Genomic DNA, 52,689 nt, shown 5'->3' with positions numbered 1-52,689 from the left:
CGCCGAGGACCGCCTCGCCAACCCCTATTCCTACGTCTTCGACGGGGCCTACGGCGCCCTCGACCACGCATTGGCCAATGCCGGCCTGAACCGCCAGGTCACCGGCGTCACCGAGTGGCACATCAACGCCGACGAGGCGGACGCCATCGACTACAACCTCGATTTCGGCCGCTCCGCCGCCTATTTCGACGGTCTCGTCCCCGCCCGCGAATCCGACCACGACCCGATCCTGGTCGGGCTCAAGCTCGACCAGACCGCGCCGCGCCTCGTCTCCGCGACGCCCGCCGACAATGCCCTCAAGGTCGCGGTGGGCGCCAGCATCGTCCTGACGCTCAGCGAGGCGGTGAAGGCCGGCACCGGCGCCATCACGATCACCGACGGGGCCGGCGACACCCGCGCCGTCGCGGTCGGCGACACGTCCCAGGTCTCGATCAGCGGCGCCACGGTGACGATCAACCCAAGCACCGACCTCAAGGCCGGCACCGCCTACGACGTGATCGTCCCGGCGGGCGCCCTCGTGGACACCGCCGGCAACGCCTTCGCGGGCATCCCCCAGGATCAGCTCGACTTCACGACGGAGACCCCGCCGGCCATGACCTACACGCTCCAGATCCTGCACGCGTCCGATTGGGAAGCGGGCCTTCTGGCCACGCAGCGCGCGGCGAACTTCGCCGCCATCGTCGACAAGCTCGAGGATTCGACCCCGAACTCGATCACCCTCTCCACCGGCGACGGCTGGATCCCGAGCCCGTTCTTCATCGCGGGCGCCGACCCGCAGCTCGCCGCCACCTATAACGGCGTCTACAACCAGCTCTACGGGCTCACCGGCTCAGCCGCCTACACCAAACTCGCGGCCTCCGTCGGCCGGGCCGACATCACCATCCAGAACATCATCGGCGTCCAGGCGGCGGTGTTCGGCAACCACGAGTTCGATTCCGGCCCCACGGAAGTCGCCAACATCATCGGCGCCAATCTCGGCACGGCTGCGGGCAATTCCGACGACACCTGGGTCGGTGCCCAGTTCCCCTACCTCTCCACCAACCTGAATTTCTCGCGGGAAGCGGCGCTCTCGGGCCTCGTCAACCCGAACGTCTCCAACGCCACCTTCGCCCAGACCGGACCGACCTCGACCCAGACCGGCACCGGCGCGGACAAGATCGCCAAGTCCACGATCCTCGTGGAGAACGGCGAGAAGATCGCCTTCGTGGGCGCCACCACCCAGCTCGAGCCCCTGCTGACGACGCTCGGCAACGTCACGCTGGACGGCTTCAATGGCCAGGACAACATCGCCCTGCTGGCAAGCCAGATCAACGCCGAGGTCGACCGGGTGCTCAGCCTCAACCCGGACGTGAACAAGGTCATCGTCGGCACGCATCTGCAGCAGCTCGCCAACGAGCAGGCGCTGGCGCCGCTCCTGCGCAACGTCGACGTGCTCATCGGCGGCGGCTCGCACACCCTGCTGGCCGATGGCGACGACCGCCTGCTCCCCGGGGACACGGCCACCGGCGGCTACCCGCAGTTCTTCACCAATGCCAGCGGCCAGACCCTCGCCCTGGTGAACACCGCCTCCGAGTATTCCTATGTGGGCCGCCTCACCGTCACCTTCGACGACCAGGGCAACATCATCCGCAATTCCGTGAACACAGCCACCAGCGGCGCCGTGGCGGTGGACGATGCCAGCGTGGCCGCGCTCTACGGCTCGACCGCCGCCGCCTTCACCCCCGGAACCAAGGGCTTCCTTGTCCGCGAGGTGATCGAAGGGCTGGATGCCAACAACGACGGCGTGCAGGAGACCGCCGGCATCGCGGACGTCATCCGGGCCCAGGACGGCAACATCCTCGGCCGCTCCAGCGTCTACCTGGAAGGCCGGCGCGGCGAGGTCCGCACGGAGGAGACCAACCTCGGCGACCTCTCGTCGGACGCGAACCTCTGGTACGCCAAGCAGTTCGATGCCGGCGTCACCGTCTCGATCAAGAATGGCGGCGGCATCCGCGACTCGATCGGCTCGTTCTCCACGGCCGGCGGCGGCACCAGTGAGCTGCCTCCGGCGGCCAACCTCTCGGCCGGCAAGCAGGCCGGCGACATCTCGCAGCTCGACGTCACCAATTCGCTCCGCTTCAACAACAACCTCGCGGTCGTCACCGTCACCGCCTCCGAGCTCGAGCGGGTCCTCGAGCACGGGGTCGCCGCGGTGGCACCCGGCGCCACCCCGGGCCAGTTCGCCCAGGTTGGCGGCATCTCCTACAGCTTCGACGCTTCGAAGCAGGCCCAGACTCTCGACGTGAACGGCAACGTCACCCGCGAGGGGCAGCGCATCGTCAACGCGGCGATCATCGACGAGAACGGCCGCGTCCTCGACACCCTGGTGCAGAACGGCCAGCTCGTGGGCGACGCCAACCGCGCCATCAAGGTCGTGACCCTCGACTTCCTCGCCACCGGCACCGCCTCGGCGCCGGGGCTGGGCGGCGACAACTATCCCTTCCCGGCCTATGGCGAGAACAAGATTGCGCTCCGCGACGCCGCCCCGGTCTCATTGCCCGACACCGAGACCTTCGCGGTCAAGGGCTCCGAGCAGGACGCGCTCGCCGAATACCTCAAGGCCTTCCACGCCACGACGCCCTACGGCACCGCCGATACAGGGCCGGCCGGTGACCTGCGCATCCAGAACCTCGCGGCGCGGGCCGACACCGTGCTCCAGCGCGGCGTCCTCAAGAACGGCACGCCCGAGGCCGACACCCTGCGGGGCACGGCCTTCAGCGACATCCTCAACGGCGGGGCGGGCGACGACATCGTCTACAACAGCGCCGGCGACGACATCCTCACCGGGGGCGCCGGCCCAGGCGGCGCCACGCAAGCCGACACCCTGATCTTCGCCACCAAGCTTGCCGACGCGCAGGTCTGGCAGGAGGGCAATTTCACGATCGTCTCCGGCCCGGAAGGGCGCGACGCCATCAACGGCTTCGAGCGCATCCAGTTTTCGGACGTGACGATCGATCTCGCCGACGGCAACCGCCTGGTGGACGACCTGTTCTACCTCGCCCGGAACAAGGACGTGCTCGCAGCCGGCCAGGACGCGGATGCACACTACGCCGCCTATGGTGCGAGCGAGGGCCGCGACCCGAACGCCTTCTTCTCCACCAAGGGCTATCTCGCCACCTACACGGATGTCGCGCAGGCCAAGCAGAACCCGCTGACCCACTACGACACCTACGGCTGGAAGGAGGGCCGCGACCCGAGCGCCGGTTTCGACACGCAGTTCTATCTCGCCCGCAACGCCGACGTGAAGGCGGCCGGCATCGACCCGCTGACCCACTACATCGAGTACGGCCAGGCGGAAGGCCGCGCGATCTTCGACGCGGTCGGGTTCACGGCCAACATCAAGGGCGGCTTCGATCCCGAATTCTACCTTCTGGCCAACGCGGACGTGGCCCAGGCCGCCACGGTCGCCGGCGGCGACATCTTCGCCTTCGCCAGCCAGCACTACGACACCTATGGCTGGAAGGAAGGCCGGGACCCGAACGCGGTGTTCGACACCAAGGGGTATCTCGCCGCCTACGGTGACGTCGCGGCGGCCGGGGTGAACCCCCTGAACCACTACGACACCTACGGCTGGAAGGAGGGGCGCGATCCGGCCCGGGATTTCGACACCTCCACCTATCTCGCGGTGAACAGCGACGTCGGCCAAGCCGGGATCGACCCGATGCAGCACTTCCTGCAATACGGCCTCATCGAGAACCGCTCGGTCCTCAACGACGGCACCTTCGGCGCCGGAACCCTCGGCTGAGCCGCGAACTCACGGACCTTCCTGGTAGCTTGGTACGGGGTCGCGCCGCGAGGCGCGGCCCCTTCGCATTCGCGGGCCGAAACCCGAGATCCTTCGGGGTCATCCGGTTCTTCACGGGAACGTGAAGTTCTCTCCGCAGGGCGGTGCGACGGGGCGCGTCCCTGCGGAGATCGTCGTTCTCCATCGGCTGGCCGGGATGGAAGATCGTTCCTGGCCTCGGCTGCTGCCGAACGCCGCGTCGGGGCCGGCTTGAAGCGCCACGGCCGCGCGCGACTTCCCCGATCATGACGAACCAGACGCCCGGACACCCGGTTCTTTTCGGCCTCCATTATCTCGGTGGGAGCGGACGCGCCTTCGATCAGGTCGCCGCGCGCCTCGCCGGGCGCGTGACCTGCATCGCCCTGGATCTGCCGGGCTTCGGTGAGGCCGAGGCGGCCCGCGGATGGGACGTCGCCGCCATGGCCGACGCGGTGGCGGACCACATTCGCGCGGCGGCCCCCCGCCGCTGGATGCTGGCGGGCAACAGCATGGGCGCCAAGGTCACCCTCGTTCTGGCCCGGCGGGCCGAGGATGGCGCTCCGGGCCTCGAAGGCCTCGCGGGTCTGGTGATCCTCGCCGGTTCCCCACCCTCCCCCGAGCCGATGAGCGAGGACAAGCGCGCCGCGATGACCGCCTGGATCGACGCCGATCCGGCGACCCGTGCGCGCGAAGCCGGGGCCTTCGTCGATGCCAATGTCGGCGCCCCCCTCCCCGACGAGCTGCGGGACGGCGCGGTGGCGGACGTTCTGCGGGCCGATCCCGCCGCCTGGAAGGCGTGGCTCGCGGGCGGCAGCCGCGAGGACTGGAGCGCGCGCATCGGTGTGCTGCGCACCCCCGCGATCATCCTGGCGGGGTCCGAGGACGCCGATCTCGGTGCGCCGGCCCAGGCCGCCTTGACGGCACCGCACCTCGCGCGCGGCCAACTGGTGACCCTGGAGGGCACCGGGCACCTCATCCCCCTCGAGCGCCCGGACGCGGTGGCGGATGCGGTCCTGTCCCTCGCGGACGGCGCCACCGCCGCCTTGCCGGAGGTGCCCCCCATCCCGGAAGCCTACGCCGCGCTGATCCGCTCCGAGCGGGTGAATACCCGCCTGCGCGAGGCCCTGCTGCAGCGGGCCGAACCCGACGACCCCGCCTACCAGCCCCGCGCCCTCGACCCCGTCGGCCTCGCCATCCTGCGGGCGGCCTGCGCGCGGGTCCTGCCGCAGGACGGTCCCGGCCCCATCGACTTTGCCGCCCGCATCGACGCGCGGCTGGCGAGCGGTGCCGGGGACGGCTGGCGCTTCGCCCGGCTCCCTCCCGACCCGGAGGCCTACCGGCTCGCCCTGCGGACCCTGGACGCCGCCGCCCGGTCCCGGCACGGGACGCCCTTCGTCGCCCTCGCTACCGACGCGCAGGACGCCCTGCTCGGCAGCCTCGAATCCGGTGCGGTCTCCGGCGACCTCGACGCGGAGCAGATGGGCTTCTGGTTCGAGGACCTGCGCGCGGACGTGGCCCGCACCTACCTCGCCCACCCGGTCGCCCTGGCCCGCATGAATTTCAGCGGCATCGGCGCCGGCGGCGACACCGAGCCCCTGCCCGGCTTCCAATCGGTCGGAATCGGCCAGCGCGAGGCCTGGGAACCGAACGCCCCCCCGGAGACCGTCCGATGAATCTCGATGCGATGCGTCGCCACGCCACCTCCGAGACCGTCGACGCGGTGGTGATCGGCACCGGCGCGGGCGGCGCGCCCCTGCTGGCGCGCCTTGCGCAGGCCGGACTCTCCTGCATCGCCCTGGAGGCCGGGCCGAACTTCGACCCGAAGGGGTTCGCCTTCGACGAGACCCTGGCGGACGAGATCTACTGGACCGAGGAGCGGATCAGCGGCGGCTCGACGCCCGAGGCCTTCGGCGGCAACAACAGCGGCACCGGCGTCGGCGGCTCGACTCTGCACTGGGGCGCCTTCACGCCCCGGGCCGATGCCCGTGACCTGCGCCTCCACAGCGAGACCGGCGAGGGCGTCGACTGGCCCCTGGACTACGCCGAACTGGTGCCGTTCTACGAGCGCGTCGAAGCCTTCATCGGCGTCTCCGGCCCGGCCGCCTACCCCTGGGACGAGACCCGCGCCTATCCCTTGGGCCCTGTTGCCCGCAACGCCCCGGCCGAGGCCATGGCGAGCGCTTGCGCGGCGCTCGGCGTGCGCTGCGCCGACGCGCCGGCGGCGGTGGTCTCACGCGCCTTCGCCCAGGAGCACGGCCCGACCCGGCCCGGCTGCATCAATTGCGGCTACTGCCACCAGGGCTGCCGCACCGGCGCCAAGACTAGCATGGACGTGACCTACCTGCCGCTCGCCGTCCATTACGGCGCCGAGATCCGGGCCGAGGCCCGGGTCCACGGCATCGAGCGCGCGAAGGACGGCCGGGTGACGGCGGTGATCTACCGCCAGGGCGGGATCGACCATCGCCAGCCTTGCCGCAACGTCTTCCTCTGCGCCGGCTCGGTGGAATCCGCGCGTCTCCTGCTGCATCTCGACCTGGCCAACGGCAGCGGCCAGGTCGGGCGCAACTACATGGGCCACGTCGCTACCCAGGTCTGGGGTACGTTCGAGCCCGAGATGCGGATGAACAAGGGTTATCCCTCCTCGCTCATCACCGAGGACATGATCCGCCCGGCCGACGCGGATTTCGCCGGCGGCTACCTCGTCCAGAGCCTCGGCGTGGTGCCGCTCACCTTCGCCAATTCCCTGGTGCGGGGCCGCAAGCTCTGGGGCCGGGCGCTCTCCGACCAGCTCGCCCGCTACAACCACATGGCGGGCATCGGCATCAATGGCGAGACCCTGCCCTGCGACGCCAACGTGCTGACGCTGTCCGACGAGGTCGACGCGCTCGGCATGCCCAAGGCCGCGATCAGCTTCGGCTACGGCCCGAACGAGACCCGCCTCAACGCCCACGCGACTCGGTTTCTGAACAGGGTCTGGGAAGCGGCCGGGGCCTCGGATCTCTGGACCCTGGAGCGCGTCGCCCACACCATCGGCACCTGCCGCATGGGCCGCGACGCCGACACGGCGGTGGTCGACTCCACCGGCCGCAGTTTCGAGGTTCCGAACCTCTGGATCTGCGACGGCTCGACCTTCCCGAGTTCGCTGGCCGCCAACCCGGCCCTGACGATCATGGCGCTCAGCCTGCGCAGCGCCGAGGCTTTTCTGAAGGCGGGGCGCTGAGCGCAAGCGCGACTCGGGTGGTGGCTCAGGCCACCGCCTCGACCACGATGTCGGGATAGCGGTCGATCACACGGACATGAGCGGTCGCGAGATCCGGTTCCGTCGCGCGTGCCTGTTCCCCGTCGCGCGGGCCGCCGACCTGAACTCGGAAGCGGACGTCCGATCGGCTCAGGTCTTCGATCCTGCGGTCGGAGCATCATCCTGCGGGGAATGCGCCGTCGCTGTGTGTGCCCTCGGAGTGACCCGATGACGGTGCGGTCGCGGCGCAACCGGACGACTTCGGCCGATGCTCGAGGCGAACTCACGAATCCGCCGTCCACCGTGTTCCCGGCCGGGCAAGAGGCAACCGGAACGGGTTCGGCGACTTGATAGGCCGGGCGCGATGGCGCTCACCAGAAGGGACGCCAGCCATGCCCGGAACCGAGATCCGCCTTGCCCTCGACGCGATCCCGATGGGGGGCATGACGGAGGGGGCGGCCGGAGACGAGAAGGTGCTGTTCGTGCGCGACGCTTCCGGCGTGCGGGCGTTTCAGGCCAAGTGCCCGCATCTCGGGGCGCCGCTCGCCAAGGGCGAGATCTGCGGTGGACGTCTCTACTGCCCCTGGCACAAGGCCGCCTTCGCGCTGGCCGATGGAAGCCTGGAGGAGCCGCCGGCCCTCGATTCCCTGACGCGCTACCCGGTCCGCATCGAGGGGACCGACGCCGTCGCGACGCTCACGCCGGAGCCGGCGCCGACGAAGACAACGGGCGCGACCGTGGGGAGCGTGCTCATTGTCGGCTCGGGTGCCGCAGCCGTCGCCTGCGTGAAGACGCTGCGCCGCGAAGGCTATGACGGCCGCGTCACCATGGTCGGTCGCGAAGCGCACCCGCCCTACGATCGGACCAAGCTTTCCAAGCAGTTCCTTGCCAAGCCGACCCCGCCGGAGAAGGTGCTGATCGAGCCCGATTTCGACCGGATCAACACGGTCGAGCGCATCACCGCGGAGGTCGCCCGGGTCGATCCCACCCGACGCGACATCACCCTGAAGGACGGCCGGACCTTGAGCGCGGACGCGATCCTCGTCGCCACCGGAAGCCGGGCGGTGGTGCCGGACTTCCCCGGTAAGGACCTCGGCGGGGTCTTCACCCTGCGCAGCCTCGACGACGCCCTCCGCGTGAGCGAGGCTGCGGGCGAGGGCGGGTCGGTCGTCGTGGTGGGCGCCGGATTCATCGGCATGGAGGCGGCTGCGTTCCTCACGAAACGCGGGCTGTCCGTCACCGTGCTGGCGCGCGAGGAAACGCCCTTCGCCAAGCGCTTCGGCGAGGCGGTGGGCACGGCGCTGAAGCGGTATCACGCCGGCAACGGCATCACCTTCGAGACCGGCTCCGTCGCCAGGATCGCCGGCACCGGCCGCGTCGAAGCCGTCGAGACGGAGGACGGACGACGCCTTCCGGCCGACATCGTTCTCATCGGCGCAGGCGCCCGTCCCGAAATCAGCCTGATCGCCGATGTCGAGTCCGACGAGGCTGGCGGCCTCGCGGTCGCCGGCGACCTCAAGCTCGCAGAGGGCGTCTGGATCGCAGGCGATATCGCCGCCTTCCCCGAGAAGGCGAGCGGCGAGACAGCACGGATCGAGCATTGGCGCCTCGCGCAGCAGCATGGCACGCATGTGGCCCATGCCATCCTCGGCCGGAGCGGCGTGTTCGCGGGTGCTCTGTTTTTCTGGAGCAACCAGGGCGACAAGCGCCTCGATTACGGCGGATACGCCAAAGGGTTCGACCGGATCGTCATGCAGGGGGACCCCGTCGCCCTCGACTTCATCGCCTATTACGTCACGGGTGACCGGGTGACCGCCGCCTGCAGCATCGGCCGCAACGCTGCCTTCACGGCGTTCCTGCACCTGCTCGGCCTCGGGCGCCTGCCCTCGGCGGCCGAGATCGAGGCCGGGGCGGACCTGCCCAACCTGGCGCGAGAGGCTGCCTAGGCCCTGTCCGGCAACCCATCGAAAACCGCTGCAAGGACAGGTCGCCGGGTCGGCGTGGTGCCGGCCCTCCGCCCTTCGAGCCACGCAGGCCGCCGCGACCCTAAGGTATCGGCGGTCGAATGCCCTCTGGCGTTCTCGACCGATCGGAATGGGCGAAAAGCCGATATGCGTCGCATTCCGCGCGAATGTCCGGTTTCTGCCGGTTTGCTTTCCAGAAGCAGACCGGCAGAAACCCACCCGACTTGGTCGGCGGTCCGCCCCGCCAAGGAGCCTGAAGGCGGACCTTCCCGAGGCGTGCCGAGGGTTGCGAGCGGTCCCCCACAGGGTCCGGCTGATCGGGGCCTCGGCGGGATCGGACCGGTCCCGCGTTCATCGCCCGGGAAACCACGGGTTTTTCGTATGGCGTGGAAGCGGGGTCCCCTGGGGCCCGTGCCCACTTCCTCTCAATACATCGGCGTGCCGCCCGTTACCGGCACAAGTGCGCCGGTCATGTAGCTGCCCTCCCGCGAGGCGAGGAGCACGTAGGCGGGGGCGAGTTCGGCCGGCTGGCCGGCGCGGCCGAGGGGTGTGTCGGCGCCCAGCGATGCGATCTGCTCGGGGTCCTTCACGATGGGCTGGATCGGGGTCCAGACCGGGCCCGGGGCGACGCAGTTCACCCGGATGCCCTTCGGCGCCAGCAGGTTGGACAGGCCGATGGTCAGGCTCGCGATGGCGCCCTTGGTGGAGGCGTAGACCAGCATGGTCTTGTCGGCGACCTTGGCCTGCTGGCTCGTGGAGTTCACGATGGCCCCGCCCGGCTTCATGTGCGGCACGGCCGCCTGGGCGAGGTAGAACATCGCGAAGACGTTGGCGCGGAACGAACCCTCGAGGTCCTCCGGCGTCACGTCGTCGAGACCTTCGTTGACCACCTGCGCGGCGGCGTTGTTGACGAGGATGTCGAGGCCGCCGAGTTCGGCCACGGTGCGGGCGACGAGGTCGCGGCAATGGGCCGGGTCACGCAGGTCGCCGGGCAGCAGCAGGACGCGCCGGCCCGCCTTGCGCACCCATTCGGCGGTGTCCTCGGCATCCGACTGCTCGACGGGCAGGTACGAGATCGCCACGTCGGCGCCTTCGCGGGCATACGCGATGGCCACCGCCCGGCCGATGCCCGAATCCCCGCCGGTCACCAGGGCGACCCGGTCGATGAGGAGCCCCTTGCCGACGTAGCTCGTCTCGCCGTGGTCGGGCGCCGGACGCATCCGCGAGGTCAGACCCGGCCGTTCCTGCTGCTGGTCGCCGGGAAAGGGCGGCCGGGGACCGGCGTCACGGGGATCGATGGTCATCGGAGGGGTACTTTCCCGGGCTGTGTTCAGCAGTTGTCTTGCGCGGTCGTCTTCGGAAAGATGGGGCCCGCGCGGTGGCGGACCCCGGAAGGAGCGGATCAGGCGTCGGCGTCGTCGGCTTCGAGGATGGTCTCGAGGTCGCCCGTCAGGGCGTCGAGCTGGTCGGAGGTCGCCCGGATCTTGAACGTCGTGCCGTCCTCGGCCTCGACCGCGATCTCCACGTGATCGTCGACCCGCGCGGCCAGGGCCTGCTTGAGGATGTAGGTCGTCACGTCCCCGGTCTTCTGGTCGGTGGTCTTGTGGTCGGTGGTCTGGGCCATGCTGCCGTCTCCTGTCGTGGTCCCGGGCAACGCTGCAGGACGGGGGTCGGATCTGCGACCAAAGCTCCCGCCGGGTGCGGCGGCCCCTCAGAGATCGAGGCCCGACAGCGTCGCGGCGGCCTGGATCAGGGCGAGGTGGGTCAGCCCCTGCGGCAGGTTGCCCAGATAGGCACCGCTGACCGGGTCGGCCATCTCCGAATAGGTGCCGGAATTCCGGTCGAGGGCGGCCACGAGCGCCTCGAACATGGCTTCAGCCTCCGCCGTCTCCCTGAGCAAGGCCTTGGCCTCCACGAGCCAGAACGTGCAGGCGAGGAAGCAGCCCTCCTCCGCTTGCGCGCCGGTGTAGCGGTAGTGGTAGGGGCCGCGTCCGAGTTCCCGGTCGATGGCCCGGCACGTGGCGGCGAGGCGTTCGGGGTTGCCGAAGCGGAAGCGCACGGCCAGCGTCAGGGAGGCGTCGAGCTTCTCCGAGCCGGGATACATGACGTAGGATTGCTGGGCCTCCGACCAGCAGTTCTCGTCAATCCAGTCGGCGACGCGGTCGCGGGCGCGGGCCCAGCGCTCCCGGCAGCTGCCGGGCAGATGGCCGCCATCGGCGAGTTCCACCGCCCGGGCCAGGGCCTGCCAGCAGCTGATCTTGGAGCCGGTGTAGTGCTTGGCCTCCGGCAATTCCCAGATGCCCGCATCCTTCAGCTTCCAGGATTCGGCGCATTGGTCGGCGAGCCCGGCGAGGAGAGCCCCGGTGCGCAGGTCGAGCATGTTGCCGTCGGCGACGAAGCGCTCGGCGGTCTCGAAGATGTCGCCGTAGATGCCGTGCTGGTGCTGGCCCGTGGCGGCGTTGCCGGTGCGCACCGGGCGCGAGCCGCGATAGCCGGCCAGGTCTATCTCCTGCTCGTCGGGCACGCATCCGCCCTCGAGGGTGTAGAGAACCTGCGCCCCATGCTCGCCGATATGGCGCATCAACCAGGACAGGGCCGCGTTGGCCTCGGCCTGCGCCCCCAGCCGCAGGAACGCCTTGATGACGTAGCCGGCATCGCGGATCCAGGCGTAGCGGTAATCGTAGTTCTTCGAGCCGCCGATGCCCTCGGGCAGGGAACTCGTGGCCGCCGCCGCGATGGCCCCCGTGGGCGAGTAGAGCAGCAGCTTCAGCGCCAGGGCACTGCGCAGGACGGGCTCGGCGTAGCGGCCCCGATAGGCCAGCCGCTCGGTCCAGTCCCGCCATTCCTGGCATGACACGTCGATGCGCCCGTCGATCTCGGCGATGGGCGCCACCACCAGGGGCTGGTTCTCGGCCGCCACGATGGCGACGACCTCGCGCTGGCCCGCCCTGACCTCGACGAAGCCCGCGATGGTGTGGTCGTTCTCCGTCTCGATGCGGACGCCGTCGCTGGTGCGGAACAGCCCCATCATGCCGGCGACGTGGAAGGCAGTACCGTTGCTGTTGCCCGAGAGGTAGGGGGCGGCCGTGTCGCCCCGCGTGCCGAACACCAGCGAGACCCGGAAGCGCACATGCCCCTCCAGGCCCTCGATCCGGCGGGCGAGTTCCGCCCAGGGTAGGCGCCCGGCCGGGCCGCTGTTCAGACTCTCGGTGAGACGCGCCCGCCCGGTCTGCGTGGTGAAGACGGTCTCGTGCACGTTGCTGCCGTCGCGGTAGCCGATCTCGGACGTGAACGGCGCCTCCGGCGTGATCGCGAAGTAGCCGCCCTCCTCCGGGCTGAGCAGGCGGTCGAACAGCGGCGGCGAGTCGAGGTTGGGGCAGCACCACCAGTCGATGGAGCCGTCCGCGCCCGAGAGCGCCACCGAGCGGCCCTCGCCGATGGCCGCGTAGCCCTCGATCGGGAGAAATCCGTCGGTGCGGGCGACGGGACCGCCCGCGCGGGGAAAGGGCTTCAACACGGTCAGGACGGCCTCGGATGGGGGAACGGACGATACCCGGCCGGGGCCGGGCGCGACGCCGCGAGCCGAGGGCTGGGCGTCCCGAACATCCGAACCGGGCCGACCGGGTCCTCCGCAGGAGTCTGGTCGAACCCGTGTCGCCCCCGGCCGTTCCGATTCCGGCTTGCTTCACGTTGACACGTCGGCCCCGCTCGCACGCTTGCCCCTGTGGCTCGAAGGCCGCATCGCGGTGCCACGGCGCACCCCTAGAATGAACGCTCATTGACCAGTGAATGAACGTTCAATACGAAGATGAGGTCGGTTGGAGGTTGCCATGCTGCGGACCCGCGAGGATTTTCCGTTTCGGGCGTTGGTCGCGAAGACGCGCGCGCTCGTGGCGCCGGATCACCTGCTGCTCGGGGCCGTGCTTGTCCTCGGCTGGGCGGCCCTGATCGCCTGGACCGGCAACGGTTCGGTGGGCTGGCAGGCCCGCCTCTGCGCCGACGCGGACGCCGCAACCGCCGCCTGCCGGGTGGTCGCTCCGGCATCGGATGGAAAGGTTCTCTGAGAATGGCCTCGCCTGTCGGCACCCTCCTCGACGCGCGCGCCGGCCAGGCCGCGCGGCGGGAACAGATCCTCGACGCCGCCTGCGCCTGCTTCGTGCGCAACGGCTTCCATCGCACCACGATGCAGGATCTCGCCCGCGAGGCTGGCATGACGGCGGGTAACTTCTACCATTACTTCCGCTCCAAGGAGGCCCTGGTGATGGGCCTCGTGCAGCGCGAGCGCGAGGGGGGCGCCCTCCTCGTCACGCAATTGCAGCGCGAGGGCGACCGGCGCAGCGCGCTGTTCGGGGTCCTGGAACAGTATTTCGGCGCCCTCACCCGGGACGAGGCGGTCCTGCGGCTGGAAATCTGGTCGGAAGGAACCCGCAATCCGGCCATCGCGGATCTGACCGAGGCTTCGGAAACCGAAACCCGGACTTGGTTCGAGGATACGTTCGCGGCGCTCGCCACGTCGCCCGCCTGCGATCCCGCAGCCCTCTACGCCCTGCTGGCGCCCCAGATGACCGGGGTCGTCGCCAGCCGGGCGATCCTGCCGGATTTCGACATGGCCGGCGCCGTCGCGCAGATCCGCGCCCTCATCGAAGCCGGGCTCGACGGCCGGCTTCCCGCCATCCTCGAGGCCGCCCCGGAGTCCCATCGATGACCGATCCGCGCTTCGTCCTCGGCACGGCCTTGCTGGCTCTCGCCCTCGGGCTGCCGGCCCGGCCGGTGCTGGCGAGCCCCGCCCCGGCGCCGGCGAAAGCCGATCTCGTGCCGACGATCAGCGTGGTCGATGCCAAGCGGCGGGAGATCGTCGAGTCGGTGGTGGTCACCGGCACCCTGGTCCCGCGCGACGAGATCCTGGTGACGCCCGAGATCGAGGGCTACCGGGTCACCGAGGTGCTGGTGGAGGAAGGCGCCCGGGTGGCCCGCGGCCAGGTCCTCGCCCGCCTCTCGCGCGATCTCATCGACCGCCAGCTCGCCCAGCAGGCGGCCCTCGTCGAGAAGGCCGAGGCCGCCGTACCGCAGGCCCAGAGCAGCATCGAGCAGGCGGAGGCCGCCGAGACCGAGGCGCGTCTGGCCTTCGAGCGGGCCCAGCAGCTCCTCAGAACCGGCAACGCCACGGCGGCCGTGATGGAGGGCCGCACCGCCGCTCTGCGCCAAGCCGAGGGCAAGCTCGCCTTCGCCCGCAACGGCCTGCGCATCGCGCGGGCCGACCTCGCCCAGGCGCGGGCCGTGCTCGACGAATTGAACCTGCGGCTGGCCCGCACCGAGATCCGCGCGCCGGAGGCCGGCATCGTCAGCCGCCGCACCGCCCGCGTGGGTCTGGCCGCCTCCGCCACGGCCGAGCCGCTGTTCCGCCTGATCGCCCGGGGCGAGATCGAACTCGAGGGCGAGGTCATCGAGACCAGGCTGCCGCAGCTGCGCGACAACGCCCCGGCCTGGATCGACCTCGGCGACGGGGTCCGCCTGCCTGGCAGCGTGCGGACCGTCTACCCGGAGGTCGACCGCGCGACCCGCCTCGGCAAGGTCCGCATCCGCCTGGAGCCGGACCCGCGCCTGCGCATCGGCACCTTCGCGCGGGGCGCCGTCGAGCTCGCCCGCACCCGGGGCGTGACCGTGCCGCAGGCCTCCGTGCTCTACGGCGGGGCCAAGCGCAGCACCGTCCTGGTGGTCGCCGACGACGTAGTCGAGGCCCGCGAGGTCCGAACCGGCCTGTCCGACGACGACGACATCGAGATCCGCGCCGGGCTCGCCGACGGCGAGCGGGTGGTGGCCCGGGCCGGCAGCTTCCTGCGCGACGGCGACCGGGTCCGCCCGGTGGCCCTGGCCGTACAGGCGCCGGCCGTGGCCGCCGCGCCTTCCCCGCGCGAGACCGCCGAGGCGGGCGCGCCCTGAGCGGGCGCCGCGCCGCATCCTGACACGCGAACTGGAACGGGTCGCCCCATGCGCCTGAACATCTCCGCCTGGGCGATCCGCAATCCCATCGCCCCCCTCGTGCTGTTCCTGGTGCTGATCGTGCTCGGCCTCGTCAGCTTCCGCGGCCTCGCGGTGACGCGGATGCCGAACGTGGACGTGCCGATCGTCTCGGTGACGATCACGCAGAGCGGCTCGGCCCCCGCCGAACTTCAGACCCAGGTGACGAAGTGGGTCGAGGATTCCATCGCCGGCGTGCGCGGGGTCAAACACATCACCTCGGCGATCACGGAAGGGTCCTCCGTCACCACGGTGGAGTTCCGCCTGGAGGTGAACACCGACCGGGCCGTCAACGACGTCAAGGACGCGGTCTCGAAGATCCGCATCAACCTGCCCCGCACCATCGACGAGCCCGTGATCCAGCGCGTCGAGATCACCGGCCTGCCGATCCTGATTTACGGCGTGACCTCGCCCGGCATGACGCCCGCCGAACTGTCCTGGTTCGTGGAGGACAAGGTCGCCCGCGCGCTCCAGGGCGTGAAGGGCGTCGGCGGTGTCGAGCGCGTCGGCGGGGTCGCCCGCGAGATGCGCGTCACCCTGCTGCCCGACCGCCTGCTGGCGCTCGGCATCACGGCGGCCGACGTGAACCGGCAGCTGCGCCTCACCTCCGCCGACATGGCGGGCGGGCGCGGCGAGGTCGGCGGGCGCGAGCAGTCGATCCGGACCCTGGCCGCCTCGCGCTCCCTACGCGACCTCAAGGCCACCTCCATCGTGCTCCCCGGGGGCCGCAAGGTCCGTCTCGACGAACTGGCCACGCTTGAGGATGCCATCGAGGAGCCCCGCACCTTCGCGCGCTTCAACGGCGAGCCGGTGGTGGCCTTCGCGGTCTCGCGCGGTTCGGGTGCCAGCGACGCCGAGGTGGCGGCCGGCGTCGAGAAGCGCATCGCGGCCTTCCAGGCCGACTATCCGGACATCCGGTTCGAGACCATCGATTCCTCGGTCTCGGCCACCATCGGCAGTTACGATTCGGCCATGCACACCCTGATCGAGGGGGCGGCTCTGGCCGTTCTGGTGGTGTTCCTGTTCCTGCGCGACTGGCGCGCGACACTGATCGCCGCCATCGCCCTGCCGCTCTCGGTCTTCCCCACCTTCTGGGCGATGGACGCCATGGGCTTCACCCTCAACGGGATCAGCCTGCTGGCCATCACCCTGGTCACCGGCATCCTCGTCGACGACGCCATCGTGGAGATCGAGAACATCGTCCGGCACATGCGGCTCGGCAAATCGCCCTACCGCGCGGCCATCGAGGGCGCCGACGAGATCGGGCTCGCCGTCATCGCCATCACCGCGACCCTGATCGCGGTGTTCGCGCCGGTCTCGTTCATGGGCGGCATCGCGGGCCGCTACTTCATGCAGTTCGGGCTCACCATCGCGGTTTCGGTGTTCATGTCGCTCCTCGTGGCGCGCCTGATCACCCCGATGCTGGCGGCCTACTTCCTGCGCGACCACGGCCATGCCGAAGCGCGGGAGGGCCCGGTGATGCGGGCCTACGGGCGCCTCGTCGGCTGGTCGGTGCGCCACCGCGTCGTCACGCTGATCGTCGGCCTCGCGCTGTTCGCCGGCTCTCTCGCCTCCACGGGGCTGCTGCCGTCCGGTTTCGTGCCCAAGCAGGACAATGCCCGCACGCTGTTCATGGTGGAACTCGCCCCCGGCGCCCGCCTGCCCGACACGGTGGCGGTCTCCGACCGGGTGGTGGCCCGCATCCGCGCCCTGCCCGAGGTGGTCTCGGTCTTCGTCGACGGCGGCCGCCAGGCCGGCGGCAAGAAAGAGACCCGGCTCGCCACCCTCATCGTCAACCTGACGCCGAAGAACCAGCGCGCCCGCAAACAGGCCGCCATCGAGACCGAGATCGCCGGCCTCCTGGCGCAGGAGCCCGACATCCGCTCCTGGACCCTGCGCGACGGCGGCCAGCGCGACCTCGCCCTCGTGGTCGGCGGTCCCGACGTCGACGTCGTCACGGAGGTCGCCGCAAGGCTTCAGCGCGACATGGCGGCGATTCCCCATCTCGTCTCGGTGATGTCGACGGCCCCCCTCAATCGTACGGAGGTCCGGATCCGGCCGAAGGAGGGTGCTGCGGCCGATCTCGGCGTTTCCACCGACGCCATCGCGGAGACCGTGCGGGTCGGCACCATCGGCGACATCGGCCTGAATCTGGCGAAGTTCAACGCGCCCGACCGCCAGATCCCGATCCGGGTGCAGCTGCCCGAGAGCGCCCGCGGCGCGGTCTCGCGCCTCGAGAACCTCAAGGTTCCGGCCAAGAACGGCGCCGCCGTGCCGCTCGCGGCGGTGGCCGACATCGAGCTCGACCAGGGCCCCGGCGCCATCGAGCGCTACGACCGGGTGGTGCGCGTGGCCGTGGAGGCCAACATGGAGGGCTCCGACGCGCTCGGCTCCCTCATCGCCCAGGTGCTGGAAACCCCGACCGCGAAGAACCTGCCGCCCGGCGTCACCATCCGGCAGACGGGCGACGCCGAGATCATGGCGGAGGTGTTCTCCGGGTTCCTCATGGCGATGGGGGCCGGCATCATGATGGTCTACGCCGTGCTGGTGCTGCTGTTCGGCTCGTTCCTGCAGCCGCTCACCATCCTGTTCTCGCTGCCGCTCTCCATCGGCGGCGCGATCCTGGGCCTCCTGATCCTCAACATGCCGATCTCGATGCCGGTGGTGATCGGCATCCTGATGCTGATGGGGCTGGTGACGAAGAACGCCATCATGCTGGTGGACTTCGCCGTCGAGGAGATGGCCCGCGGCGTCGACCGGGTCACTGCCATCGTGGATGCGGGCCGCAAGCGGGCGCGGCCCATCGTGATGACCACCATCGCGATGGCGGCCGGCATGGTGCCCTCCGCCATGGCGCTCGGCATCGGCGGCGAGTTCCGCGCGCCGATGGCTGTGGCGGTGATCGCGGGCCTGATCGTCTCGACCCTGCTCTCGCTGGTCTTCGTGCCGGCGGTGTTCCTGCTGATGGACAGCCTCGGCGCGCTCCTCGGCCGGGTCTTCGGGCGCTTCGTCGGCGCGACCGACGAGGCGCCACTGCCCCACGGCGCTCTGCCGCATCCCTGACAGGTGCCCGGGGATGCGGCGATCATCCGGCCCGACCGGGTTTCGCCCTCGCCCGAACGGGGGCAAACACGCAGGGTCCGGACCCGGTCGCGGGTGCCCAGGAGACCCGAATCGTGCCAGACCCGTCCCCGGCCCGCCCGCCGCCCAGTGCCCCGACCCTGGCGGGCAACGCGGCGCTCGGCATCACCCAGATCCTCCTGTGGGGCGGCTCGTTCTTCCTGATGGCCGTGCTCGCCGAGCCGATCGTGCGCTCGACCGGCTGGCCGCAGGGCGTGGTGGTGGGGGCCTTGTCCCTGGCGATCCTGGTCTCGGGCCTGCTCTCGCCCTGGGTCGGGCGGATGATCCGGCGCCATGGCGGACGCCCGGTGCTGATGGCGGGCGCGCTGGTCATCGCCCTCGGGCAGGTTCTGATGGCGCTGGCGCCGAACTTGCCGGTCTTCCTGGGGGCCTGGGTGGTCACCGGCATCGGCATGGCCGGCGCACTCTACGACCCGCTCTTCGCCGCCATCGGGCAGGCCTATGGGAGTTCGGCGCGCGGGGCGATGACCCAGATCGCGATCGCCTCGGGCTTCGCCATCACCCTGTGCTGGCCGGCCTCGAGCCTCCTCGTCGAGACGGTCGGCTGGCGGGGCACCTGCCTCGTCTACGCTGCGCTCGCGGCCTTCGTGGTGGTTCCGCTCTTCGCCTGGGCGCTTCCGGCTCAGGCCGGCACAGCGGGGCCCGTGGCGAAGGTCGTGGCCCCCGAGACCGGCGCGGCGCCCCTGGTGAGTCCGGCGGGCCGGGGGCCGCTGCCGGGCGAGCGCATCCTCGCCGTCACCTTCACCAGCGCGGCGGTGATCATGACCGCAATCTCGGTGCAACTGCTCCTTCTCCTACAGGCCAAGGGGGTGGCGGCCGGCACGGCCGTCGCCCTGAGCACCCTGATCGGCCCCTCGCAGGTCGGCGCCCGCATCCTCGAACTCCTGTTCGGGCGGCGGGCGCATCCGGTCTGGGCCTTGCTGGTGTCGAGCGGGAGCGTCGGCCTCGGCATCCTGATCCTGGCCTTCGCCCCCAGCTTCGCCTGGGCCGGCATCGTCCTGTACGGCGCGGGCAACGGCATGCGCACCGTGGTGCGCGGCACCCTGCCGCTCGCCCTCTTCGGCCAGGGCGACTACGCCGCCGTGATGGGGCGCCTCGCCCGGATGCCGCTCCTGGGCCAGGCCGCGACGCCCCTCGCCTGCGGCTACCTCGGCGCATGGCTCGGGCTCGACGTGCTGCTGGACCTGATGCTCGCCGTCGCGGCCCTCAACGTGGTCCTGTCCCTGGTGGTCGCCCGCCGGGCGATCCGGACCTCCGGGGCCTGAGACCGGGGGAGGTCCGGGACCACCGTCAGCCGGCGAGCCCCATCTGCTTGCGGAGGCTCTTGTCGAACAGGCCCGCCGGCGCGAAGCGGCGCAGCAGGCTCACCTGCCGGGCGACCTTGCCGGCGGTGTAGCGCCGGCGCGGTGCCGTCGCGGTGGCCGCCGCCACCACGATCCGGGCCACCACCTCAGGCGCGTCGGCCGTCGCCATGACCGTGCGAAGCGTCCGCTCCGCGTCGGCGCGCGCCTGGGCGTAGAGGTCGAGCTTCGCGTCCGGCGCCACCTGGTTCTGGTCGAAGGCCGTGCGGGTATAGGCCGGCTCGACGAGGACGATGCGGATGCCCTGGCCACGCACCTCGTGATCGAGGGATTCCGAGTAGCCCTCGAGCGCGTGCTTGCTCGCCGCGTAGAGCGCCATGTAGGGCGCCGGCATCAGCCCGAGGACGGAGCTGATGTTGACGATGCGCCCGCTCCCCGCCGCGCGCATCGCCGGCAGCACGGCCCGGGTCGTCCGGATGACACCGAACAGGTTGACGTCGAACAGGTCCTTCGCCTGCGCCACCGAGGATTCCTCCGCGCCCCCGCTGATGCCGAAGCCGGCATTGTTGACGAGGAGGTCGATCCGCCCGGTCTCGTCGCGCACGCGCTCCACCAGGGCCGCGACGGAGGCCTCGTCGGTGATGTCGCAGGTCAGCATCGTGACCGCCCCGCCCGGCAGGGACGTCGCCCTCCGGCTCGTGCCGAACACGCGGTAGCCCGCATCGCTCAGGGCTCTGGCCGTCGCCAGCCCGATGCCCGAGGAGGCTCCGGTGACGATGGCGGTCTTCGGTTGGGATGTCGACACGGGAAGGCTCCTGGATTGGCGGCCACGCTGGCAGCCGTCTTCCTTTTAAATTACGGTAATAATTTATAAGCGCAAGCGGACGTGCGTGCCGGGCCGCACCCGCCGGGACGTGCCGTCTCGGCGCGGTCAGGTTGGGGCTACGCGAACGCACGATTCTGTCGCACAGATCGCGGCGAAGGGTTGGACGAGGACGGATTCCGCGCGCCGCGGCATCGCCGCGACCCGGACGAGGCCGCACGATGAGATCTGGCTCCCGATTGTCGGAACGGTGGTTCAACCTCGTTCTCTGGCTCGTGGCGATCGCCTTCGCGGTCTTCCTCATCGGTCTCGGCTCGCTCCTGGTCGGGGACCTGCCCCAGGTCGAGCAGCGCTACACCACCGAGCAGTTCCTGGAGCAGGACCGGGCGCGTGCCACGGCCGCCGCCCTCACGCGGATCCGCCGCGAGCGCGCCGACCTGCGGCGCCTCTCCGAGCAGGGGGAGCTGGCCCTGGACGCCGCCCGCGCGGCCTCCGAAAACGCCCGCGAGACCTTCACCAACTGGCTCAAGACCCGGGATGCGACCCAGCGCGTCGACCAGGATCCCGGCCTGATCGAGCGCACGAAGCGCCTCGACGCCCTCAAGGCGGCCGAGCGCGCCATCGAGGAGCGGCTGGAAGCCCTGGCCAAGACCGGGCTCGATCTCTCCGAGCGGGAAACCGTGCAGGAGCGCATCGAGGCCGATCTGCGCGGGGCCGCCGAGGCGAAGCGCGACACGGCCATGCGCGGGCAGGAGATGCGGGTGTTTGGCTACCGCCTCGCCCTGACCCTGCCGATGCTGGCGCTCGCCGGATGGCTGCTGCGGACGCGGCGGCGCAGCCGCAACTGGCCCTTCGTCTGGGGTTTCGCCATCGCGGCGGCCTTCGCGTTCTTCGTCGAACTCGTGCCCTACATGCCGAGCTACGGCGGCTACGTGCAGTACGGCGTCGGCATCATCGTCACGCTGCTGGGAGGGCGCGCGGTGATCAACGCCCTGCAGGCTTACAACGAGCGCCAGAAGGCGGACGAAGCCCGCCCGGATGCGGAGCGCCGGACCGAGATCGCCACCGACCAGGCCCTGCTGCGCCTCGCCAAGAAGGCCTGCCCCGGCTGCGAGCGCCCCATCGATCTGGCCAACCCGGAGACGAATTTCTGCCCGCATTGCGGCATCGGACTGTTCGCGCGCTGCCCCGCCTGCACCCACCGCAAGAGCACCTTCGAGCGCTACTGCACCGCCTGCGGGACGCCCGGATCGTCGGGACTCGCCACGGCGGTTTGACCCAAAGGCGGGATACCAACGCGGCGTCGCCGGGCCTACACTCGGGCCGGATGCAGTGAGCCCCGTCATGAGCCCCGCCATGCCGACAGCGCCGAGCCCCCCGCCCCCGCCCCGGGGCGACGCCGGCGCGGAGTGGGCCTTCCGGGACGACCCGCCGGCGCTCTCGGCCCTGCGGGCCGCGATCGTGGCGGCCCACCGGCGCCCCGAGGCCGAATGCCTGGCGCCGCTCCTCGCGCGGGCCGCGCTGCCCCCCGAGGCGACGGCGCGCGTCGCCGCAACGGCCCGCCACCTCGTCGAGACCCTGCGGGGCAGCGCGCGGCGCGGGGGCGTCGAGGGGCTGATCCGCGAATACGACCTCTCGAGCCAGGAGGGCGTCGCTCTGATGTGCCTCGCCGAGGCGCTGCTGCGCATCCCCGACGCGGCGACCCGCGACGCGCTGATCCGCGACAAGATCGGGACCGGGAACTGGCAGGCGCATCTCGGCCACAGCCCCTCGCCCTTCGTCAACGCGGCGACCTGGGGGCTGCTCGTGACGGGCCGGCTCACCGCGACCACCAGCGAGGCCGGGCTCGCCGCCGCGCTGACGCGCCTGATTGGACGGGGCGGCGAGCCGCTGATCCGCCGGGGCGTGGATCTCGGCATGCGCCTGATGGGCGAGCAGTTCGTCACCGGCCAGACCATCGCGGAGGCCTTGGGCCGGGCGCGCCGGATGGAGGCGAAGGGCTTCACCTACTCCTACGACATGCTCGGCGAGGCGGCGGCCACGGCCGCGGACGCCGCGCGCTACGAGGATGCCTACCGGGAGGCGATCCACGCGATCGGGGAGGCCGCGAGCGGGCGCGGCATCCAGGCGGGGCCGGGCATCTCCATCAAGCTCTCGGCCCTGCACCCGCGCTACGTCCGGGCCAAGCGCGGGCGGGTGCTGACCGAACTCCTGCCCCGGGTGAAGGCGCTGGCGCGGCTCGCCCGACACTACGACATCGGCCTCAACATCGATGCGGAGGAGGCCGACCGCCTCGACCTCTCCCTCGACATCCTGGAGGCCCTGGCCCTCGACCGCGACCTCTCGGGCTGGGACGGCCTCGGCTTCGTGGTCCAGGCCTACGGCCGGCGGTGTCCCTTCGTGATCGACTGGCTGGTCGACCTCGCCCGGCGCGCGGGGCGGCGCCTCATGGTCCGCCTCGTCAAAGGCGCCTACTGGGACACCGAGATCAAGCGCGCCCAGGTGGAGGGTCTGGCGGACTACCCCGTCTTCACCCGCAAGGCGCACACGGACGTCTCCTACCTCGCCTGCGCCCGCCAGCTGCTGGCGGCCCGGGACGCGGTGTTCCCGCAATTCGCCACCCACAACGCCCAGACCCTGGCCGCCATCCTGGAAATGGCGGGACCGGATTTCCGCCCCGGCGATTACGAGTTCCAGTGCCTGCATGGGATGGGCGAGCCGCTCTACGAGGCGGTGGTGGGCGCCGACAGGTTGGATCGGCCCTGCCGCATCTACGCGCCGGTCGGCACCCACGAGACCCTGCTCGCCTACCTCGTGCGCAGGCTCCTCGAGAACGGCGCCAACGCCTCCTTCGTCCACCGCATCGCGGACGCGACCGTGCCGGTGGAGGCCCTGATCGCCGACCCCGTGGCCGTGGTCCGCGCCATGGCGACGCCGGGGGCGCCGCATCCGGGCATCGCCCCCCCGCCGGACCTGTTCGGACCCATGCGCCGCAACGCCGCCGGGCTGGATCTCTCCGACGAGGCTACCCTCGCGGCCTTGCGCGAATCCCTCGCGGCGAGCGCGCGCCTGACCTGGATGGCGACCCCGTCCGGCCACCCGCCGGAGGCGGCGGCCGAGCCCGTCCGCAACCCGGCCGACCGGAACGACGTGGTCGGCCATGTCCGCGCCGCCGAGCCCGCCGACATCGCCGCCGCCCTCAACGCCGTCGAGGACGGCGCCGGGGCCTGGGCCGCCACGCCGGCTTGCGTCCGCGCGGAGGCGCTGCGGGGCGCGGCCGACGCCTTCGAGGCGCGGATGCCGATCCTGATCGGGCTCATCGTGCGCGAGGCCGGCAGGACGCTGGCCGCCGCCGTGGCGGAGGTGCGGGAGGCGGTGGATTTTCTGCGCTACTACGCGGCCGAGGGCGAGCGCCTGGCGGGGGCCGGCACGCCGCGCCCCCTCGGGCCCGTCGTCTGCATCTCGCCCTGGAACTTCCCGCTGGCGATCTTCACCGGGCAGGTCGCCGGCGCCCTCGCGGCCGGCAACGCGGTGCTGGCCAAGCCCGCCGAGCAGACGCCGCTGGTCGCCGCCGAGGCGGTCCGCCTCCTGCACGCGGCCGGCGTCCCGCCCGGGGCCCTGCGCCTCCTGCCCGGGGCTGGCGCGGTCGGCGCGGCCCTGATGGCCGATGCGCGGGTGCAGGGCGTGCTGTTCACCGGGTCCACGATGGTGGCGGGCGAAATCCACCGCACCCTGTCCGAGCGCCTGACGGTGGACGGGCGCCCGGTGCCGCTGGTGGCCGAGACCGGGGGCCAGAACGCCCTGGTGGCGGATTCCTCCGCCCTGCCCGAGCAGGTGGTGGCCGACGTCGTCGCCTCCGCCTTCGATTCGGCCGGGCAGCGCTGCTCGGCCCTGCGCATCCTCTGCCTGCAGGAGGAGGGGGCCGACCGCATCCTCGCCCTCCTGGAGGGGGCGCTGCGGGAACTCGAGATCGGCGACCCCCGTCGTCTCTCGGTGGATGTCGGTCCGGTCATCGGCGCGGAGGCGCAACGCGGCATCCGCGCCCATGTCGAGGCCATGCGGGCGCGCGGCCACCGGGTCGTCCAGGTACCGCTGCCGCCCGAGGCGGACCGGGGCAGCTTCGTGGCCCCGACGCTGATCGCCATCGCGGACGTCGCCGACGTGGAGCGGGAGGTGTTCGGCCCGGTCCTGCACGTGCTGCGCTATCCCCGCGCGGATCTCGAGCGCCTGATCGCGCGCATCAACGCCACCGGGTACGGGCTGACCTTCGGCCTGCACACCCGGATCACCGAGACGATGACGCGGGTGCTCGACCGGATCGAGGCGGGCAACCTCTACGTCAACCGCAACATCGTCGGGGCGGTGGTGGGCGTGCAGCCCTTCGGCGGCACCGGCCTTTCTGGCACGGGCCCCAAGGCGGGCGGTCCCCTCGTCCTGCGGCGTCTGCTGGCCGATCCGCTGCCCGTCGGAACCGGGGCGCCCGCCCCCGAGATCCCGGCGCCCGCCCGGGCCTATGCGGACTGGCTGAGGGCTGCGGGTGAGGCCGAACTCGCCGCCCGGATCGCGGCCCTCTGTGCGCACGTCGGGCCCGGAACCGAGGTGGAACTGCCGGGCCCGGTCGGGGAGCGCAACCTTTACGCCCTGCGCCCTCGGGGCCTCGTCGCCGCCCTGGCGTCTTCGCCCTTCGCGCTCCGTCTCCAGGTCGGGCTGATCCTCGCCACCGGCAACCGGGCCGTCGCGATCGGTCCGCAGGCGGCCGGGCACCTGCGTGGCCTGCCGGCCGGAGCCGGGGCCGCGATCGGGTTCTTCCCTGACCTCGACGACATTCCGGACCTGCGGGCGGTGCTGCACGCGGGCGACCGGGCGGATCGCATCGCCCTCGCCCGCCGCCTCGCCGCGCGGGCGGGACCGATCGTGGCGCTCCAGTCCCTGGACGTCGACGCCCTGGCGGCGGGCCGGGACTACGACCCCTTCGGCCTCCTGGCCGAGCGCTCAATCTCCATCAACACCGCCGCCGCCGACGGGAACGCGAGCCTGATGGCGCTGGAGGACTGACGGGGCGGAAATCCGACATCCGGAGCGTCCGGCGCGAGGCCGCTTCACCTCCGGTTCAAGTGATATGGTCCAGCTTGGGCGGCCCTCGCGAGGGCGGGCGTGCCGAACCGGCCGCCGCCCTTCGCGAAGGCGTGCCCCGGACACGCACGGACCCCATGCTCGCCCCCGCGCCAGACACCTTCGCAACGCTCCTGTGGCCGGTCGCCGAGCAAGAGGCGCCGCCCCCGGCGCCCCTGCGGGCACCCCCGACCTTCCTGCGCAGCATCATGCCCGCCCTCGACCTCGCCTACGGCCTCTCCGACCTCTCGGATATGTCGAATGCCCTGTCCGAGCGCCTGGCCGACCTCATCGCCCAACTCGGGGCGGACCGCCCGCCCGTTCCCGCCGAGCCCCGGGGCGACGCGGCCCTCCTCCCGCTGGCCGACGCGGCGTGAGCGGCGGGCCGGCTTTCGCGCGCATTCGGGACAAACCGACGCCGACCTTCGGGTTGGCGATGGCTGGCCGGGGGGAAGCCGCCTAGATACCTCCACCTGGACAGCATCTCCCGGAAGACCGCATGCGCCCACCCACCTGCCTGCCCCGTCGCGCGCGGCCCGGCCCCGCCCGGCGGTGGGTCCTCGCGGGGATCGCCCTCGTGATCGGGAGCGCCGCCGCGCCGGCCTGGGCCCGGCCCTTCACGGATGCGGCCGGGCGGGTGGTGGAGGTGCCCGAGCGTCCGCTGCGCATCCTGGCCGCCGGCCCACCGGCCTCCGTGCTGCTCTACACCCTCGCACCCGACCGGATGCTGGGCTGGATCCGCAGTCCCACCGCCGAGGAAAAGCCTTTCCTCGCCCCCGGCGTCCGGGACCTGCCCGCCACGGGGCGCCTGACCGGGCGCGGCGGGACCGCCAACGTCGAGGCGGTCCTCGCCCTGAAACCCGACCTGATCGTCGATGTCGGCAGCACCGCCCCGACCTACGCCTCTCTCGCCGATCGGGTGCAGGCCCAGACCGGTATCCCCTACGTGCTCCTCGACGGGCACTTTTCGCGCACCGCCGAGAGCTACCGGCAACTCGGTGCGCTCATCGGCGCGCAAGCCGCCGCCGCCGACCTCGCGGCTTCGGCCGAGGCCATCGTGGCTGACGTGGCGCGGGTGGTCGCCGCGGTGCCGGAGGAGCGGCGCCCGCGCGTGTACTATGCCCGTGGGCCGAAGGGACTCGAGACCGGGCTCGCCGGTTCGATCAACGTCGAGTTGCTGGAGGTCGTCGGCGCCCGCAACGTCGCGGCGGCCGCCGGTCCCGGGGGGCTGGCCACGGTCTCGCCGGAGCAGGTCCTGGCCTGGAACCCGGACGTGATCCTCACCCAGGATGCGGGCTTTCGCGCCGGGATCGCCGCAGATCCGCTCTGGTCCGGTCTTAAGGCGGTGCGCGCGGGGCGCGTCCACCAGGTCCCTGCCCTGCCCTTCGGCTGGTTCGACGCGCCCCCCGGCGCCAACCGCCTGATCGGCATCCGCTGGCTCGCGCACGTGCTCTATCCGGATCTGTTCCCGCAGGCCCTCGACGACGCGACGCGGGACTTCTACCGGCGGTTCTACCACGTGGAGCTCGACGCCCGGCAGGTCGAGACGCTGCTGTCGGGCGCGACGGGCGGCCGGACCCCGTGACGCCGGAGCGCGAAGCCGTTCCGGCGCTTGGCCCACCGCCGGATGTCGCTGACACGCGGAGCGGGCACCGGCTGTCGGCGGTGCTCCCGGTCCTGCTCCCGATTCTGGGACTCCTCGCCCTGGTCGTGCTGGCGCTCGCCACGGGGCGCTACTCCGTGCCCGTCGGCGACGTGTTCGGAATCCTCGCCGGAAAGCTCTTCGGTCTGCCGGTGCGGGCCGAGCCGGCCATGCAGATCGTCGTCCTGCAGGTGCGCCTGCCCCGGATCCTCGCCGCCCTGGTGGTGGGGGCGGGCCTCGCGGCGGCGGGGGCGACCTACCAGGGCCTGTTCCGCAACCCCCTGGTCTCGCCGGACATCCTCGGCGTCTCGGCGGGTGCCAGCCTCGGGGCGGTGCTGGGCATCTTCCTCGCCCTGCCGGTGGCGGCCATCCAGGGCCTCGCCTTCGCGGGCGGGCTCGGGGCGGTGGCCGCGGTCTACGCCGTGGGCGCGGCGGTGCGGCGGCACGATCCGGTCCTGACCCTCGTCCTCGCGGGCGTCGCCATCGGCGCGGTGCTGGGCTCGGCCATCTCGCTCCTCAAGGTGCTGGCCGACCCCTACAACCAGCTCCCGGCGATCACCTACTGGCTGCTGGGCAGCCTCGCCTCGGCCAGCCTCGGGGACGTCGCCGCCATCCTGCCGGCCATCCTCCTCGGCCTCGTGCCCCTGGTGCTCCTGCGCTGGCGCATGAACCTGATGAGTCTCGGCGAGGAGGAGGCCCGGGCGCTCGGCGTCGAGACCCGCGCCCTGCGCCCGGTGCTGATCGCGGCCGCGACCCTGGTCACTGCCGCCGCCGTCTCGGTGACGGGGGTGATCGGCTGGATCGGCCTCCTGGTGCCGCACGTGGCCCGCCTGCTGGTGGGCCCGGACTTCCGGCGCCTGCTGCCGGCCTCCCTGATCCTCGGGGCGGGCTACCTCCTCGCCGTCGACCTCGTGGCCCGCACCATCGCCCCCATCGAGGTGCCGCTGGGCATCCTCACCGCGCTCATCGGCGCGCCCTTCTTCCTCTGGCTGCTGGCCAGCGGCAAGCGGGGCTGGGTCTGATGCGGGATGTCTCCTGATGCTCGAGGTTTCGGGTCTCGCCTTCGGCTACGGCCGCCGCCGCGTCGGCGCCGGCCTCGACCTCACCGTGCGGGCCGGCGAGGTGCTCTGCCTCCTCGGTCCGAACGGGGGCGGCAAGACCACCCTGTTCAAGACCCTGCTGGGCCTGCTGCCGCCGCTCGCCGGCGCGATCCGCCTCGACGGCGAGGACGTCGCCCGCTGGTCCCGCCGCCGGTTGGCGGCGCGCCTCGGCTACGTGCCCCAGGCGCAGGGGGCGACCTTCCCGTTCCGGGTCTCGGACGTCGTCCTGATGGGGCGCGCCAGCCGGCTCGGGCCTTTCGCGAGTCCCGGTCCGGCGGACCGCGCGATCGCCGCCCGGGCGCTGGCGAGCCTGGAGATCGCCCACTTGGCGGAGCGCACCTATACGGAGATCAGCGGTGGCGAGCGCCAGATGGTGCTGATCGCCCGGGCGCTGGCCGGCGAGCCCGGTCTCCTCGTCATGGACGAGCCCACCGCCAGCCTCGATTTCGGCAACCAGACCCGCGTGCTGGCCCAGGTTCGGCGCCTGTCGCGGCTGGGCATCGCGGTCATCCTCTCGACGCACGACCCGGACCACGCCTTCCTCTGCGCCGACCGGGTGGCGCTCCTGCACGAGGGCCGCCTCCTGGCCCTGGGCGATCCGGCCGCGACGATCACGCCGGAGAGTCTCGCCCGGATCTACGGGGTCGCCGTCGCGGTGGTGCCGCTGCCGGGGTTCCGCCAATCCGTCTGCGCTCCGCTCCTGCCGGACTAGCCTGGCCGTGTCCGAGGTGCCATCTGTCGCCGTCCCCGGCGGCATTCCCCGGCGGCATTCCGCGCGAAACCGATGGGACGATGATCTATTCTCAGCGTAGCGACGGCCTCGGAACCCGCATCCTGTCGGCGATCTACGCGCGGATGCTGTCGGAGCAGGTCGGCGTTCCGATGGGTGTGATCTGGACGCCCCTGGGGTGGCCGTTCCTGGTGCGCGACACGCCCCTGATGCACCCTCGGCACCTGCCCGAGATCTTCGCCAGCCTGCACCTCTTCCGCGACCCGGCGGACGGCGCGCACGGGGTAATCGTCCCCCACGAGGAAGTCGTCAGCACCGAGCTGTTCAGCCTGTACTACAACCGGGACGAGCTCTCCGGCCTGTCGCGCGGCGAGGTCGCGCAGATCGCCATGATGGGCCGGGGCGTCAATTACGACTTCCCGGGTCCGCTGTTCGACTTCATGGAGCGGGACCCCGCGCGGAAGGCGGGCGTGTCCCGCATCGCCGCGACGATCAACTGGAGTCCGGCCGTCGCCGCAGCCATCGCGGAGCTCGACGGGCGCTTCCAACTCGGCCGCTGCCTGTCGGTCCATGTCCGGCGGGGCGACATCCTCGAGATGCTGTTCGCCTACGACCTCGACGATCTTGCCAGCGACGGCATGACCCAGATCCTGCAGCGCTACACGCCCCTGCAGGCGTATTTCGAAGCGATCGACGCGGCCGGCCCCGATGCGGGCGGCATCGTCGTCTGCACCGAGGACGACGGCGTCGTCGAGCGGTTCGTCGCACGCTACGGGCCCGAGCGGGTGGCCTCCTGCGCGGGGATGACCCTCACCGACAACCAGCGCGCCGCCGTCGACCTCATCCTGCTGTCGCGCTCGCGCCGGATCATCGCACCCGTGTTGAGCTTCTTCTCGCAATGCGCGGCGGAGATCGGCGGCACGGTCCTGCAGAACACCGCCTGGCACCTGCGGGAGACCACGGGCGAGATCGACGCCATCCTGGCCGCCTCGACGGCCGAGCGGGTCGGCGCCGTGCGGTCGATCTTGTACCGGGCCGCTCACCGGCTCTCGGCCCAGAACGGGCTGGGCCTGGAGGGCTATTACGAGGACCTGATGCGGGCGGCCCCGGGGACGGACCGGCACGAGCCCTGACGATCGCGACGTCCGTTCCGGGGGGACGATCCGGACGGGCTCCTGCCCGGGGTCTTGCCGTCAGGGCGCTGCGGCGGCTTCCGTCGATGTGGTGCGGCCGGCCAGGTCGCTCGACTCGGCGGCATACTGGCTGGCCGCGATGGTTCGCTTGACCGTGGAGCGGGCCGCGTCGATGGCGATGGCGGCCGCCGACATGGTCCGGGCCTCGGTCGGGCGTTCGAGGGCGTGCTTGGCGATGTCTCCGGCGAGATCGTCGATCTCGCGGGCGAGTTGTTCCAGGCGCGGCGCGTCGGTGCTGTCCTGCGCCTCCTGGCGGATCGCAAGCAGACGGTCGGTGGCCTCCTCGACGCGCTCGCGGCGCAGGCGCGACAGGCGCTGACCGACCCAGGCCACCGCCGAGCCGATGCCGCCGCCCAGGAAGGCCACGAGGTAGATCCAGGTCTCGTAGCGCTCGATGAAACCCTGCTGCTCGCGCTCGAAGAAGTCGACGGCCCCGGGATGGATGGGAAGCCGGGCGCTGGTGGCCTCGGCGGTGCTCTCGTATTTCGGAGCCTGCATGTAGTCGGCGGCGGGGGTGGTGTTGGCCATCCCGCTGCGCATCTCGAACAAGTGCTGGGTCACGTCCGCCGCCACCGAGCGGGAGAGGCTGGTGCGCGCCATCAGGCGGTAGGAGGCCCCCACGGTGTGGACGTCCTCGGCCGGCACCTTGGGGCTTCCGCCGAAAGTCTCGGCCGGCATCGTCACGGATTGGAGCCGGGGCATGCGCGCGATGATGGCGTCGACGTTCTCGACATCCACGAAGGCGACCTTCCGGTTCTTGCTGACCCCCTGGACGATCCCGACGATGCGCTGGGCGGTCGGCGCCGTCGGGGCGATCACCGAGACGACGGCGTCGATGCGCTTGGCCGTGAAGGCGGCTGCGAGATCGGCTTCCGCCATCTCCACGAGGACGACGTGGCGCGGCGGCACGGCACCCTCGGGCTCCCGGTCGAGGAGGGTGAGGCCGTAATGCTCGACCATCGCCCGGATCAGGGCCTGATCCGCGTCGCGATGGGCGAGGATGGCGAGGCGCTTGCGGTCGAGGCTCGGAAACCGGGTCAGCCCGGACGCCTCGGGCGAGGCGATGATCATGGCCTGGTCGCGCAGGATTGCCAGGGTCAGGCCGTTGTCGGGCAGGTCGACGTCCGGGCGCACCACCGCGAGGTCGGCCCGGCCGTCCTGGAGGGCGGCGGCGCTATCGCGCACGTCGTCGAGGGCCAGGACCTTGAGGCGGATCTCCTTATGGCGTTTCGCCAAGGCATCCGCGTAGGCCTGGATCAGCGCCGGCTCGGTGCCGTCGCGGGGGGCCACCGCCACCGTCAGTACCGTGGCCCGCGAGACCCAGTAGGCCGCGCCGGCCCCGGCGCCGAGGATTACCGCCAGCAGCAGGAAGACGAGTTCCGGGCGTAGGAGGAGCTTCGGGAACCGCATCGGTCAGGGGCTCCTCGGAATTTGCGCCCGGTGGCGGCCGAGACCGCCGGCCGCCCATGAAGGCGGCACGGCGGGACCCGTCGCGATCAGTGTTTTCCGGTGATCTTGTCGGCGAGCGCGGCAGCGCCGTCCTTGACCTCGCCGACGGTGCGCTGGGCCTCGCCCTTGAGTTCCTGGGCCTTGCCTTCGACGATCAGTTGGTCGTTGCCCGTGACCTTGCCGGTGGCCTGCTTGATGTTGCCGGCCGCCTCGTTGGCCAGGCCCTTCAGCTTGTCGGTGGTGCTGCTCATGAGGTGTCTCCTTCGGGTTATGTGCGGGGTAGGTTCGCGGGGGAATGGGGAGGATGCGAGACCCGGCCGGTCGCGGGGACCGGCCGGGGTTCGCGGGTTGGTTCTGGTGGATCAGGCGCGGCGGGCCGCGTAGCCGTCGGCCAGGGTGTGGAGCTTGGGGGCGCCGAAGCGGCCGCCCAGGAAACCCGCCAGTGCGCCCAGGATCAGCGCGAGCGCGCCGTAGAACGCGCCCTGCGTGGCGGCGGACTTGGCCACCACGGCCGCGGCCTCGGCCTTCTGCTTGGCCGCCGCGACGGTCTCGTCGTACTGCTTGCGGTAGTCCTGGATCTGCGCCTTTGCCTGGTCGACCGGGATGCCCTGGGCCTTGGCCAGCGTGTCGGCCGCGCGGCTCTCGGCCTGGGCCTTCTGGGCCGGGTCACCCGTGAACAGGGCGCGGATGGCCGCCACGGCGGCGTCCTTGGCCGCCTGCGGGTCCTGGCCGGCGGCCTGGTTGCGCACCGACTGCTCGATGCCGTCGAGCGGGTTGCTGATCTTGGACAGCGAGGGCGCCGCGGCCTGGGCCGCCGTCTGCACGGTGCCGCCCACGAGCGAGCCGGCCCCGCCGAGCGTGCTGGTCACGCCCGAGAACGCGCCCCCAATCAGCCCGCCGGCCGCCGAGGTGAGCAGGTAGAGCACCACCAGGGTCGTCACCGCCCAGGAGACCAGGCCGTGCAGGCCGGCCGCCCCCGTGACGGGCTTGCCCGAGAGCCGGCCCGCGATGAACCCGCCGGCCAGCGAGGCCACCACGCCCGAGGCCACGAACCAGACGCCCGCGCTCAGCGACAGCGTCGAAGCGGCCGGATTGTCGGCGGCCACCGGGCCGACGCTCGACAGGCCGACCCCCACGCCGACCATGTTCAGGATCACCTGTGTCACCAGCGCGGTGACGGCGCCCGCGAAGATCGCCCCCCACGAGACCTGGTTCAGGAGCACCGTGCGGGTGTCGGCCGCGGGGACGGATGCGGAGGGAATGCTGGACGAGGTAGCCACGTTGAGAAACTCCGGTTTTCGAGAGGGTTGATGCGCGAGCGTCAGAGCTTGGCGACGAGGAGGCCGAGGCCGAAGCCGACGAGGCCAGCCACCAGCAGCGAGGCGTGGGGCCATTCGGCGGATTGGTCGTGACCCTCGCGCAGGTAGCGACGGCCCTGGTCGTAGGCGTCCTCGGCATAGTCGTAGGCCTGGTCGGCGGCATGCCGCACGGTGTCCTTGGCCTGGCCGTACACGTTCTCGGCGGTGCCCAGAGCCTCGCGGGCGCGGCCCTCGAACGAGTCCCGGTTCGAGCCCGTGAGGTCGCCCACGGCGCCCTGCACCTTGCCGCCGAGTTCCTTGACGGCGCCCGTGATGCGATTCGTATCCACCATGATTCTCTTCCTCTTCCGTTGGGTTCTGGTCCGATGGACGTGATGCCGACGGGACGCGCATGGTCCCGGGTCTCAGGACGCCGGTCGTACAGGTCTGCCGAGCGCCGTCCGGGTGGACGCGCCCCCCGCTGCCGATCGTGGTCCGCATGATCGTGGGCACGCGGTTTCAGGGCTGATGTGGTCCGCGACGGGCCCACATCAATAGTAAAAACGTATTAGTCGATGGTTTTTTCTACCCAGGCGAACCGGTGGGAAATCCGTTGTTGCGACCCCACACGATGGCCTCCGAGCGCTTGTGAACGTCGAGTTTGCGGTAGAGCGCGGCGGCGTGGTTGCGCACGGTGTTCTTCGACAGGTTGAGGCGCCCCGCGATCGTGTCGTCCGAGAGCCCGGCGCAGATCAGGTCGAGGATCTGGCGCTCGCGCACGGTCATGTTGGGCGAGACCGTGTCCCCATGCTCGCCGCCCGGCTGGCGCAGGTTGGCGAGCTTCTCGATCAGGCCACGGCTGAACCAGGAGGTGTCGGCCATCACCGCCTCGATCGCCTCGAACAGATCCCGTTCCGTGCGTTTGCGCTCGGTGATGTCTTGCAGGACCAGCAGCGCGAAGGTCTCATCGCCGATCTCGACCCGCTCGGCCGAGACCAGGCAATCGAGGTTGTTCCCGTCCTCGTGCCGGAGGCAGACCTCGAGGCCGAGGACGTAGCCCGTGCGCGCCACCGCCGTCTCGAAGCGGGTCCGCGCGGCCTCGTGCACCCAGAGATCGAGATCGGCCGGCGAGCGGCCCGTGACGGCATCGGCCCCGTAACCGAAGACCCGGGAGAAGGCCTCGTTGACGCCCGTGACGGTGAAGCCCTCCGCGCGCACCAGCAGGGTCGGCACGGGGGTGAGGCGGAAGGCCTTGGCGAAGCGCTCCTCGCTCTGGCGCAGCGCCGTCTCGGCCTTCCGGCGCAGTTCGAGGTCGGCGAAGGTGAACAGCATGCAGGGCTCGTCGCCGAGCTCCATCGGCTGCCCGGCGACGATGACGAAGCGCGAGCCGCCCTCCGGCAGGTCGAGACAGGCCTCCATCTGCGGGATGGTGCCGCCCGCGTTGAGACGGGAGATCGCCAGTTCGCGATTGCGGGCCCCGGCCAGCACGTCGACCTCGTAGACGCTGCGCCCGATCACGGCGTCGCGGGTGTAGCCGGTCATCTCCAGGAAGCCGAGATTGACCTTGACGTGGCGTAGATCCGAGAGCCGGCAGATCACCGCAGGCGCGGGGTTGGCGTTGAAGGTCGTCTCGAAGCGCTCCTCGGCCTCGAACTGCTCGGAGACGTCCTTGAGGATGAGCGCCAGGCAGCTCGGGCGGCCCGCGCGGTCGGTCGCCACGAGGCTCCGCAGGGAATGCACGAACGCGACGTCGGGTTGATCGGTACGCGTGACCTCCACCACGACATCGTGGAAGGTTTCGCCCGAGACCACCCGCTCGATCGGGTAGTGATCGGGGGCGCGGTTGTTGCGGTAGCGCAGGGCGAAGCGCTCGCGGTAGGCGTCCACGGTGGCGCCGAGTTCGTCGAGGGAATCGGCCCCGTGCATCGCGAGCGCCGCCGCGTTGGCGTAGGCGATGGTCTGATCGGGTTCGACCAGGATCACGCCCTCGCTCAGGCCGGCGATGATCTGCCGAAGCTCATGCCTGTCCACCCCGACAACCACCGTCGCACCACCTTCCGCATCGCCTGCATCGGACGGGGTCGTAACGGGGACCCGCCCGGGCAGTTCCGGTACGGAGCGTCGGAGGACTGGTATATTCGGATTACTGACGTGAACGTGATCCACCAGGGCCTGCGGGCCCTAGAACCGCCCCGCCAGGGTCAGGCGCACCGCCGTCGGCTCCAGATGCGTTCCGCGTGCGACCACGGCTGACGGCAGGTCTCCTGGCTCGCGGGTCACCACCCTCTCATCGTCTTCCCATGTAGCGGGCCCCGCCGGAGGTCGCGGGCGGGTGCCGCTACTGGCGCGCGATCCGGCCCGGTCCCGCCACCGGAAGGGTCGGCGCGGCGGCGCTGGTGCCCTCCTTGTAGATGGGCACGATGACCCTGAGCCATCCGCGCGTCTCGCGCCCGCCGTAGTTGCGCTCCGCGATGTCCCGCGTGACGTAGGCCTGCAGGTTCACGGGACCGAAATTGTACCCGACGAGGCCCCCCACCGCGATCTGGCCCTGGCGCTGGTAGCCGGGGAACCGGGTCGGCAGGTCGGTCGACGCGAAGGCCACCGGCCCGACCTCCCATTTGCCGAACTTCTTCGTCGCGGTCAGGTCGATGTTCAGGTAGTCGGGATAGACCCCGCCCTGCGGGGAGACCGGGTCGATGAAGATGCCGTAGAGGAGGTTGGCCGTGAGGTTCAGCCCGTCCCCGGTGTAGCTCGCCGCGAAGCGGTGGCTGAAGGACGTGTTCTGGGTCAGGAAGCGCGTCTCGATGGGCAGGTATCCGCCGAAGAGGTAGCTCACGCCGAACTTGTTGCCGAGGTCCCAGGCGAGCTGGCCGGCGAGCAGGGGCTGGCCGATGCCGCTCTGATAGGGCGTCCCGCGCGGGCTCGAGGCCACCACGGGCTGGATCGCGATGAGGTTCAGGCGGGCCCCGAATAGGGTCCAGGGCGTGGACCAGACGAAGGCCGGCAGGTTGATGTTCGATTCCGAGTCCAGCGGACGGGTGTCGCGGACGCCGAAGCTCGAGGTGTTGACGAAGTAGAGGCCGACGGGAAGCTGGGCGCCGGCGGGCAGGCCGATGGTCTGGCCCGGCTGGGCGGCGGATCCGGCCATCGCCGGGGCCGCCCCGAGGAGCAGGAGCGGGAGGCCGCGCGACAGGCGGCGCAGGAGGGACCGGAAGGCTTTGGACGGGGTCTCGATCTTGGATGGGCTGCGGATCACGCCTGTCTCCCTGGGCCCGGCCGCAACGTGGGATGGCGCCGGGGACGGCACCACGCCGACCGGGCGTGTCCCAGTCAGACGAACGGCCGCCGCGTTTTCATCCGCCCGGTAACGGGGCGGTTCCCGCATGTCGGTGCTCGCCACCTCGCGTGCCGGCCGCTATACGCACCATGACGTGGATGAGCGCCTCCGACGATTCGTCCGGAGCGCCGTCCGTACCCGAGGGAGGGCGGTTCCGCCCGACGACGGGGGCGTCCAAGCCTGCCCGTCTTTAAGCATGTCCGCCCGCTCCTCTCATTGCCCGAGCTGATGCCGCCTCAACTTCTTCTCGCCACCGCCGCGCTCCTGCCCTTCCTCGGCAGCGCGGCCGTGATCTGCCTGCCCGGACACGCCCGCAACGCCGCCGCGCTCCTGGCCGGGCTGGTGATGGTGGCGGCCCTGGGCTGCATCGGCCTGCTCTACCCGGCGGTGGCCGGCGCCAACACCGTAGCCTGGAGCCTGGACTGGCTGCCCACCCTCGGCGTCCAGATCGTGCTGCGGCTCGACGGCCTGTCCTGGCTGTTCGCGGTGCTGGTGCTGGGGATCGGCGCTCTCGTGGTGCTCTATGCCCGCTACTACATGGCGGCCGAGGATCCGGTTCCACGCCTGTTCTGCTACCTGCTGGCCTTCGTGGGCGCGATGCTCGGCATCGTGCTCTCGGGCAACCTGATCCAGCTGGTGGTGTTCTGGGAGCTGACCAGCATCGTCTCGTTCCTGCTGATCGGTTACTGGTCCGACAACGCCTCGGCCCGCGACGGGGCGCGGATGGCGCTCACCATCACGGCGGCGGGCGGCCTCTGCCTCTTCGTCGGCATGGTGCTGATCGGGCACATCGTGGGCAGCTACGATCTCTCGGTGGTGCTCGCCTCGGGCGACGCGATCCGGTCCAGCCCACTCTATCTGCCGGCCCTGGTGCTGGTTCTGGCCGGGGCGCTGACCAAGTCGGCGCAGTTCCCGTTCCACATCTGGCTACCCCGCGCCATGGCGGCGCCGACGCCGATCAGCGCCTACCTGCACTCGGCCACGATGGTGAAGGCCGGCATCTTCCTGATGATCCGGTTCTGGCCGGTGCTCGCCGGCACCGAGAGCTGGTACTGGATCGTGGGCACCGCCGGCATGGTGACGATGCTGGTGGGCGCCTGGAGCGCGATCTTCCAGCACGACCTCAAGGGCCTGCTGGCCTATTCCACGATCAGCCATCTCGGGCTGATCACCCTGCTGCTCGGCCTCGATTCGCCGCTCGCCGTCGTGGCGGCGATCTTTCACACGGTGAACCACGCGACCTTTAAGGCCTCGCTGTTCATGGCCGCCGGGATTATCGACCACGAGACGGGCACGCGGGACATGCGCCGCCTCAGCGGGTTGTGGCGGGCGATGCCCTACACCGCCACCCTGGCGATGGTGGCCGCCGCCGCGATGGCGGGCGTGCCCCTCCTCAACGGCTTCCTGTCCAAGGAGATGTTCCTGGCGGAAGCCGTCGACAACGCGGGCGACCACTGGCTCAACCTCGCCCTGCCGGTGCTGGCGACGTTGGCCTCCGCCTTCACCATGCTCTACTCCGTGCGCTTCATCCGGCAGACCTTCTTCGGGGCCGCCCCTCACGACCTGCCGCACGCACCCCACGAGCCGGTGCGCTGGATGCGCATTCCGATCGAGTTCCTCGTCTTCGTCTGCATCGCCATCGGCCTCGTGCCGAACCTCACGATCGGCCCCTTGCTCGCCGAGGCGGTGCGCGCCGTCCTTGGGCCGCGGACGCCCGACTACGACCTCGCGATCTGGCACGGCTTCAACGCGCCGCTGGCCCTCAGCGTCGTGGCGCTGCTCGGCGGTGTCGCGCTCTACGTCGTGTTCGGGCGGCGGATCAACAGCAATCCCCGGGGCGGCCCCTGGCTGATGGACCGCCTCGATGGCGGCCGGCTCTTCGAGCGCGCAATGACGGGTCTCGTGACCGGGGCACGCGCGCTGGAAGGGCATCTGGGCAGCGAGCGCCTCCAAGTGCAGCTGCGCATTCTCTTTCTCACCGTGCTCCTGGCCGCCGTGCTGGCGGGGGTCGCGCGCGGGCTCGATCTCTTCGCGCCGGGAAACAGCACGGATTTCGATCCCGCCTTCGCGCTGATGTGGGTGGTGGGCGCGGCCTGCGCCGTCGGCGCGGCGGAGCGGGCGAAGTACCACCGCCTGTCCGCCACGATCTTCGTCGGCGGGGCGGGGCTGGTGAGCTGCCTCACCTTCCTCTGGCTCTCGGCCCCCGACCTCGCTGTCACGCAGATCCTGGTCGAGATCGTCACCACGGTGCTGCTGCTGCTGGGCCTGCGCTGGCTCCCCAAGCGCGACGCGGCGATCCCCGCGCCGGCCGCCGAGGTGGTCCGCGCGCGCCGCCGCCGCATCGTCGACCTCTGCATCGCGGGCTTCGCCGGCCTCGGCCTCGCGGGCCTCGCCTACGCGGTGATGACGCGGCCGGCGGTCGACGGCATCGCGCGCTGGTTCGTCGAGGAGGCCTATCCGCGGGCGGGCGGGCGCAACGTGGTCAACGTCCTGCTGGTCGACTTCCGGGCCTTCGACACGCTGGGCGAGATCTGCGTGCTCGGCATCGTCGGGCTCACGGTGTTCGCGCTCCTGCGCCGCTTCCGGCCGGCTTCCGACAGCCTGGGGCGGCCGCGCCAGCAGGTGAGCCACGACGCCTACGACGCGGCCCGCGCCGACCGCAGCCCCGGCGAGACCGCCGCCGACGCCCTGCTCGTCCCCCGCGTGGTGATGACATGGCTCTTCCCCTTCATCGTCCTGCTCGCCCTGCACCTGTTCCTGCGGGGGCACGACCTGCCGGGCGGGGGCTTTGCCGGCGGCATCGCGCTCACCATCGCGTTCATGCTGCAATACATGGCCCAGGGCGCCGAGTGGGTTGAGGCGCGCCTGCGCATCCAGCCGATCGCCTGGATCGGGATCGGCCTGCTGGTCGCGGTCCTGGCCGGCGCGGGCTCCTGGCTGTTCGGGCGCCCGTTCCTCACCGCCTACTTCGCCTATTGGGAGCCGCCGCTGCTGGGCAAGGTGCCGGTGGCGAGCGCGCTGCTGTTCGATCTCGGCATCATGGTCCTGGTGGTGGGCGCGAGCGCGCTTATGCTCGTCGCCCTGGCCCACCAGTCCCTGCGCCGCACGCGCTCCGCCGAGGCCGAAGCGGAGCGGGTCGCCGAGGGGGAGACCGCCTGATGGAGATCGTGCTGTCGCTGGGCATCGGCGTCTTCGCCGCCTCCGGCATCTGGCTGATGCTGCGTCCCCGCACCTTCCAGGTCGTGCTGGGCATCTCGCTGCTGAGCTACGCCGTCAACCTGTTCATCTTCGCCATGGGTCGGCTCACGGTGGGGGCGCCGCCGGTGCTCGGAGCGGCCGCCGAGGTCGTCTCCGTCGACGATCCCGTCCCCCAGGCCCTGGTCCTCACCGCCCTGGTGATCGGCTTCGCACTCACCGCGCTCTTCCTCGTCGTCCTGCTCGCGGCGCGCGGCGTCACCGGCAGCGACCACGTGGACGGACGCGAGCCGCACCAGGCCGAGCCCCACCCCGGGAACCCGCATCCGTGAACCCGCACGCCATGAACTCGCACGCCATGAACTCGCACGCCATGAACTCGCAAGCCATGAACCGGTATCCATGAGTCCGACCGCCCTGAGTGCCCCCGCCGTCAGCGCCTGGGACGACCATCTCGTCGTGCTGCCCGTCGTGCTGCCGATCGCGGTCGCCGGGGTGATGTTCCTGCTCGACGAGCGCCGGCGCCGGCTGAAGGCAGCCCTGAGCCTGGCGACGGTGCTGGCGCTCCTCGCCATCGCCCTCGTGTTGGTCGGACGGGTGGATGCGGGCGCACAGGTCTACCGCCTCGGCAACTGGGCGGCGCCCTACGGCATCGTGCTGGTGGTCGACCGGCTCTCGGCCCTGATGCTGGTGCTCGCCGGGGTGCTCGGGCTGTGCGCCCTCGTCTTCTCCTTCGCCCGCTGGGGGCAGGCGGGGCCGCGCTTCCACGGCCTGTTCCTGCTCCTCCTGATGGGCGTGAACGGCGCCTTTCTCACCGGCGACCTGTTCAACCTGTTCGTGTTCTTCGAGGTGATGCTGGCCGCCTCCTACGGCCTCGTCCTGCACGGCTCGGGCGAGGTGCGGATTCGGGCCGGTCTCGGCTACATCGCCGTGAACCTCGTCGCCTCGCTGTTCTTCCTCGTCGGCGTCAGCCTGATCTACGGCACCATGGGGACCCTCAATATGGCCGATCTCGCCCGGCGCCTCGCGACGCCCGCGAGCGGTGAGCAGGCTCTGTTCGAGGTCGGCTGCGCCGTGCTGGGGCTCGCCTTCCTGATCAAGTGCAGCGCCTGGCCGCTCGGCTTCTGGCTGCCGACGACCTATGCGGCGGCGAGCGCGCCCGCCGCCGCAGTCCTGGCGATCCTGAGCAAGGTCGGCATCTACGTGGTGGTGCGCCTCAGCCTGCTCCTGTTCGGCGCGGGGTCGTCGGCCGGCTTCGGCCAGACCTGGATCCTCGCCGCCGGGCTCGCCACGATGGCCTACGGCACGGTCGGCATCCTGGCCGCCCGGGACCTGACCCGGGCGGCGGGCTACGCCGTGATGATCTCGTCGGGCACGCTTCTGGCGACCCTGGGCACCGGCAGCGGCGGGGCGCTCGCGGGTGCCCTCTATTACCTGTTCGGCTCCACCCTGGCCGCCGGCGCCCTGTTCCTGCTGGCCGAAATCCTCCAGCGGGGCCGCGACCCGGCCCGGGCCGACCAACCCGTCTTCGCCGACGAGTACCGCGATCCCTTCGACGATGCCGGCGCGACCGAGGTCGGCCGCGCCCTCCCGGCGGCGGTGGCCCTCCTGGGAATTGGCGTCCTCCTGTGCACCCTGATGCTCGCCGGCATTCCGCCGCTGGCCGGGTTCGTCGGCAAGCTTGCGATGTTCACCGGGCTGGCCGCGGGCCCGATCACGGCCCCGGCCTGGTGGCTGATCGCCGCCCTGACCCTCTCCAGCTTCGGCACCCTGATGCCCCTGGTGCGCTTAGGGATTCGCAACCTGTGGGTCCCGAGCGACGACCCGCCGCCGGTGCTGCGCTCTACCGAGTTCGCGGCGCTGGCGGGCCTGCTGGCCGTCTGTCTCGCGCTGGCCCTCTGGGGCGGCCCGGCCCTGGCCTATGCGGACGCGACCGTGCGCTGGCTGGAGCAGCCGCAGGATTACGTCCGCGCCGTCCTGGGTGCCGCGCAGGAGGGCGTCCGCCCGTGAGCCGGATCTTGCGCCCGTTCCTGCCCTACCCCCTGCTGTCCGTCGGCCTCGCCGTCACCTGGCTCCTCCTCAACGCGCCCTTGAGTCCCGGCAGCGCCGTGCTCGCCCTCCTCGTCGGATTGACGGTTCCCGCCGTGATGCGGGCGCTGCGGCCCCCCGCCGTGCGGGTGCGCGCGCCGAGCACGCTGGCGCGGCTCCTCGTCGTCGTCCTGTACGACATGGTGCGCTCCAACATCGACGTCGGCCGGATCATCCTCGGGCTGCGCCGCGGCACACGCCGGACCGGCTTCGTGGCGATCCCCCTCGACCTGCGCGAGCCCTTCGGGCTCGCGGTCCTGTCGATCATCCTCACGGCCACGCCCGGCACGCTCTGGGTGCGCTACGATTCCGGCACCGGCCGCCTGCTCCTGCACGTCCTCGATTATACGGACGGGGACGAATGGGTGCGGCGGGTGAAGGACCGCTACGAGCGCCCCCTGATGCAGATCTTCGCGAGAGGGGACAGCGCATGAGCGCCACGACGGTTCTCGACTGGGGCCTCGGCCTCGCGCAAGGCATGCTGGTGCTGGCCATGGCACTCGCCGCGTGGCGGATGCTGCGCGGCCCGCGCGCGCAGGACCGCATCCTCGGCCTCGACACCCTCTATCTCAACGGGATGCTGGCGATCGTGGTCCACGGTATGCGCACCGGCAGCGGCCTCTACTTCGAGGCGGCGCTGATCCTCGGCATGATCGGCTTTACCGCGACGGTGGCGCTGGCCAAGTTCCTGATGCAGGGCGAGGTGATCCAGTGAGCGGCGCAGACCTGCCCGCCTGGGCCGCCTGGCTGGTCGTCGCGCTGGCGATCGCCGGGGCCGGCGTCTCCCTCACGGGGGCTCTCGGGCTCGTCCGCCTGCGGACGTTCTACGAGCGTGTCCACGCGCCGACACTCGGCGCGACCCTGGGCATGGCCCTGATCCTGACGAGTTCGATGGTGCTGCTCTCGCTCCTCGAAGGCCGCCTCGTCCTGCGTGACGCGCTGATCGGCGTGTTCCTCACGATCACGACGCCGGTCACGCTCCTGCTGCTCGCCCGCGCCGCCGCACAGCGGGACCGGCACGAGGGCAATCCCGGCGCGCCGCCCGAGATCTGAGGCGGCCGCATGCAATCGACGGGAGGGTGAGCATGGAGCGCGCGACGACGCACAGGCTCGGGGTGATCGTCTCGGGCGGCTTCTGGGAGCCGTACCAGGCGCTGCTGCCGGAGTTCGTCCGCGACACCGGCATCGCGGTCGAGACGCTCTCGGGCGCTTCCCAGGGGACGGGCCCGAAGACCATCGGCTGGCAACTGGAGCACGGTGCGAGGATCGACGTCGTCGTGCTGTCGCGGGAAGGGCTGGACGAACTGGCGGCAGGCGGCCGCATCCGGGCCGGCTCCGACATGCCCCTGGCGCGCGCGGCCCTGGCCGCAGCCGTCCGCCTGGGAGCTCCCAAGCCCGACATTCGCACCCGCGACGCCTTCCGGCAGACCCTGCTCGACGCCGGCACGGTCGTCATGCCGGGCAGCACCAGCGGCCTGTTCGTGCGGGATGTGGTGTTCCCGCGACTCGGGATCACCGATCGGGTCCGCGCCAAGGTTCTGCCCCGCGGCACGGATTCCACCGCGGCCCTGGCCGCCGGCGAGGCCGACCTCGCCCTTGGGCCCGTGAGCGAACTCGTCGGCCAGCCCGGCATCGAACTCGTCGGACCCCTGCCGGACGCGGTCCAGCTCGTCCAGGTCTTCACCGCCGCGATCGTCGACACCGCGCACCGGATCGCGGAGGCCCGGCGCCTCATCGCCTTCCTGGCCTCGTCCCGGGCGGCGGCCGCGATCCGGCGGTTCGGGATGGAGCCTGCCGGCGCCTCCGCGAAACCCGCTTAGGTCCGAAAGATTCCAAGGGCTTCAGGAGGCCGCCCGCGCAGGGCGGGCTCTGGCCGGCCCATGATCCTGGTTGGGCGGCCGGTGCCGCCCAACCAGGGGATGTCACATGCGCACGATCGCGATCCTCGCCCCTGTCGGCAGCGCTGACCGCCCCGGGCCTCCTGGAGATCAGCGCCCGTCCGCCGGAGGCGTGGAAGGCCCGGCCGGCGGGTGCTTGAGCACCTCCGCGACCTCCTCCCGCGACTTGCCCCGGACCCGGTACCCCATCGCCTCGAAGCGCTCGATGAGCGAGGGGCTCTCGGCCGCCGAGCAGGCGGCCCACTCCGCCAGGGCGGCGTTCATGGCGCTGAGGCGGTCTCCGGGGATCGCGTCCGGGGCGGGCTCGGGATCGGTCATGGGGGCCTCTTGTCCGGTCAGAACACGTGTCGCAGCAGGAAGAACAGGATCCCCGCGAGGGTGATCGCCGCCGGCAGGGTCAGCACCCAGGCCAGCGCCATGTTTCGGACGGTCGCCATCCGCAGGCCCGAGCCGTTGGCCGCCATGGTTCCGGCGACGCCGCTCGAGAGGATGTGGGTCGTCGAGACCGGGAGCCCGTAGAGTTCGGCCAGTCCGATCGTGCCGGCCGCCACCATCTCGGCCGAGGCGCCCTGCGCGTAGGTGAGGTGGGTCTTGCCGATCTTCTCGCCCACCGTGACCACGATGCGTTTCCAGCCGACCATGGTGCCGAGCCCGAGGGCCAGGGCGACGCAGACCTTCACCCAGGTCGGGATGTAGCGCGTGCCGTCGTTGAGGAGCCCGGTATAGGATTTGAGTGTGGTGGTTTCCGCTTCGGAGAAGGCGGCGCCGGTCTTCGGCAGCAGGCGGATTGCGTCGGAGGCGAGGTACATGTCGTTGCGCAGGTTGGATGTCTGGGCCGCCGGGACCCGCTTGATCGCCCCGTAATTCTCGACGTTCGCGGCGATGTCGGCCGACAGGGTGGCGAGGGCCGCGTAGACTGTGGGCTGGTTCAGCTCCTTGGAGCGCAGTGCTTCCGCCACCTGCCTGCGGGCCGCTGCCGCGTCGGGCTGGGCGCCGCTGCCCGCATGGCTTGCGAACACCGCCCACGCGCTCTGCGAGGCCGCGACGAAGGCCGGGGTGGTGTCGTCGGCCATGGTGCGGTTCAGCGCATAGGCGGTCGGCGCCGCACCGATGAGGATGAGCATGATCAGACCCATGCCCTTCTGCCCGTCGTTGCCGCCGTGGAAGAACGACACCAGGGTGCAGGTCAGGATCAGCGTTCCGCGGATCCAGAGCGGGGGCGGCGCCTCGCCCTCGGGCGCCGCGTAGAGATCCTTGCGCCGCACGGTGGCCTTGAGGGCGAGCAGCAGCAGGGCGGCGGCGACGAACCCGCAGACCGGGCTGAACAGCAGGGCCTTGAACACGCCGAGCGCCTGCGCCCAGTCCACCCCGGAGGTCGCGGAGCCCTCGGGCGCCATGAGCTGGTTGGCGAGACCGACGCCGATGACCGAGCCGATCAGGGCGTGCGACGAGGAGTTCGGCAGGCCGAAGGCCCAGGTGCCGAGGTTCCACAGGATGGCGGCGATCAGCAGCGCGAAGATCATCGCGTAACCGGCGCCGGAGCCGACCTGGAGGATCAGTTCCACGGGCAGCAGGGTGACGATGGCGTAGGCCACCGCGCCCGAGGAGAGCAGCACCCCGAGGAAGTTGAAGGCCCCCGACCAGATCACCGCCACGAGGGGCGGCATCGAATGGGTGTAGATCACGGTCGCGACCGCGTTCGCCGTGTCGTGGAAGCCGTTCACGAACTCGAAGCCGAGGGCGATCAGCAGCGCGAGCCCGAGGAGGACGAAGGCGCCCACCGCCAGGGGTTCCTGGTGGACCGCGTTCATGTCGGCCACGAGGCTGACCACCGCGTAGGTCAGACCACCCACGAGGACCAGCAGGAAGGCGATGACGCCGCCCGGATGGATGCGGTGGTCCATGCGCGGCCCACGCCGGGGCGCCGCCTCCCGCGTCGGTCCGTCCGGCATCGCGGCAGCGTCGGGCAGGGCAGCGTTGGACATGAAGGTTCCCGGGTGTCGGTCAGACAATCGCCCGTGCGCTATGCCCGAAGTGATACAGGCATGTGACAGGGCGCCGCAAGCCGCACGGATTCGGGATTAGAACACCGTCTCTCGACGTAGTGGGCTGGGTGTCGGTCGGGTCGCGGCGTCGTCAAGGCGTCAGACGGATGCGGCATAGCGTGGTCGTTCCGGAGGGAGTCTCCAAACCATGTCCCGGTCGTCCCGTTCGAGCCTGACCCGTCGCCCGTTCCTGGCCGGTGCCGCCGCCGGCCTCGCGGGCCTCGGCAGCGGCGTGTTCCGCCCCGGCCTTAGCCGGGCCGCCGACCGCCCGGTCCTCACCCATGGCCTGCAATCCGGCGACGTCGACGCCACCTCCGCCATCGTCTGGGCACGGGCCGACCGGCCCTGCCGGGCGCTGATCGAGTGGGCAACCACCGAGCGCTTCGCGGAGATCCGTGGCGGCGTTTTCGCGGATGCGCTGCCGGTGAGCGACGGCACCGTGAAGGTCGCCCTGACGGACCTGCCGCCGGGTCAGGACGTGTTCTACCGGGTCCACTTGCAGGATCTCGCCGCGCCCACCATCCTCGGCGAGCCCCAGGTCGGGCGCTTCCGCACAGCGCCCGCCGAGAGCCGCTCGGTCTCGTTCTGCTGGTCCGGCGACACGGCCGGCCAGGGCTGGGGCATCGACGAGGCCCGCGGCGGCATGACGATCTACGCGGCCATGCTGCGGAACCGACCGGACTTCTTCCTGCATTCCGGCGACACGATCTACGCCGACGGCCCGATCGCGCCCGAGGTGCGCCTGCCCGACGGCACCCTCTGGCGCAACCGCGTCACCGAGGCGGTGTCGAAGCCGGCCGAGACCCTGGAAGAGTTTCGCGGGCGCTACCGCTACAACCTCACCGACGCCAACGTCCTGGCCCTCAACGCCGAGGTCCCGATCCTCGCGCAGTGGGACGACCACGAGGTCACCAACAACTGGTGGCCGGGGGAGCCCCTGACCCGGGCCGAGCACCTGCGCAAGGCCTATCGGGACCCCAACGTGCTCGCCCTCCAGGTCCGGGCCACGCGCGCGTTCCACGAATACATGCCGATGCGCTTCGCGCCCTCGGAGCCCGGCCGCGTCTACCGGACGATCGCGTACGGTCCCCTGGTCGACGTCTTCATGCTCGACATGCGCTCCTATCGCGGGCCGAACGGGGAGAACCGGGAGGACGCCTACGGACCGGAGTCCCACTTCCTCGGGCCGGTTCAGCTCGCCTGGCTCAAGCGCGCGCTGCGTGCCTCCCGCGCGACGTGGAAGGTGATCGCCGCCGACATGCCCCTCGGGCTCGTCGTGCCGTACGATTCCGACCGGCGGTTCGGCTCCGAGGGGATCGCACAGGGGGATGGGCCGCCGCTCGGCCGGGAGCTCGAAATCGCCGATCTCCTGCGCTTCCTGCGGGATTCGGCGATCCGAAACACGGTCTGGCTCACCGCCGACGTGCACTACGCAGCAGCCCATTATTACGACCCGAACCAAGCCCGGTTCCAGGATTTCGAGCCGTTCTGGGAATTCGTCGCCGGCCCGCTGCATGCCGGGACCTTCGGACCCAACGCTCTCGACGACACGTTCGGGCCCCAGCTGCGCTTCGTGAAGGCGCCGCCGAAGGGGCAGGTGAACCTGTCTCCGGCGGCCGGCTACCAGTTCTTCGGCCATGTCGCCGTCGACGGCGGCACCGAGCAGATGACCGTGACCCTGAAGGACGCCGCCGACACCGCGCTCTGGTCCGTGACCCTTGATCCGGTGCGCGGCTGACGCCGCACGGGATCCGCTAGAGCATTTTCGGTGAGCCCTGGATCACCGAAAATGCTCTATCTTATTGCGGGGTCACATTTTCTTCACGCGAGCCGGCATCCACCTCGCTTGAAAATGCTCGAATGCGTCAGCGGGCGGCCCGGTCGGCCGGCCCGCGGAAGGCGAGGAGCAGTTCCTGGAGGTCGCATTCCTGAACCAGGGCCGCGGCGTCCTCGGCCGGATACCAGCACCGCCGGCGCTGCTTGTGCTCGGGCCAGCGCTTGCGCTCCTCGATCACCCGGAGGGGATAGACCGTCACCGCGCAGGCCAGCGCGCTGCCGTCCGCCAGCCGCTTGTCGTAGCGGTAGCGGCCGATCGCCTTCTTGCCGATCCGGCCTTTCAGCCCGGCCTCCTCGAAGGCTTCCTGCTCGGCGGCGCGGTGGTCCTTGCGGCCGCGCATGGGCCAGCCCTTCGGGATGATCCACCGCTTGGTCTCCCGGGAGGTGACCAGCAGAATCTCGGGTCGGCCGTCGGCATCCAGCCGGAACGGCAGCGCGGCGATCTGGGGGCGGGGCGTACGCTTCTTCAGCTTCGTGTCCTCGGCGGTCCCCGCATGCCATTTCGGCAACGATACGCCGCAACCGATGGGGCCGCATTGGTTTGGTTCAACAGCGCGCGCAAAATCCCGCGCGGCTCGACCGGCCTGGGACAACGCGGAGGCCCGCGGCCGGTGCCCTTGTGTTTGGCCCTGTTGTGCGTCACGAAGCCGCCCTCGCAACTGCCTTCAGGTCCTGCATGGCGATCGAGATCGAGCGCAAGTTCCTCGCCCATCGGGCCGTGCTGGAGCATTGCCGGGCCGGTGTCGATATCGTGCAGGGCTACCTCTTCACGGATGCCGAGAACACGGTGCGGGTGCGGCGCCTGGGCGAGCGCTACTTCCTCGCCTGGAAGGGCCGGCGCCAGGGGCCGTCCCGCCGGGAAGTGGAGCGGGAGATCGAACCCGGGACCGGCGCGGCGATGCTCGCCATGATTCCTGCCCGGAGCCGGGTCGAGAAGACCCGCCACCGCATCGCGGCACACGGTCATGTCTGGGAGGTCGACCTCTTCGGCGGCGCCTTGAGCGGTCTGATCCTGGCCGAGGTCGAACTCGGCCATGCGGATGAGCCGGTCGTGCTGCCGGACTGGGTCGGCCGGGAGGTGACCGCGGACGAGCGCTACCGCAACTCGCGCCTGGCGGCGTACGCGCTCCGGTCCCCGCCGATCGCGGACCGACGCCGGGCGCTTCACCCCCACGCTCAGCGCGCCCCGGATTCCCCGATGAGTGCCTCCGTCCGCCCCCGCAGGGCCTGGAGGCTGCGGTAGCCGACCGAGGTCGCGACCTGGCGCGGCGCCCGGCCATCGGCCGCCAGCGCGAGCGCGCGCACCACCCGGGCTCTGGCGCGCCACTGCCCGAAGCTCAGGCCCGTTTCCCGGCGAAACCCGCGCGTCAGGGTCCGGCGGCTCAGGCCCGCCTGATCGGCCCAGGCATCGAGGTCGAGGGCGAAGGCCGGATTGTCGATCAGCCCGAGGCAGATCCGCCGGAGACGGGCGTCGCGCGGCAGGGGCAGCGTCAGCCGGGTCTCGGGCGCTTTAGCGATCTCGTCGAGGACGAGGGCGGCCAGATGCCCGCCGCGCCCGGCCTCGTCGTAGAGGACGGGCTCGCCCGTGAGGGCCACCAGGGCGGCGGCCAGGAGGGCCGAGACCTCGATGACGCGGGCGCGCACCGGAAAGCCGGCGATCGCCTCCACCGCGAGGTAGGCCGAGCACATCGCCACGTCGCCGTGCATGACCACCGCGTGCGGGAGGCCGGGGGGAATCCACAGGGCATGGCCCTCCGGCACCACCCAGGTTCCGTCCTCGGCGGTGGCCATCATGAGGCCGGCTGTGGCGTAGAGGAGTTGCGCGCGTGGGTGGTGGTGCCGGTCCGTGCGGCTGCCCGCCGTGAAGGTCTTGGGCATCACCGCGACGGCGCGGGGGACCGCCTGGTAATCCTCGGCCCGGATCGAACGCATGGCGCCCTCCTCTGCACGCTCCTGCCTGGCCCGATCGCGTACACCTTCGACCCGACGGCGTTCAACGGGTCATGTAGGCAGGATCCGCCCCGCGGAGATGCCTGCCCATGGATGCCGACACCCTGTCCCGCCGCACCCTGCGCTTCGTCAACGTGGCGCATGCCCTCGATCACTTCGTCCTTTTGATCTACCCGACCGCCGTCCTCGCCATCGCGGCGCAGACGGGCCTGAGCTACGGCGAGCTGATCACGCTCGCCACCGGCGCCTTCGTGGCCTTCGGCCTCTGCGCCCTGCCCATGGGCTGGCTCGCGGACCGGTTCGGGCGCCGGACCATGCTGGCGATCTTCTTCTTCGGCTACGGTCTCTCCTGCCTCGGGGTGGCGAGCGCGGGCAGCCGGACGGCCTTCATGGTCTGGCTCTGCGTGCTGGGGCTGGCCTCGGCGATCTACCATCCCGTCGGCTCGACCATGCTGGTGACGCATGCCCGGCGCCTCGGGCGCGATCTCGGGGTGAACGGCGTCTGGGGCAATGTCGGGGCCGCCACGGCCTCGGGCGTGACGGCGCTCCTGGCCTCGGGATTCGGGTGGCAGGCGGCCTTCGTGGTGCCGGGCCTGTTCTGCCTTGCCTGCGGCACGGCGTTCCTCGCCCTCGTGCCCGGCGACGGCGACGGATCTCAGGCCAAGGCCGGGACGAAGCCCGTCCTCTCGGTCGCGCGCCCGATTCCCCTCCTCATCGTGTTCGTCTGCGCGATCATGGCGGGCGGGATGACCTTCAACATCACCACGATCGCCCTGCCCAAGGTGGTCGATGAGCGCGTCGGCGACGGGCTGCCCCTGATGCTGATCGGGTCGGTCGCCACCCTGGTCTTCGCGTTCGGGGCCCTGACTCAGCTGCTGATGGGGCGCCTGATCGACCGCTACAGCCTGCCGGTCCTCTTCCTCGGCCTGTCCCTCCTGCAACCGCTCGGCCTCGGCCTCGCGGCGGTGAGCACGGGCCTGCCCCTCCTCATCGGCCTCGTCCTGACGATGGCGGCGCTCTACGGTCAGGTCGTCATCAACGACGCGATGGTGGCCCGCTACGTCCCCCCGGTCTATCGCGCCAGGGCCTACAGCGTGCGTTACTTCCTCGGCTTCACGGTGAGCGGGTTCGTGGTGCCGCTGATCGCGCTCCTGCACGACCGGGGCGGGTTCGGATTCGTGCTGGGGGTCGCGGCAGGGTTCGGCGCCGTCATCGTCGCCGCGGCGCTCGGCTTCTTCCTGCTCACGCGCCGCGAGGCGGCGCGCAGCCTGGCGGCGGCGGAGTAGGACGCCGGTCCAGGCGGGTTCAGGCCGGGATCGGGCGCGCCGCGTCCGGCCGGCGCGCGCCGAGGCCCGGCACGAACAGCCCGGTCGCGGCATCGTCGCGGGCCTTCGACCATTGCCAGAATGCCCGGTCCAGGTCGTGCAGCGGCACCCCGCAGGCGCAGGCCAGATCGCGGCAGTACCCGAGATAGGCTAGGTAGAGGTCCAGGGGCATCGAGGCCCGGGCGCCGATATCCAGGGGGCCGCAGCCCAGCGCCCGGAATCCCCTGGGGTCGAGCACCGAGTAATGCTCGGGCCGGATCGCCGCCAGGATCGCCGAGGCCACCGGCACGGCGACGCCGGAGAGCCCGACCAGGACCGCGACCGCCGCGCGCGGCGTCGTGGCGAGCAGGGCGGTCCGCAGGGCATCGGCCACCTCCTCGTCGCTGTTGCGCAGGGGCCGGCTGCGACCGCGGTCATTCACCTTCCAGGTCAGGATCGGTGCGAGGTGGTCGCGGCTGAAATCCCCCGCGCGAATGCGGGCGCCGGCCGCGAAGGCTGCCCGCTCCCGTGCGTCGAGCCTGTAGGCGCCGGCGAGGCGCGGAATCTCGGAGGCCGGGAACTGCAGATCCAGGGACAGGGCGGCGTCGCGGGCCGTGCGGCTCCGTCCGGATGCGCCTCGCGCCATCCATCGCGATGTAAGCCCGGTGCGTTCCGCCGAAGCGTCGCCGACAGAGCGGACCGTCTCCATGAAGCCTCCTCGCCGAAGCGAGCCCAATCGTCCCGCTCGAAACATCGTTATACGAGGTTTCGAGGCATCACATAGCGTTTTGCGACATATATGGACGGCAGGAACGTCGCGCCGGGGCGAGCGACGACCTCCAGCGACGATTTCCGAGGCGAGGCGCGTTCGCGGGGCCGTTCAGGTCCGATCCGGCACCTGAACCGTCCAGGGCTCGTCGAAGACGAACTCCTCGAGGTTCGACCCGGGCCCGCCCCGGTCGATCACGAGGAAATCCTGAGCCTCGCCCAGGGGGGTGAGGACGCCGTGCCAGGTATTGATGGCGTAGCAGACACCCTGGCCCGGCGCGGTAAGGAAGGCCCGGGGCCGGCCGGGCCTGCCGTCCTCGTCCGGGCAGACCGTGACAAGGAAGGGCGCGGCGTTCAGGGGCACGAAGGCCTGGGCGCCGAGGGGGTGACGCTCCACGAGTCCGAGGGACAGCGGCAGCGCGTAGGGCTCGGCCTCGACATGACCGATCACCACCCGGCTCCCGCCCCCTGAGACCACCACCTCGGCGAGGTCGTGGAAGCGGCGGGCCTTGCCGGCATTCATCGGGCGCGGGTCCACGGCGTCCTTGTCGATCACCGTGCCGAACGGGGCGAAGGCCTCGGCGGTCAACGGCTCGGCGACGATCCGGCGCCCGCTCATCGGGCGGCCCGGGCGGGTGCGAGGGGGGCGTGTCGGTTGACGTCCTTGAAGAGCAGGTAGCGGAAGGGTTCGGGTCCGCCGGCGTAGCAGGCCTGGGGGCAGAAGGCGCGCAGCCAGAGGAAGTCGCCGGCCTCGACCTCGACCCAGTCGCGGTTGAGCCGGTAGACCGCCTTGCCCTGGAGCATGAACAGGCCGTGCTCCATCACGTGGGTCTCCTCGAAGGGGATCGAGGCGCCCGGGCGGAGGGTGACGATGTTGACGTGCATGTCGTGGCGCACGTCGTCGGCGGCCACGAAGCGGGTGGTGGCCCAGGCGCCGTCCGTGCCCGGCATGGCCGCGGGGGTGATCTCGGACTCGTGGGTGACGAAGGCCGGCGGGAGCGCGATGCCCGGCACCCGCGCGTAGGCCTTGCGGATCCAGTGAAAGCGGGCGGGCTCGGCCGCGTCGTTGCGCAGGCTCCAGGCGGCGCCCGGCGGCAGGAAGGCGTAGCTGCCCGGCTTGAGATCGTACGTGGTGCCGTCGAGGACGAGGCGGGGCTGGCCGCCGACCACGAACAGCACGCCCTCGGCCTCCGGGTCGGGCTCCGGCGCCTGGCTGCCGCCGCCTTGCCCGACCTCCATGAGGTACTGCGCGAAGGTCTCGGAGAAGCCCGAGAGCGGGCGCGACAGCATCCAGGCGCGGGTGCCCTCCCAGAAGGGCAGCACCGAGGTGACGATGTCGCGCATCACGCCCTTCGGGATGACCGCGTAGGCCTCCGTGAACACGGCCCGGCCGGTCATCAGCGCGGTCTGGGGCGGCAGGCCGCCGCAGGGCGGGTTGTAGGGCGAGGCGGTCATCC

The 52,689-nt window shown here is 71.3% G+C and carries 43 protein-coding genes; 26 read left to right on the top strand and 17 right to left on the bottom strand.

Annotated features, from left to right (window positions below):
• From MFF30_RS22080 to MFF30_RS22065, 4 genes are all read left to right on the top strand, one after another.
• A partial coding sequence (locus MFF30_RS22080; protein ID WP_238282182.1) for a 5'-nucleotidase C-terminal domain-containing protein occupies positions 1 to 3,784 on the top strand: 3,784 nt, incomplete at its 5' end.
• A 284-nt stretch (positions 3,785 to 4,068) separates the two neighbouring features.
• Positions 4,069 to 5,475, top strand: coding sequence for an alpha/beta hydrolase (locus tag MFF30_RS22075; protein WP_238282181.1), 1,407 nt, complete (start codon positions 4,069 to 4,071; stop codon positions 5,473 to 5,475).
• Positions 5,472 to 7,022 carry a GMC family oxidoreductase gene (locus MFF30_RS22070; protein WP_238282180.1) on the top strand — a complete coding sequence of 517 codons (1,551 nt, stop codon included), beginning with the start codon at positions 5,472 to 5,474 and terminating at the stop codon, positions 7,020 to 7,022. Before MFF30_RS22075 ends, MFF30_RS22070 begins: the two co-directional genes overlap by 4 nt.
• 410 nt (positions 7,023 to 7,432) lie before the next feature.
• Entirely contained in the window at positions 7,433 to 8,986 is a 1,554-nt protein-coding gene (locus tag MFF30_RS22065) for an FAD-dependent oxidoreductase (protein WP_238282179.1), read from the top strand.
• Between the two features lie 443 nt (positions 8,987 to 9,429).
• On the opposite strand, the gene MFF30_RS22060 is transcribed toward MFF30_RS22065, so the two are convergent.
• The 3 genes from MFF30_RS22060 to MFF30_RS22050 form a co-directional block, all read right to left on the bottom strand.
• Entirely contained in the window at positions 9,430 to 10,308 is an 879-nt protein-coding gene (locus tag MFF30_RS22060) for an SDR family oxidoreductase (protein ID WP_238282178.1), read from the bottom strand.
• A gap of 98 nt (positions 10,309 to 10,406) precedes the next feature.
• Positions 10,407 to 10,628, bottom strand: a complete 222-nt coding sequence (locus tag MFF30_RS22055) for a hypothetical protein (RefSeq protein WP_238282177.1) — start codon at positions 10,626 to 10,628, stop codon at positions 10,407 to 10,409.
• Between the two features lie 87 nt (positions 10,629 to 10,715).
• On the bottom strand, positions 10,716 to 12,521 hold the full coding sequence (locus MFF30_RS22050; protein WP_238282176.1) for a glycoside hydrolase family 15 protein: 1,806 nt from the start codon (positions 12,519 to 12,521) through the stop codon (positions 10,716 to 10,718).
• A 313-nt stretch (positions 12,522 to 12,834) separates the two neighbouring features.
• Here MFF30_RS22050 and MFF30_RS22045 point away from each other — a divergent pair, with 313 nt between their 5' ends.
• The 5 genes from MFF30_RS22045 to MFF30_RS22025 all read left to right on the top strand — a co-directional run bounded on the left by MFF30_RS22045 (position 12,835) and on the right by MFF30_RS22025 (position 19,428).
• The gene (locus MFF30_RS22045; protein WP_238282174.1) at positions 12,835 to 13,068 is read left to right on the top strand and encodes a hypothetical protein; all 234 of its coding nucleotides are present in this window, start codon (positions 12,835 to 12,837) and stop codon (positions 13,066 to 13,068) included.
• Positions 13,069 to 13,070: 2 nt separating this feature from the next.
• Positions 13,071 to 13,709, top strand: coding sequence for a TetR/AcrR family transcriptional regulator (locus MFF30_RS22040; protein ID WP_238282173.1), 639 nt, complete (start codon positions 13,071 to 13,073; stop codon positions 13,707 to 13,709).
• A complete protein-coding gene (locus MFF30_RS22035; RefSeq protein WP_238282172.1) occupies positions 13,706 to 14,944 on the top strand; it encodes an efflux RND transporter periplasmic adaptor subunit in 1,239 nt (412 codons plus the stop codon). The genes MFF30_RS22040 and MFF30_RS22035 overlap by 4 nt, the downstream gene beginning before the upstream one ends.
• 48 nt (positions 14,945 to 14,992) lie before the next feature.
• Positions 14,993 to 18,085 carry an efflux RND transporter permease subunit gene (locus tag MFF30_RS22030; RefSeq protein ID WP_238282169.1) on the top strand — a complete coding sequence of 1,031 codons (3,093 nt, stop codon included), beginning with the start codon at positions 14,993 to 14,995 and terminating at the stop codon, positions 18,083 to 18,085.
• A 113-nt stretch (positions 18,086 to 18,198) separates the two neighbouring features.
• Positions 18,199 to 19,428, top strand: a complete 1,230-nt coding sequence (locus tag MFF30_RS22025) for an MFS transporter (RefSeq protein ID WP_238282167.1) — start codon at positions 18,199 to 18,201, stop codon at positions 19,426 to 19,428.
• Positions 19,429 to 19,453: 25 nt separating this feature from the next.
• Here the strand turns inward: MFF30_RS22025 and MFF30_RS22020 are convergent, their stop codons facing one another.
• The gene (locus MFF30_RS22020; protein WP_238282165.1) at positions 19,454 to 20,269 is read right to left on the bottom strand and encodes an oxidoreductase; all 816 of its coding nucleotides are present in this window, start codon (positions 20,267 to 20,269) and stop codon (positions 19,454 to 19,456) included.
• 239 nt (positions 20,270 to 20,508) lie between these two features.
• Here MFF30_RS22020 and MFF30_RS22015 point away from each other — a divergent pair, with 239 nt between their 5' ends.
• The 7 genes from MFF30_RS22015 (at position 20,509) to MFF30_RS21985 (ending at position 30,004) form a co-directional block, all read left to right on the top strand.
• Positions 20,509 to 21,564, top strand: coding sequence for a zinc ribbon domain-containing protein (locus MFF30_RS22015; protein WP_238282163.1), 1,056 nt, complete (start codon positions 20,509 to 20,511; stop codon positions 21,562 to 21,564).
• A 79-nt stretch (positions 21,565 to 21,643) separates the two neighbouring features.
• Positions 21,644 to 25,342 carry a trifunctional transcriptional regulator/proline dehydrogenase/L-glutamate gamma-semialdehyde dehydrogenase gene (putA, locus tag MFF30_RS22010; protein WP_238282161.1) on the top strand — a complete coding sequence of 1,233 codons (3,699 nt, stop codon included), beginning with the start codon at positions 21,644 to 21,646 and terminating at the stop codon, positions 25,340 to 25,342.
• Between the two features lie 155 nt (positions 25,343 to 25,497).
• Positions 25,498 to 25,776 (top strand): hypothetical protein, encoded by a 279-nt coding sequence (locus tag MFF30_RS22005; protein ID WP_238282159.1) that lies wholly within the window; start codon positions 25,498 to 25,500, stop codon positions 25,774 to 25,776.
• Positions 25,777 to 25,898: 122 nt separating this feature from the next.
• Positions 25,899 to 26,984, top strand: a complete 1,086-nt coding sequence (locus MFF30_RS22000) for an iron ABC transporter substrate-binding protein (protein ID WP_238282156.1) — start codon at positions 25,899 to 25,901, stop codon at positions 26,982 to 26,984.
• 71 nt (positions 26,985 to 27,055) lie between these two features.
• Entirely contained in the window at positions 27,056 to 28,063 is a 1,008-nt protein-coding gene (locus MFF30_RS21995; RefSeq protein WP_373320979.1) for a FecCD family ABC transporter permease, read from the top strand.
• Positions 28,064 to 28,076: 13 nt separating this feature from the next.
• Entirely contained in the window at positions 28,077 to 28,853 is a 777-nt protein-coding gene (locus MFF30_RS21990) for an ABC transporter ATP-binding protein (RefSeq protein WP_238282187.1), read from the top strand.
• Between the two features lie 80 nt (positions 28,854 to 28,933).
• Entirely contained in the window at positions 28,934 to 30,004 is a 1,071-nt protein-coding gene (locus MFF30_RS21985; RefSeq protein ID WP_238282152.1) for a hypothetical protein, read from the top strand.
• Positions 30,005 to 30,064: 60 nt separating this feature from the next.
• Here the strand turns inward: MFF30_RS21985 and MFF30_RS21980 are convergent, their stop codons facing one another.
• From MFF30_RS21980 to MFF30_RS21955, 6 genes are all read right to left on the bottom strand, one after another.
• Positions 30,065 to 31,474 (bottom strand): TAXI family TRAP transporter solute-binding subunit, encoded by a 1,410-nt coding sequence (locus MFF30_RS21980; protein ID WP_238282150.1) that lies wholly within the window; start codon positions 31,472 to 31,474, stop codon positions 30,065 to 30,067.
• 86 nt (positions 31,475 to 31,560) lie between these two features.
• Positions 31,561 to 31,764 (bottom strand): CsbD family protein, encoded by a 204-nt coding sequence (locus MFF30_RS21975; RefSeq protein ID WP_238282148.1) that lies wholly within the window; start codon positions 31,762 to 31,764, stop codon positions 31,561 to 31,563.
• Between the two features lie 111 nt (positions 31,765 to 31,875).
• Entirely contained in the window at positions 31,876 to 32,793 is a 918-nt protein-coding gene (locus tag MFF30_RS21970) for a PhnA-like protein (RefSeq protein WP_238282146.1), read from the bottom strand.
• A gap of 41 nt (positions 32,794 to 32,834) precedes the next feature.
• Positions 32,835 to 33,164 carry a CsbD family protein gene (locus tag MFF30_RS21965; protein WP_238282143.1) on the bottom strand — a complete coding sequence of 110 codons (330 nt, stop codon included), beginning with the start codon at positions 33,162 to 33,164 and terminating at the stop codon, positions 32,835 to 32,837.
• A gap of 232 nt (positions 33,165 to 33,396) precedes the next feature.
• On the bottom strand, positions 33,397 to 34,854 hold the full coding sequence (locus tag MFF30_RS21960; protein WP_238282141.1) for a helix-turn-helix transcriptional regulator: 1,458 nt from the start codon (positions 34,852 to 34,854) through the stop codon (positions 33,397 to 33,399).
• Between the two features lie 295 nt (positions 34,855 to 35,149).
• Positions 35,150 to 35,959: a transporter gene (locus MFF30_RS21955; protein ID WP_238282185.1), complete on the bottom strand. Its 810-nt coding sequence runs from the start codon at positions 35,957 to 35,959 to the stop codon at positions 35,150 to 35,152.
• Between the two features lie 417 nt (positions 35,960 to 36,376).
• Between MFF30_RS21955 and MFF30_RS21950 the strand changes: the two genes are divergently transcribed.
• From MFF30_RS21950 to MFF30_RS21920, 7 genes are all read left to right on the top strand, one after another.
• On the top strand, positions 36,377 to 39,307 hold the full coding sequence (locus MFF30_RS21950) for a monovalent cation/H+ antiporter subunit A (RefSeq protein WP_238282139.1): 2,931 nt from the start codon (positions 36,377 to 36,379) through the stop codon (positions 39,305 to 39,307).
• Positions 39,307 to 39,675: a Na+/H+ antiporter subunit C gene (locus MFF30_RS21945; protein WP_238282137.1), complete on the top strand. Its 369-nt coding sequence runs from the start codon at positions 39,307 to 39,309 to the stop codon at positions 39,673 to 39,675. The genes MFF30_RS21950 and MFF30_RS21945 overlap by 1 nt, the downstream gene beginning before the upstream one ends.
• Before the next feature lie 70 nt (positions 39,676 to 39,745).
• A complete protein-coding gene (locus MFF30_RS21940; protein ID WP_238282136.1) occupies positions 39,746 to 41,353 on the top strand; it encodes a monovalent cation/H+ antiporter subunit D in 1,608 nt (535 codons plus the stop codon).
• Complete coding sequence (locus tag MFF30_RS21935) at positions 41,350 to 41,865, top strand: Na+/H+ antiporter subunit E (RefSeq protein ID WP_373320976.1); 516 nt, start codon at positions 41,350 to 41,352, stop codon at positions 41,863 to 41,865. The genes MFF30_RS21940 and MFF30_RS21935 overlap by 4 nt, the downstream gene beginning before the upstream one ends.
• A complete protein-coding gene (locus MFF30_RS21930; RefSeq protein ID WP_055957555.1) occupies positions 41,862 to 42,146 on the top strand; it encodes a K+/H+ antiporter subunit F in 285 nt (94 codons plus the stop codon). The genes MFF30_RS21935 and MFF30_RS21930 overlap by 4 nt, the downstream gene beginning before the upstream one ends.
• Complete coding sequence (gene mnhG / locus MFF30_RS21925; protein ID WP_238282135.1) at positions 42,143 to 42,484, top strand: monovalent cation/H(+) antiporter subunit G; 342 nt, start codon at positions 42,143 to 42,145, stop codon at positions 42,482 to 42,484. The genes MFF30_RS21930 and mnhG overlap by 4 nt, the downstream gene beginning before the upstream one ends.
• A 32-nt stretch (positions 42,485 to 42,516) precedes the next feature.
• A complete protein-coding gene (locus tag MFF30_RS21920) occupies positions 42,517 to 43,251 on the top strand; it encodes a substrate-binding domain-containing protein (protein ID WP_238282134.1) in 735 nt (244 codons plus the stop codon).
• Positions 43,252 to 43,419: 168 nt separating this feature from the next.
• Here the strand turns inward: MFF30_RS21920 and MFF30_RS21915 are convergent, their stop codons facing one another.
• Together MFF30_RS21915 and MFF30_RS21910 are read right to left on the bottom strand one after the other, a co-directional pair.
• Entirely contained in the window at positions 43,420 to 43,647 is a 228-nt protein-coding gene (locus tag MFF30_RS21915) for a hypothetical protein (RefSeq protein ID WP_238282133.1), read from the bottom strand.
• Between the two features lie 17 nt (positions 43,648 to 43,664).
• Positions 43,665 to 45,299 carry an inorganic phosphate transporter gene (locus MFF30_RS21910; protein WP_373320978.1) on the bottom strand — a complete coding sequence of 545 codons (1,635 nt, stop codon included), beginning with the start codon at positions 45,297 to 45,299 and terminating at the stop codon, positions 43,665 to 43,667.
• Between the two features lie 223 nt (positions 45,300 to 45,522).
• Here MFF30_RS21910 and MFF30_RS21905 point away from each other — a divergent pair, with 223 nt between their 5' ends.
• Positions 45,523 to 47,112, top strand: coding sequence for an alkaline phosphatase D family protein (locus MFF30_RS21905; protein WP_238282132.1), 1,590 nt, complete (start codon positions 45,523 to 45,525; stop codon positions 47,110 to 47,112).
• Positions 47,113 to 47,239: 127 nt separating this feature from the next.
• On the opposite strand, the gene MFF30_RS21900 is transcribed toward MFF30_RS21905, so the two are convergent.
• Complete coding sequence (locus tag MFF30_RS21900; RefSeq protein WP_238282131.1) at positions 47,240 to 47,719, bottom strand: NUDIX hydrolase; 480 nt, start codon at positions 47,717 to 47,719, stop codon at positions 47,240 to 47,242.
• 167 nt (positions 47,720 to 47,886) lie between these two features.
• Here MFF30_RS21900 and MFF30_RS21895 point away from each other — a divergent pair, with 167 nt between their 5' ends.
• Positions 47,887 to 48,453 (top strand): CYTH domain-containing protein, encoded by a 567-nt coding sequence (locus tag MFF30_RS21895; protein ID WP_238282130.1) that lies wholly within the window; start codon positions 47,887 to 47,889, stop codon positions 48,451 to 48,453.
• On the opposite strand, the gene MFF30_RS21890 is transcribed toward MFF30_RS21895, so the two are convergent.
• A complete protein-coding gene (locus MFF30_RS21890; protein ID WP_238282129.1) occupies positions 48,387 to 49,142 on the bottom strand; it encodes a helix-turn-helix domain-containing protein in 756 nt (251 codons plus the stop codon). The two genes, MFF30_RS21895 and MFF30_RS21890, sit on opposite strands and share 67 nt — an antisense overlap.
• A 107-nt stretch (positions 49,143 to 49,249) precedes the next feature.
• Between MFF30_RS21890 and MFF30_RS21885 the strand changes: the two genes are divergently transcribed.
• Positions 49,250 to 50,446 carry an MFS transporter gene (locus tag MFF30_RS21885; protein ID WP_238282127.1) on the top strand — a complete coding sequence of 399 codons (1,197 nt, stop codon included), beginning with the start codon at positions 49,250 to 49,252 and terminating at the stop codon, positions 50,444 to 50,446.
• A gap of 19 nt (positions 50,447 to 50,465) precedes the next feature.
• Here MFF30_RS21885 and MFF30_RS21880 read toward each other — a convergent pair whose 3' ends face one another.
• The 3 genes from MFF30_RS21880 to MFF30_RS21870 all read right to left on the bottom strand — a co-directional run bounded on the left by MFF30_RS21880 (position 50,466) and on the right by MFF30_RS21870 (position 52,687).
• A complete protein-coding gene (locus MFF30_RS21880) occupies positions 50,466 to 51,110 on the bottom strand; it encodes a hypothetical protein (RefSeq protein ID WP_238282125.1) in 645 nt (214 codons plus the stop codon).
• A 234-nt stretch (positions 51,111 to 51,344) separates the two neighbouring features.
• Positions 51,345 to 51,851, bottom strand: a complete 507-nt coding sequence (locus tag MFF30_RS21875; RefSeq protein WP_238282123.1) for an ureidoglycolate lyase — start codon at positions 51,849 to 51,851, stop codon at positions 51,345 to 51,347.
• Complete coding sequence (locus tag MFF30_RS21870) at positions 51,848 to 52,687, bottom strand: bifunctional allantoicase/(S)-ureidoglycine aminohydrolase (RefSeq protein WP_238282122.1); 840 nt, start codon at positions 52,685 to 52,687, stop codon at positions 51,848 to 51,850. Before MFF30_RS21870 ends, MFF30_RS21875 begins: the two co-directional genes overlap by 4 nt.
• Positions 52,688 to 52,689 lie beyond the last annotated feature (2 nt).

The organism is Methylobacterium goesingense, assembly GCF_022179225.1.
Classification (GTDB): Bacteria; Pseudomonadota; Alphaproteobacteria; order Rhizobiales; family Beijerinckiaceae; genus Methylobacterium; species Methylobacterium goesingense.
The sequence above is the reverse complement of the archived record's forward strand: the minus strand, read 5'-3'. Positions and strand labels throughout refer to the sequence as shown.

Excerpts from the sequence above, each read along its gene's own strand:
- MFF30_RS22075 (WP_238282181.1), top strand. The coding sequence starts at position 4,069 with ATGACGAACCAGACGCCCGGACACCCGGTTCTTTTCGGCCTCCATTAT.
- MFF30_RS22070 (WP_238282180.1), top strand. The coding sequence starts at position 5,472 with ATGAATCTCGATGCGATGCGTCGCCACGCCACCTCCGAGACCGTCGAC.
- MFF30_RS22065 (WP_238282179.1), top strand. The coding sequence starts at position 7,433 with ATGCCCGGAACCGAGATCCGCCTTGCCCTCGACGCGATCCCGATGGGG.
- MFF30_RS22060 (WP_238282178.1), bottom strand. The coding sequence starts at position 10,308 with ATGACCATCGATCCCCGTGACGCCGGTCCCCGGCCGCCCTTTCCCGGC.
- MFF30_RS22055 (WP_238282177.1), bottom strand. The coding sequence starts at position 10,628 with ATGGCCCAGACCACCGACCACAAGACCACCGACCAGAAGACCGGGGAC.
- MFF30_RS22045 (WP_238282174.1), top strand. The coding sequence starts at position 12,835 with ATGCTGCGGACCCGCGAGGATTTTCCGTTTCGGGCGTTGGTCGCGAAG.
- MFF30_RS22040 (WP_238282173.1), top strand. The coding sequence starts at position 13,071 with ATGGCCTCGCCTGTCGGCACCCTCCTCGACGCGCGCGCCGGCCAGGCC.
- MFF30_RS22035 (WP_238282172.1), top strand. The coding sequence starts at position 13,706 with ATGACCGATCCGCGCTTCGTCCTCGGCACGGCCTTGCTGGCTCTCGCC.
- MFF30_RS22030 (WP_238282169.1), top strand. The coding sequence starts at position 14,993 with ATGCGCCTGAACATCTCCGCCTGGGCGATCCGCAATCCCATCGCCCCC.
- MFF30_RS22015 (WP_238282163.1), top strand. The coding sequence starts at position 20,509 with ATGAGATCTGGCTCCCGATTGTCGGAACGGTGGTTCAACCTCGTTCTC.
- putA (WP_238282161.1), top strand. The coding sequence starts at position 21,644 with ATGCCGACAGCGCCGAGCCCCCCGCCCCCGCCCCGGGGCGACGCCGGC.
- MFF30_RS22005 (WP_238282159.1), top strand. The coding sequence starts at position 25,498 with ATGCTCGCCCCCGCGCCAGACACCTTCGCAACGCTCCTGTGGCCGGTC.
- MFF30_RS22000 (WP_238282156.1), top strand. The coding sequence starts at position 25,899 with ATGCGCCCACCCACCTGCCTGCCCCGTCGCGCGCGGCCCGGCCCCGCC.
- MFF30_RS21985 (WP_238282152.1), top strand. The coding sequence starts at position 28,934 with ATGATCTATTCTCAGCGTAGCGACGGCCTCGGAACCCGCATCCTGTCG.
- MFF30_RS21980 (WP_238282150.1), bottom strand. The coding sequence starts at position 31,474 with ATGCGGTTCCCGAAGCTCCTCCTACGCCCGGAACTCGTCTTCCTGCTG.
- MFF30_RS21975 (WP_238282148.1), bottom strand. The coding sequence starts at position 31,764 with ATGAGCAGCACCACCGACAAGCTGAAGGGCCTGGCCAACGAGGCGGCC.
- MFF30_RS21965 (WP_238282143.1), bottom strand. The coding sequence starts at position 33,164 with ATGGTGGATACGAATCGCATCACGGGCGCCGTCAAGGAACTCGGCGGC.
- MFF30_RS21955 (WP_238282185.1), bottom strand. The coding sequence starts at position 35,959 with ATGGCCGGATCCGCCGCCCAGCCGGGCCAGACCATCGGCCTGCCCGCC.
- MFF30_RS21950 (WP_238282139.1), top strand. The coding sequence starts at position 36,377 with ATGCCGCCTCAACTTCTTCTCGCCACCGCCGCGCTCCTGCCCTTCCTC.
- MFF30_RS21945 (WP_238282137.1), top strand. The coding sequence starts at position 39,307 with ATGGAGATCGTGCTGTCGCTGGGCATCGGCGTCTTCGCCGCCTCCGGC.
- MFF30_RS21940 (WP_238282136.1), top strand. The coding sequence starts at position 39,746 with ATGAGTCCGACCGCCCTGAGTGCCCCCGCCGTCAGCGCCTGGGACGAC.
- MFF30_RS21930 (WP_055957555.1), top strand. The coding sequence starts at position 41,862 with ATGAGCGCCACGACGGTTCTCGACTGGGGCCTCGGCCTCGCGCAAGGC.
- MFF30_RS21920 (WP_238282134.1), top strand. The coding sequence starts at position 42,517 with ATGGAGCGCGCGACGACGCACAGGCTCGGGGTGATCGTCTCGGGCGGC.
- MFF30_RS21915 (WP_238282133.1), bottom strand. The coding sequence starts at position 43,647 with ATGACCGATCCCGAGCCCGCCCCGGACGCGATCCCCGGAGACCGCCTC.
- MFF30_RS21905 (WP_238282132.1), top strand. The coding sequence starts at position 45,523 with ATGTCCCGGTCGTCCCGTTCGAGCCTGACCCGTCGCCCGTTCCTGGCC.
- MFF30_RS21895 (WP_238282130.1), top strand. The coding sequence starts at position 47,887 with ATGGCGATCGAGATCGAGCGCAAGTTCCTCGCCCATCGGGCCGTGCTG.
- MFF30_RS21890 (WP_238282129.1), bottom strand. The coding sequence starts at position 49,142 with ATGCGTTCGATCCGGGCCGAGGATTACCAGGCGGTCCCCCGCGCCGTC.
- MFF30_RS21885 (WP_238282127.1), top strand. The coding sequence starts at position 49,250 with ATGGATGCCGACACCCTGTCCCGCCGCACCCTGCGCTTCGTCAACGTG.
- MFF30_RS21880 (WP_238282125.1), bottom strand. The coding sequence starts at position 51,110 with ATGGCGCGAGGCGCATCCGGACGGAGCCGCACGGCCCGCGACGCCGCC.
- MFF30_RS21875 (WP_238282123.1), bottom strand. The coding sequence starts at position 51,851 with ATGAGCGGGCGCCGGATCGTCGCCGAGCCGTTGACCGCCGAGGCCTTC.
- MFF30_RS21870 (WP_238282122.1), bottom strand. The coding sequence starts at position 52,687 with ATGACCGCCTCGCCCTACAACCCGCCCTGCGGCGGCCTGCCGCCCCAG.